This is a genomic window from Arthrobacter sp. ISL-65 (assembly GCF_018613795.1).
GTDB lineage: Bacteria > Actinomycetota > Actinomycetes > Actinomycetales > Micrococcaceae > Arthrobacter.
Genome location: NZ_JAGGPN010000027.1, coordinates 1 through 48,690, shown reverse-complemented (window position 1 = coordinate 48,690; position 48,690 = coordinate 1). Strand labels below are relative to the sequence as shown.

The following is a 48,690-nucleotide window of genomic DNA, read 5'->3' as shown; positions in this document are numbered from 1 at the left end:
CAGACACCACCTGAATCCGCCACACACAGGTTTCGAGACACTGAGCCGGACTAGGAAGGGGAGCCGTCCGTCTGCAGTCGGCTTGCCTACGTGACCGCGCCGGGGATGTGGGCTATGGCTGCTGTCCGGCAGGTTGCCGGCGTTCATTGCGGGTTCGCCCGTATTTGGTGAGTCCGCGGGGCTTGTAGAGCGAGAGCACAGTCGTGACGAGCAGGGCCAGGACGGCTGCTGCGGCGTCAGCAAGCAGCTGGGTTCGCATCGCCGTCATGTCGGTGGGGGAAAGGTCAGAGACTGATGCGATGCCAGCCATATGGGTGACGGGCTGGAGGTGGAGCAGCAGCAGGGCTGTCGCCAGGGCGGTGATGATGAGTTTGATCAGGACCCAGTAGTGGCGGAACAGTCCCCACACGGTGCCGAGCGCCTGAATGATGCCTGAGGCCAGGGATGCCAGGCTCAGCGGAAGAATGACGGCCCAGCCTATGAGATCCATCATCAGGTAGGCCGAACGCACCAGTTGCTGGCTGGTTCCTGTCAGCCCGGCGACTGCCAGGAGGAGAAAGCATACGACCGCGCCCAGCCAGCCGACCGAGGTGGCGACGTGGACGGTCAGGGCGGCCTTGCGCAGCCCCGGTGTCATGAGCCTCACGGCGTATGGCTTCCCATTCCCCCGCCGGCCAGATGCAGGACCACGAAGGCCACGACCAGGAGTACGCCAACGACGATGAAGCCTTTAACCCACCGCGGAGTTGCCGGCTCGGGCTTATGGGGGGCCTCTCCGGGTTGCGTGTTCTCCGCGGGCCGCTCGTTTCTCTCGCTCATTACTCTCCCTCACGCAGGTCTGCGGGTTTTGTAAGACAGTATGTCTCGTTGCGGACATGCTGTCCAACACGCGACGAACTGTATGATGACCACATGCCGAGGCTCTGGAACGACACGATCGAAGCGCACCGGAGCACGGTGCGGACGGCGATCCTTGATGCTACCGCTGGGCTGGTCAGTGAAAACGGGCTGGGCTCGGTAACCATGTCCCAGATCGCGCAGGGAGCCGGCGTTGGGCGGGCCACGCTGTACAAGTACTTCCCTGATGTGGAGGCGGTCCTTGCGGCCTGGCACGAGCGCCAGATCCATGAGCACCTGGAGCGCCTCGCGCAGGCCCGGCTCAGCGCAGACGGCCCTGCGCGGCAACTGGCAGCGGTCCTGGAGGCCTACGCAATAATGGCCCACTCCCGCCATGGGGGCGCTCTGGCAGCCCGGCTGCACCAGAGCCCTCACGTCAGCCACGCACACCGGCACCTCAACGATTTCCTGACGGACCTGCTGCGGGCCGGGGCAGAAGCGGGCGACGTGCGCGGCGATGTCGCCCCGGAGGAGCTCGCCGGATATTGCCTGCATGCGCTGGAAGCCGCCTCGGAGCTGCCGTCCCGGGAAGCGGTACGGCGGCTGGTGAACCTCACCATGTCCGGGCTGCAGCCACCGGCCACCGGCCCAGGGGAGGCCGGCGCCTAGGCAGCTGCAGCACGGCTTGCCTGCCGGAGGGCTTAGGCCAGGGCGGTGAGAAGTTCCGTGCAGGCCGTTTCGCAACGGCGGCAGGCTTCCGCGCAGATTCTGCAGTGCTCGTGCATGCCGGCGTGCTGCTCGCATTCTTCCGCGCACGCGGCGCAGGCTGTCCGGCAAGCCTCCAGCACTGCCTTGGTGATGTCGGTGTTGGTGGCGGTCTGGCGTGTGAGGATGCTGCCTGTCGCGGCGCAAATGTCCGCGCAGTCCAGGTCAGTACGGATACACGCGGCGAGATCGGCGACCATCTTTTCGCCCAGGCATGCATCGGCGCACGCGGTACAGGACTGGGCACATTCAAAGCACGCGGCGATGCACTCGGCCAGTGTGTCCTGCCCGGCGGTGCCGGCCCCGCGGGGGTGGGCGTTGAGCATGGCGCTGATGTGGTGGGTCATGATGCGGCTCCTGACACTGGTGGTGGGTGGGCCGGACGGTCCGGCCGTCACGGCCCACCCTAGCCGGGCGTTCCTGAGGCCGTCAGCCCTCAGGGGCAGACCAGCCGTCCCGGCCGTGCACCTCCCGGGAGCGCGCGGCCGCCTGCCGCGATGCCTCGGCCAGACGTGCCCGGCCTCCGTTGCGATACAGGTCGCTGGCCCACTCGAACTCCGCGGCGGCGTCCCGGTACCGGGCTTCATCGAAGAGGCGCCTGCCGATATGGTGGCGGACCAGAGCTTCCCTGGTCCGGGTGGAGGCCATGCGGAGGGCCTGTTCGTGAAGGGCTGCCGCTTCGGCCCACCGGTACTGGCGCTGGTAGGCGTGTGCGAGGACCAGCAGCGGTTTGAAACGGTCCCGGGAGCTAGCCAGCAGCTGGTGCCCTTCTTCCAGGGCTTCTTCGTGCCGGTCCAGCAGCGACAGGATCCAGACGCGCTCCAGCGGTGGGCAGTTGCCCAGCCGTGTTTCCACCGCTGCACGATCCAGGATCACGTCACGCAGCGTGGCCGGATCCGTGCGCCAGACTTCGGCACGACTCACGGCACAGAGCCTTCCACGCCTGTAACCGGGCGGGCGGGAACCGGCACCTTAACAATGGCCCGGGTGAGGTTGCGGGGCTCCACGCCGGAGGTCACCGTGAAGGCGGAGCATTTCCTGATGCCCATGCTGTTCAGTTCGCGTCGGCGGGGCGGAAGGTCTTCCCTCCGTCGGTGGAGACGACGAGGCCTTCGACCGTCGCGGCCCAGATCCACGGTTTCCCGTCGGCGCCTTTAACGGCCGCGATGGACCGGATCTGGCCTTCGATACGGCCTTTCTTGGTCCAGGTTGCGCCGGCGTCAGCCGAGTAGTGGACTGTTCCGTCCGGTTCGACCCCGACCGCTTCAGCGGGGCTGGCGAACGCGGCAAAAATGACGACCGGGCCGGACTTCACCAGTGCCCAGGTGGTTCCTCCGTCCGTGGAGCGCTGGACGCCCCTGGGAGTGGTCGCCAGGACCGTGTTGCTGTCGGGGTGTCCGGCGAGGAACGCCGGAGCGAAGGTTGTGGAAGCTGCCTTCCAGGCCTTGCCGTCCGGGCTGGTCCAGAGTGTTCCGTCGAAAGCGACAATGCCGGATTTCGTCGTGGTGAGGGCGTGGAAGTCGGATACCCCCTGTCTGGAGAGCTGTTCCCAGGTCTTGCCGCCGTCCACAGACTTGATGAGGCCCAGCGGGTTGGGAAGGTCCGAGCCTTCGCCGGGGTGCCCGGAGGCGTAGAAAACGCCTGGGTCCTTGGCGGCGGTGAAGCCCATCAGGTCATGGGTGTCGCCGATCTTGCTGGCGGGCTGCGTGGTGACGTCGAACAGCCCGTCATGGGTGGCCAGAAGCACCTGGCTGGTGTCACCGCTGACGGTCAGCCCGTGGATGTGGCTGCTGGGCAGGCCGGTGCCGACCTGCCCGCTGGAGGAGGGTGGGCCCGTCGTCGGCTGTGGGGCAGGGGTGCAGGCGGCCAGGGCGAGGATGAGGACTGCGGTGCCGGCCGCGAAGGCTGCGGGCCGGGACTTGGTAATGGTGTGGGCAGGCATGGAAGACGCTCCGGTATGGGGGTGAAGAGGAATGCAGGGCGGAGCGCCGGCACGGCCGCCAAGGGGGCGGCGGTGCCGGCGCCTGATGGTGCTGGTCAGAGGGTGGCCAGCAGCTTCTGCATTTCCTGGATTTCGGCTTCCTGCGCGGTCACGATGTCCTTGCTCAGCTGAACGGCGTCGGCGTTCTTACCCGCGGTGTTTTCGGTCTTGGCCATCATCACGGCGCCCTCGTGGTGGGCGATCATCTGCTTCAGGAAGAGCCGGGCGGCCTCGGTGCCCTGGGCGGCGCTGAGGGCCTTCATGTCGGCCTCGCTCATCGTCCCGTCCATGCTGTGCCCGGAGGGCATGGTGGTCGGTTCGTTCCATGCCTTAAGCCAGCCGGTCATGGTCTGGATCTCGGGTCCTTGGGCGGCCTTGATCTTGGTGGCCAGCGCGGTCACGGCGGTCGGGACGCCGGACTTCTTGAGCATCATGTCGCTCATTTCCACCGCCTGGGTGTGGTGCGGGATCATCATCTGCGAGAACGTGACGTCCGCGGCGTTGTGGTTCATGGCCGCCGCCGTCGAGCTGGTGCTGCCGGCCGTCGCGCTGGAGCTGCCGTGGTCCATGCCCGGCATGGACGTACCGGAGGACGCGGTACTGGAGGCTGTGGTGTTTGGGGAGCCGGTGCCGGATCCGGAGGCGCATCCGGCCAGGGCGATGACCGTTGCGACGGCGGTCGTGGAAAGGGTCAGAAACTTCTTGTTCATGGAAAATCAAGGTCCTTCACATCATCAGCGGGCGCGTGGGGCGCCGCAAGGATTAGGTGCATCGAGGGAGGCGCCCGACGGTCCCGGAAGGGGAAGCCAGGGTGATGGAGGGTGCGCCGCGGCGGGCCGGGCGCGGTGCCTCGTTTTACGTCCTGCTGATGGACAGCTCACACGGTGAGGGGCTGTCGGGAAGGTAGGTCCACCGCCCGGTTTCCGGGCCGGCTGTGGTGTTGTTGCTGACGGCCAGGACGAGGCTGCCTGGTGGCGGCGCGTCCAGGGACGGTGTCTTCGGCGACGGGGTACAGGCCGCCGTCATGGCCTGCATGCTGCAGGATCCCGGATCCTGACATGACTCTGCGGCCACCATGAGGCCAACCGGCCCTGCAACGACGGCGGGGTCTGACCCGGTACTGTCACGGGAGCGGTGGCCGGGCTGGTCAGTGGGTGCCGTGTCGTGGTCGTGGGCACTGGCCGTCGCGAAGGCCGGGGAGTGCGTGGCGTGGTGGCCGGTCATCACGTGCATGCCGAAAATCCCGGCGATGATGGCCAGCACCGCGGCGACCAAACCCGCACGGCGAAGGAATGCCGTCGCGCTGCGTTGGGCTGCTGCGCTCACGGGCGTTCCTCCTTCCATGCGGGTTCGGTAGTACTTCTAGGCTACCGGCCTGCCGTGGAGGCGTTCGCCCCTGTGACTGTTGATGGCCTCTTGCATCAACGAACCTCGGACGGGTTCAGTTTCACCCGTCGCAGCAGCTGGGCGTTCAGCGCCACGACGATAGTGGAGACGGACATCAGGACGGCGCCGGCGGCGGGAGAGAGAACAACCCCTGCGAAGGCGAGCACGCCTGCGGCCAGCGGCACGGAGATGATGTTGTAACCGGTGGCCCAGACCAGGTTCTGCCACATCTTCCGGTAGCTGGCCCGGGACAGGTCCACCATGGACAGCACGGCCCGGGGATCGTTGCCGGCCAGGACCACGCCTGCTGATTCCATCGCGACGTCGGTGCCGGCGCCGATGGCGATGCCCACCTCGGCCCGGGCCAGGGCGGGGGAATCGTTGACGCCGTCCCCGACCATGGCGATCTTCAGCCCGCGGGCCTGGAGTTCGGCGACTTTCTTGTCCTTGTCTGCGGGCAGGACCTCGGCGAAGACCTCGTCGATGTCCAACTCGGTTGCCACAGCCTGGGCGACCTGGCGGGCGTCCCCGGTGATCATACCGACCTTGACGCCCCGGTTCTGCAGGGCCGCCACGGCCTGCCGGGACTCGTCCCGGACGGCGTCCTCAAGGCTGACCGCGCCAAGGATCCGGGTCCCGTCCACCACGTGCAGAACGGCTGCGCCGCGATCCATCCATGTCCGGGTGACGGATGCCAGTTCTGCCGGTTCGGTGAGTCCGAGCTCGCGCAGCAGCGCCGGACCGCCGACCTGCAGGGTGCGCCCGTCGACAGTGGCCTGCACCCCGCGTCCGGTCATGGACGTGAAGTCGGTGGCGCGTGGAACGTCCAGGCCCTGTTGGCGTGCTGCCCGGACGATGGCGCGCGCCACGGGATGTTCGCTGTCGGATTCGACCGCGGCGGCCATCGCCAGCATCTCCTGCCCGTCCCCGCCCTCGACGGTGGCGGAGTCTTTGAGTTCGGGTTCGCCCTTGGTCAGGGTCCCGGTCTTGTCGAACAGCACCACGTCGATGGTGCGCATACGCTCCAGGGCCATCCGGTTCTTGATCAGGACCCCGGCGCGGGCTGCCTGCTCTGTCGAGATTGCGATCACCAGCGGGATCGCCAGGCCCAGGGCGTGCGGGCAGGCGATCACCAGGACGGTCACCGTGCGCGTGACCGCTTCGGGGACGTTGCCCAGCAGTGTCCAGAAGATGAAGGTGATGACGCCGGCGCCCGCGGCGAAGTAGAACAGGAACGCCGCGGCCCGGTCGGCCAGGGCCTGCGCCCGGGATGAGGACGCCTGTGCTTCGGCGACCAGCCGCTGGATCCCGGCCAGGGCAGTGTCATCGCCGACGGCGTCGACCCTGACCCGGACCGTGTTGTCCGTGGCGACCGTGCCGGCCACGACAGTGTCCCCCGGAGAGCGGAGCACCGTCTTGGATTCGCCGGTGATCATCGATTCGTCGAACTCGGCCTGCCCGTCGATCACCGTTCCATCGGCCGGCATCCGGGCGCCGGAGCGGACCAGGACCGTGTCCCCGGTGCGAAGCTCTGTCACGCTGACGGTCTCGGTGCCGGTGTCGGTGATGCGTTCGGCCTCGTCCGGCAACAGGGCGGCCAGGGCATCCAGGGCGCCCTGTGCCGAGCCGAGGGCCCGCATCTCAATCCAGTGGCCGAGCAGCATGATGGCCACCAGCAGGGCCAGTTCCCACCAGAAGTCCAGATCGAAACCGCCGAGTCCCAGGCTCGTGGCCCAGGACGCGACGAAGGCAACGGTGATGGCCATGCCGATCAGCAGCATCATCCCCGGTTGCCGGGTCTTCAGTTCGTTCAGGCCGCCCTTCAGGAACGGCATGCCGCCGTAGAAGAAGATGACGGTCCCCAGCACCGGCGGGATCCATGCCGAGCCTGGAAGCTCCGGCGGCAGGTATCCGAGCAGGTGCGCGAACATTGGGCTGAAATAGACCACCGGCACCGACAGGACCAGGGTCAGCCAGAACCTGTCTTTGAACATGGCCGTGCTGTGGCCGGCATGCTGGCCGTGGGTGTGGACGACATGGTCATCATCGGGGCCATGCCCTTCATGGCCGTTGTGGGCAGGCGCCGTGGCGATCGCTGCGGTGGTTTCCGCGGTGCCGTGGGTGGTGCCAGCCGCAGAATGATGGTGGCGGGCGTGGTCTTCCATGATTTCCTCCTTAGAGGATCGGCCGGCGTGCCATTTGTGCGGAGGCCGGCGGGAACGGATTAGTCAGCGGGTGGTTAGGCTGTACCCGGCGGCGGCAACAGCGTCGCGGACTGCCTCATCATCGGCAGTTCCGGAAATCACCAGGCGTGAAATGCCCGCCCGGCTTCAACTCAACGGACACGGCCTGCACCCCATCAAGCGCAACGACGGCCTTCTCCACGCTCGCCACGCAATGTCCACAGGTCAGCCCCTCCAGCGAGTATTCAGCATCAGCAGCTATGGCCGGAGATTCGCCGGCAGCGGCAGGTGAACAGCAGCCGCAGGCCGAAGCCGAGGCAACCAAAGGGAGTTCTTTACGGGATTCTGTTGCGCACATATCAGTTCCATTCCTAGTGGATGAGTGATGGGTGCTGGGGTTGAACGGCTGTGACGGCGATGCGATGCACCTGCCTGGACATACCACTTCACTGGCAACAGCACCAATATACCCCCAGGGGGTATATTGCACAAGCGAGGAGAAGACATGCCACTGCTTTTTGCGTCGTTCTGCTCTGGTGCGTCCTGCGCCGCGGACAGCGGTCTCATCCCTCCCCATTGCGAGGACGGCCTATTTGTCCTGGCGTCTCATGGTTAGGAGGAAACCAACGACGCCAACCAGGCCAAGAAGAATCCCCAAGGCGCTGCTGACCGGGTCTGCGGCGAAGATAGCGAGGGCGATCCCAAGCACGGCCAACAGTGCCCAAAGAATGAGTCCAGCTTTCATGCCGACCTCCTCCGGGGCGTCCGTTTTAGTTGGCGTTCTTTCCGGAGCGTGCAACCGTGGGCACGAGTTGTCGCCATGTACTGAAGCAGCGGTGCACCACTTCTCATGTCTTACGACCCTCGTGGGTTTCGAGGCACTCGGGTTAAGAGACGCCGAGATCAATCGCTTTTTGTGAACTGCTGCGGGTAACGCTGTTCGTGTCCTTTGCTGGAGCCACCACTGAACTGGCCGGTCGCCGGGCAGTTCTAGCCCAGGCTATACGGCCCGGCCTTGCGCGGATGCCGGTTTGAGCAGGGGGATGAATGCGATCAGCGCGGCGACCTGGGTGACGACTGTGAAGGTGACGAGGCCGCTGAGGGAGGCTGAGTAGAGGGCGCCGATGATGGCGGACCCTCCCAGCCAGGCCAGACCGTAGATCGCGGTGAAGATCCCGTATCCGGTCCCCCGCCGGGCGGCCGGAACAAGGTCAGCGACTGCGGCCCGGAGCGTGGATTCGTGGATGCCCAGGGCTGCACCCCAGACCACCGCGCCGGCCCAAACCAGGCCGGGGGAGGTGGTGAAGGACAGGAATGGGACGGCAGCGGTCAGCGGCAGGGCAATGAGCAGGCCGCGCAGCCCGATCCTGTCATAAAGCGCACCCGAGGCCAGGGCCGCCAAAGCGGCCGCGCCCATGGAGGCGGCATAAGTCACCGGGATCAGTCCCGAGGGCATTACCTTCTGAACTTCGAGGTGGTAGGAGATAACCCCAAAGGTGGAGAACCCGAACATCGACACGGCGGTGAATGCGCTGTACCACCAGAACCTGGCAGGCAAGGGGACCCGGCCGCTGATCTGGCCGGGCGTGGCCACGGGCTCGCTGACAGGCTGTGTGTCATAGCGTGCAGGATCTGGCGCGGCCCGGCGAAGCAGGAGCACGGCGATGAGGGCGAGGGCGCCGGGGATGGCCAGGACACCGAATCCGAGTTGGTAGCCGGACACGGCGATCATGAGCCCGACGAGCAGCGGGCCCAGGAGGGCCCCAGACTGGTCGAGTGCTTCGTGGATGGCGAAGGCCTTCCCGCGTCCCACGTTCGCTCCCGCGTGGGAGAGCATGGTATCCCGTGCGGGGGTGCGGACGGCCTTGCCGAACCGCTCCATGATGACCAGCGCCGACGCCTGCAACAGGGAGCTGGCGAGGGCCAGGAGAGGGACGGCGGTAACGGTCAGGGCGTATCCCGCTATAGTCAACGGCCAATATTTACGAGTCCTGTCGGCCAGTGGCCCGGTGCCCAGACGCATAACCAGGGCGACGGCTTCGCCGAATCCGGTGACGAAGCCGACCACGACCGCAGACGCGCCGAGCGTAGCCAGGTAGGGCCCGGTGATGGACCGGGCGCCTTCATAGACGACGTCAGCGAGCATGCTGACCACGCCGAAGGTCAGGACGAACCCCATCGGTCCGAGTTTGTTCGGCCGCGCCTTCCCGGTCCGGTCCGTCCTCACGTGCTTCTGATTCATTTCCGGCATGGACGCCCTCCGTTCCGCCTTCGTGATTGCTGTCCGGTGGCTGGCCCGTCTCATAGGAAGCTTGCCAGGGCAAGGCCTGCCGCTGTGGCCCCCACCGCAGCGACGGCGGTACCGACGCTGTTAAGGAGGGCTAGTCCGGTGCGGCCGGACTGGATGAGCCGGACGGACTCCAAGCTGGCGGTGCTGAAGGTGGTGTATCCGCCCAGAAACCCTGTCCCTGCGATGGTTTGGAGCTCGGCGGGCGCGGCGTGGCTGATCACGACTCCCGCCACCAGTCCCAGAAGAAAGGATCCGGTGACGTTGATGGCGATAGTGCCTACGGGCAGTGCGGTGCGGGTCCTGGAGCGGACCAGTCCGTCAACAACGAACCTGGTTCCGGCGCCGATTCCTCCGGCGAGTCCGAGCAACAGAATAGTCAGGGCGTTCACCGGTTGCTCTCCTGTCGGTCGGGGCGGAGGTCCGCATCCTGCCTCCGGACCGTCATCCTGGTGTGGTGTCCGGCGGCGACCAGGATCCCGGCCACCGTTGCCACTGCGCCGCCGATCACCGTGGCGGCGACATAGGCAATCGCGTCGGTACTCCGTCCAGTCCCCAGCAGGGTGTTCGTTTCCAGCGCCAAGGTGCTGTAGGTCGTGAAGGCGCCCATGAACCCCGTCCCGGCGAGCAGCCGGATCATCCTCAACCTCCCGGCGTCAGGACCACGCCGGACCAGGGCCTCCAGCAAAAGGCCGAGGAGCAGCGCCCCGGCGAGGTTGATGATCAGGGTCGACAGCGGCCACCCTCCCGGGGATGGCAGGACAGTGCTGAGCCCGTAACGGGCCAAAGCGCCGAACACGCCACCGGTGATGACGACCAACACAAACCCGGGGTGCAGATGAACCGGCCTGTGGGCGCGGGCCTCGCCCAGAGTCCCGGCATCCGCCTCGTCTTCGTTTGTCTCTGCCGGGTCGCTGCCGATGGGCAGCAGCCCGGCGGCGGTCGGGTCGGTTCGTTCCGGACGTCCGGTGGTCGCTGCGGTCTCCGGGGTGGGCGGTTCCATCAGTGGCCCTCCTGTCGGTGGTGTCTGGTGTGGGGGGCGAGTGGGACGACCAGGACGGGCCGGTGCTGGCGGTGCGTGAGATGGACCGCGACCGACCCGACGAGCAACTCCTCAAACCGGGCCCCGAGGCCCCGTTCCCGGGTTCCGACAACAATGACGGAGGCGTCCGCCGACTCGGCCAACCGCCCGAGGGCCCGGGCGGGGTCACCTGCGAGGGTCACGAACGACCACCGGACCCCGCTTTCGTCAAGGGCTTCCTGCAGGCGTTCTTTGATGCCGGCACTGATCCCTTCGATGTCATCGTCGATCCCGTCCGGATCAATCGGGAGGGTTTCTACCCTGCCGTCGGGTTCCTCGGCGAGGTAGCTGGTGACGTCCACGTACGCGCAGATCAGTTGGACGTTCAGGCTCGAGGCCAGATCCGCCGCCCGGTGCGCGACCGCAAGGGGTTGGCCAGGAACTGCACCCATCAGCACAGGGCCCGTAATGTGGCTCGGAATATACGGTGTGGGCCCCGCGCCGGGACGGGGCTCGTTCTCTGGCTCATTCATGGGCGCTCCTGTTTGGGATCGGCTGGCTGAGGCATGTTCCCTTAGGACCGTAGGGCAGCGAGGGTCTCGTCGGTGATTTCCAGGAGCCGGTTACATTTGGTGACGCGCTCCTCCCGGGCCGGGTGCCGGATTACAGCTGCCGACTTCCTGGGCGCAGAACGATGCGGGCGGTGTCTCGAGTGCGGGTGAGAGTGGAGGCATGGCCGATGTCCGGGGAACAGGAAGCTGAGGACAGCAGGCGTCCGGCACGGGCAGCTTCGTCTTCCCCTTTGGGAGTCAGACGCGGGTCGAGCAGGTCGGCGAACCGGTCCTGGGCGTTCAAGACGCTCTGGCCGTGGCGGAGCAGGAAGAGTGTGCCGGGTGCGGGCATGAGTCACCTACCTTCGTATCAGCAAAGGTAGGAACCATTAGCCAGGAGGCGGTTCGAACGCCCCGCACGTTACGGGCGGGCTGTTCCGGCGGGATCCATCACCGTGAAACAGAGACTACAGGGACAGTGATGACGGCCGCCACAGTATGACGCGGTCAGTCGCTCCGCCCGGCTCCTGTGCTGTCCGGTTCGGGTCCCGCTTCCCTGGCACCGGCGGCCAGGTAAAAGGGCAGCCCCCAGCCGGCGAAAAAGCCGATGGCCTCGATCCAGGATGCATTTTCCTCGGCCCCAGTCGGTGCCCCGTAGTCTGTCATGGATTCGGTCAGGTGCACCATCCGTCCCCGGATGTCCCGCAGCCGCGACGCAACCGCGTGCCGCAGCTGCTCCGGCAAAGGATGGCGTGCCGCCAAATGGAAAACGGCACAACAGCTTATCGGCCGTCTCAGCCGTGTCAGGCCCGCAGCCGGGACATACCCGGTCCCGCCAGAGCGGGAGTGTTTCCAGGCACCACGCCCTGGTGTGCGTGAGGCCGTTCGCTTCAACCGTCAGGGCTTCGGTGTTGGAGTTCCCGTAGCCCATTCGCAGACCAGGAAGATCAGCAGAGGCCATGTCCTCACAGATCCGACAGGGCCCTACCGGCACAAGCACATCGTCCGGATGCCGGTGCAACAGGGAGGTTTTCCGGTCCAGCCCGTGGGCGACGTGGCCAAGAAGGTCCTCATAAAGGACCGTCACGTCGAAGGGCTGGTGCCCGCCCCGGACCCCCGCACCGGCCTGCCACAGCTCAACCTCCACGACCGCGTAGGCCCAGGAATGCCGGGGACACAATCCTAGAGAGGCGCGCAGCAACCGGCGCATGCTTCCGTCCATGATGTCTCCGTGAATGAACGACCAGAGCTGGCGCACTTCCTCCGCGGACAGTTCCAACGGGCCGACGGGCACCAGGACGCCGGTGAGCCTATCCCTCTCCGGCGTTTGAGGGGTGCCGGGCCCGCTCCGGGTTCCAGTCATGGCGACCACCTGCCCTTCACAGTAGGGGCAGGAACCATCAGCCACATCGGCGGTCCAGACCGGCGATCAACCGGTCCCGGTGGGATCCATCACCGTTACAACAAGGCTAAACCCGCCGGGTTCATCCGCGCCTCATTAGTCTCCTATTTCGTCACTGCACGAACGACACCGTCCCGCTTTCGCCCACCCAGGACATATAGGAAGTCCGCGGGTCGGTGAGACGTCTCGTATCCCATGGGTTATGCGACGTCCCACTGAGCGAACAGTCGTCTGGCCCGCATGTCCACAGATTTAGGCGAGTCTCGGACGCGCGACGGGGAGGGAAATTCTCATAACTATGTCTCGAAACCATCTGGCAAAAATCGAGCACTCATCCTTAGTTATGAGACAGGTGAGCGCGCGTCTGCCGGAGCTCCTTAGTGCGGCAGCAGCCAACTGACTGGGCCGGCAGGCCGATGGGCCACTGATTGACACAGTGCAGTGAAGCATGTCACACCTTGTGGGTTCGTAGTGGTACCCGCTCAGCGCACAATCCGGGCAAGGAAACCGCGGCGACGGCACTGGGCTCCAGCTGTTCTACGACTTACATGAGCGCGGGAAGGTCACTAGCTTCCTGGTGAAGCTGGCAGGTATAGCAACGGGCAGCCACCAAATTGTTAAATTACAGGCGGAAAACAGGGCCCATTGAGTGTTAATGTCCGTCGGAAAAGCCTTCAGACGCTGGGGCTGATTGTTAGTCTTCGGCCGTACTGGACAACTGTCCAATACGTCTGCAGATTAACAATTCCGCTTGTAAATTTTCCGCACTTAAACAATTGTTAATTTGAAACCAAACTTGAATCAACAGAAGTTTGGTTCCGTCTGTCGGCCTCTCGGACTCGATCGATCCACTATGGGTCCGGTGCTTCCGTCGTTGACTATGTAAAGGAGTGATCGCGTTCTTTCTCGATGACAGTTCGGGCCGATATAAGGCTGCGCAGTCCGTCCGGATCGAGAAGTCTGCCCTTCTTCAGCTCACGATCGACGCTTCTCCCGTCGATGGTGTCGAAGACAGAGCCGCGGGCTACGGTGTGGTTCTTGTGCCGCATACGTGTCCTTGACCAGCACCCACTTGGCATTCGGGGCAACGTTCCGTCTCGTCGTCGCCGCGGGATCCATCTTGCCATCTGCGGTGCGGGTTACCTTAGCGCCCTTTCCTACGCGGCGAAGGGCGTTCTGAATTGGGATGATCACACCATCTGCGACGGCCGGACGCATGTTCACAGAATAGGCGCGCTGTGTCGCCTCACCCGGTGCAAGTCGTGGCAGTGGCTGGTGATCTTTCGTGGAGCTTGATGAACGGCGGTATGGGGGATTGCAGTAGCGTAACTGGGCTGTTCGTGCTGTAACCGTCGGAGCTGGGCGGCGTCTTCCGCTAATGTAGGCGGAAAAGGTCTCGAACTAGGGGGAACAATGGAGTTTGCGGAGCGATTGACAGCGCTGGCGGCAAAGGTGCGGCAGCAGCGCGGGCAGATTGAGACCGAGGAAGCGACGAAGAACGCGTTCGTTATGCCTTTCATTTCCACGATCCTCGGATACGACGTCTTCAACCCCCTGGAGGTCGTTCCCGAGTTCACCGCCGACGTCGGGGTCAAAAAGGGCGAAAAGATCGACTACGCCATCATGCGTGGCGGCACGGTGCAGATCCTCATCGAATGCAAAAAGTCCAAAGAGCCGGTGAAGATCGAGCACGCCTCCCAGCTCTACCGCTACTTCGCGGTGACCAACGCCAGGATCGCGATCCTGACCAACGGCGAGGTCTACCAGTTCTTCACGGACCTGGACGCTCCGAACCGGATGGACGCGAAACCCTTCCTGGTCCTTGACCTGAACGACGTTGACGAGACCCTCATCCCGGAACTGATGAAACTCTCCAAGGACGTCTTTGACCTGGACTCGATCATCAGCGCCGCTGGCGAGCTGAAATACATTGGCGCCATCAAGCGGATCATCGCAGGCGAGTTCAAGCAGCCCGAGGATGACTGGATCAAGTTCCTCACCTCCAAGGTGTATGAGGGCGCCTACACCCAGAAGGTCCGGGAGCAGTTCACCGGTCTGGTCACCAAGGCCACGAAGCAGTTCCTCAATGACCAGGTCAATGAACGCCTCAAGGCCGCCCTCGGCCAGCCCAACTTCCCGATGGCGAATGACCCGGAAATTGCGGCCACCGTCACGAGCGAAAAGCCGGCGGAGGACGACCTGATCGAAACCGGGATCGAGACCACCCTCGAAGAGCTAGAAGGCTTCCACATCGTCCGGGCCATTGTGTGCGGCGACATCAAGCCGTCCAGGGTCACCCAGCGCGATGCCAAGTCGTACTTCGCGGTCCTTCTCGATGACAACAACCGCAAACCGATCGCCAGGCTGCACTTCAACCGGGCCCAGAAGTATCTGGGCCTGTTTGACCAGGACAAGGCCGAGACCCGAATTCCCATCAGCTCCTTGGAAGACATTTACGAGCACGCGGACACCCTCCGCAGCAGCGTCCGAAGCTACCTTGAGGCGCCCTCTTCCTGACCAGCAGGGACGGTCTCGAAGGGATTTTTGCTCGGGGGACCGCAAAGAAGATTGTTCCGATCCTGATCACCCGGCAGGCTGCCCGGCACTAATCCGAACAATACGGAAATATGTTGCAGAGCCTCCCGGACTGGGAAAAGTAAGCCGACCGCAGTTCGATCAGCAGTATTTAGCAATATCTCCAATGCCACCTAAGATCGGCGCACTTGCGCCGCTGGCGGCATCGTCATGGATTCGTGACCCCCGGTGGCCTGATCCAAGGGCCGGCGACGGCTGGGGTACCAAAGCCCCGGTCTCAGAAGGCTTCAGTTCGTCGTCGGCCCGGTCAAAGCCCGAGCGCACCGCGCGCGGGAAGTGGTGAAGCAGCCGGTTAGCCCCCCGCGGCGGGGCATGAAGGGCTGCTTCGCTTCCATTCAACACTGGTCGTTCGGGCCAGGCATCAGTGGCCGATACCTGACTTTGTGCGTGCCTGGCTACTCACCTACGCAGGTGTCGCCTCCAACAGATCAGCTGGACGCCGGACCACCGGTCTGCGTCGTCTACGCATGTTTCCGGGTATGAGCACTCATACGGCCAGCAAGTTGTCGACGTCGACTGGTGTCTGCACGATAGGGCTGGTCGGCTGCGCCTCGCAGAAGCTGCAGCGCCCGGCGCCGGCCCGTGAACTCTACGTCTCCCAGCTGATCAAGACGGCGTCTGCCTACGCCGTGCTGGCCTGTGACCGTTGGTACGTCCTGTCGGCCAAGCACGCGTGATGGGGCCAGTTAGTTCCGCCTCCTCAAAGGGCCCGTCGCGGTTAGCGGCTTGACCATGCCCGCATACGATGCTGCAGTGACTGACGAGCCCCGCACACGCCGCCGCTTCCTGACCATTGAGCAGGCCGCGGAGGAGCTGAACGTGTCCGAAAGCCAGATCCGGGCGCTGCTTCGTTCGGGTGATCTTCGCCGTTTCCAGGTCGGCGGCAGGGGTATGTGGGCATTGGGGCTGCGGACATCGAAGACTACATCGCCGAGGCTTACCGCCGGACCGCAGAACGCATCGCCGCGGGCGAGCCCAGCGAAGATCCAATGGACTCCTGACGCGTCAGCGGGGCATCAGCTGTTCGTCTCTTGGACCTTCGTGGCGTCTGTCCAGGAGCGTCCTGCCCCATCTGGTCAGATTCCTCCACAGCACTGTTGCGCCCCGGTACAGACCGACACCGATGGCCTTCAGCAGGAGGAGTACCAGCTGCATTGCGCCTGCCAGGAGCAGGAGCAGCCCAAAGACGCCGAACACAGGAAGAAACATGAAGAAAACGGCGACCATTGTCGCCAAGTATCCGAAGGCGTAGCCAAAGATCGTCGCCTGATCCACTGCAGTCCCATCACAGGTAGCGGGCACCAAGTGCTGACGAAATCCCCGTCGCAGCGCGGGTGATGTGGTCCCCGGCCTCTTGCGAACCGGGGACCACGGTGCGGGAGGGGCGCCGGGCTCGGGTCGCTGCACATGCGCGACAATGCGCCTTGGCGTGCAATGAATGCTAACCGCCCAAAAAGCAGCCTAAGCGAGTCCCGGAGCCCAACCCGGTCCATGACGATCTGCAGTAGTTGGCCTTCGGTGACCTCCACTCAAAGCAGTGACGCTGGCCCAGCTCCGGCGATTCTGTTCCAATTATCTCCGCTGACGACTCCCTGGAACAGCGTATGGAAGAAGGTTCTTGACGGCGTCTTAGGGACGCATGAAGGGGTGCGGTCCGCTGGACCGCACCCCTTCTGATTTGTGTCTGGCAGCTATTTCTTGAATGCGTCCTTGACCTTTTCGCCGGCCTGTTTCACATCTGACTTGGCCTGGTCGCCTTTGCCTTCGGCCTTCAGGCTCTCATCGCCCGTGGCCGAACCGGCGGCTTCCTTGCCCTTGCCGCCAAGCTTCTCGGCGGCTTACTAATTCATCCAATCATGGATGCTTGTCAGTTGCTAAGCACGCTGAGCATACTCAGAGTATGGCCGGTGATGGCCGGCTTGTAGCTGACTGACTAGAAAGAAGTGTGTCATGGGAATCCTCGGATTTCTCGTTCTCGGCCTGATCGCTGGAGCGATCGCGAAGGCCATCCTTCCCGGACGGGAGGGCGGCGGGTGGCTGGTGACCCTGCTCCTGGGCGTGGTCGGGGCGATCCTCGGCGGGTGGATCGGCTCGCTCATCTTCGGCGGCGGCCTCGGAAGTTTCTTCAACCTCCGGACCTGGCTGCTGGCCATCCTGGGATCCGTCATTGTGCTGGGAGTCTTCGCTGCCGCAACGGGCGGAAGGCGGGGGATCTTTTCCCGGCGGAGGATTTGAGAGGGCCAGGCGGTCCGGTACAGGCTGGCGCCGCGGCAACGCCTCGCCAGGATTTCGAACATTCCACTGAGAAGACGGATTTGTTCGATATTTCCAACACTGAGCCTGGTCTGCGGCCAGGCCGGTACTTCCGCGGACTGAGACCAGGCCCCTGGCTTGGCGGATCTCACACCACTACCCGCTCTGGTGCGGTTTTTTGGTGGTGAACTCAAAAACGTCCCGAAAGAGGGCGGCCCGTATATCGTCCCGCTAGAGGGGATCCCCTACCGGGCCGCCTGATCTGATGCGTGCGAGGTCCAGAACAGCTGGCAGGCTTGTCACGCCGTCTTCTGCCAAAAAGTGTCCGGCGCCTTGTTGAACATACAGCTGCGCGTCGAGGCGCTTAGCGAGGTCATCAGATGATGCCGTCGGCACGAAAAGGTCCGTATCAGAGCGGATGACTGCTCGCTCACGGATATTCCTTGCTATGCGTTCAACGTCCACGTCAGTTGCGAGGTAACCGTCGAGTACCGGCAATGCTTCCAGTGGCCCAGTGAAACCGGCTACCAGCACAAGACCGCCGAGCTCCCATGGCTCCGGAAGCGCCGCGAGCACGCGGAGTGCAGTGATGGCTCCGAGAGAATGCGCCACTACTACCGTTCTCCCATCAGGCACTCCAAGTTCAGCATTGACAGCGCCCTCCCAGGCAGCAGCTTGCGGAGCAGCGGGGGTAGGGAGAGTGACCACTGTAGCGCTGATGCCTTCAGCCTGGAGTGCGCTTTGGAGCCAGGGGAACCAGTGTGCATCAGGTGCTGCGGCGTACCCGTGGATGATGATGACGCGCTGGATGGAATGAGCCGGGCGGGCGTGCGTTGTTATGTTCATAGGCAACGACCCTAAGGGGTCACGTCAGCGTGAAGGTCAATTGGTTCAGGAAGGAATCGCGGATGCTGATCGGGAAGCTATCCGAGCAAACAGGTGTAAGCCGGCGGGCGCTTCGCTACTACGAAGAGCAGGGCCTTCTCATCCCCGGACGTACGTGCAGCGGATACCGCGTGTACTCCGATGATGCTCCACTCATCGTGGCTCAGATTCAGGGTTTGTATGCCGCGGGCCTCGACTCTGACGCCATCCGCCAGTACCTCCCTTGCGCCCGTGGACGCACTCCTGACCTCGAAATGTGCGCAGAACTACGAACGCACCTGAACGGCCGAGCGGCAGAACTTGACACGCAACTCGAGACTATTAGCCGGCAGCGTCAAGCTATTCTCGCCCACCTCTCTTAAGGCCAGACTCTTTGTGACTTCCGCCCGCCAACCGAAAGGTTAATAACAACTGTTGTGCCTGTACCGTTCCGACCTGATCCGGACAAATCAGGCCAACTCTTCTGCAGCTGCGGGTCGGCGGCGCGGGCGATGCGCAGGTGGTAGGCGACGGTCTTCGGTTCGGCTCCGACCAGGTTCGCGATCTGTCCGCGGGTGAGACCGCCGCGGTACATGAGCACCCACTCCTGGCTGGGGGCTGAGTTCCGTCTCGTCGTCGCCACGGGACCCATCCTGCCACCTACAGGGGAATTGCTCCGCAACCTGTGAGAGGTCGCCAGGCAAAGGTCCGACCGGGACCGGCGCGCCGAAGGCGGCCCGAAAAGAGCCCTGCCTGCTACCGGATCGTTTGCCCGGGGTTCTCGTTGTCGTACATCTCGCGGGACCGTCCAATGTCTTCCTTGTGTTCCAAGGACCAGTCGGCGAGTTGCCTCAAGAGATGGGTCAGGCTGCTTCCACGTCCCGTCAGTTGGTACGTGACCTGGGGTGGCACCGTTGGATAGACGGTCCTGGTCACAAGGCCGTCCCGTTCCAAACGCCTAACGGTCAGCGTCAGCATGCGCTGAGAAATCCCCTCAATGGAGCGCTGCAGCTCACGGAACCTCCGGGCCCCGGATGAGAGCTCAACGATGACCAGCACGGACCATTTGTCCCCGATCCGGTCCAGCACATCGCGAATCCCGCAATCCACATGTCCTGGTTTACCGCATGGCTCGAGCAGGGGAGTTACTTCAATGTGCCTCTGTGACAGCAATGTGCCTCCTTGTGCAGTCTGTGCTGGTTACAGACGATGAGTCTAGTTACCAAGAAGAACCATCCGAAAGAAGAACTCTCCAATGATCCTCGTGACCGGAATCTCCGGCCAGCTCGGCCAAGCCATTCTCCGACACCTCAAAACCCGCGGAGCGGACGTCACCGGAGGAACCCGCAACCCAGATGGCAGCACGCACGCGCGGACCCTGAATTTCGATGATCCTCAGACTCTTGCCCTCGATGACGTAGCGACGCTGGTCTTTGTCTCCGCCGGCACTGCGGAAGATGACGTGGTGATCGCCCGCCACCAGAACCTCATCACAGCCGCCGAAAAAGCGGGCGTGGCCCATATCATCTACACCAGCCTGGCTGATCACGGAGATCACCTCGGCTTCGCCCTTGCCCACCGCTGGACGGAGCGACGCCTCCAGGAGGGATCGATCCCCTGGACGATCCTGCGCAACGGCCTCTACGCCGAACTCATCGGGCAACTACTCACTCCTGATGAAGGGGTAATCACCGCACCCCTCGGGAACCGCGGAGTGGCAGCAATCGCCCGGCAGGACCTGGCCGAAGCAGCCGCCAACATCGCCCTAGCCCCGCAGAAGCATGCGGGACGCATCTATAACTTGGCTGCAATGCGGGCCATTTCGGCCCAGCAAGTAGCGGACCAAGTAGGCGCCAACTACCAGCCCGGAACTCTGTCGGAGCTCAGGAAGTCACTAGCAGCAGCGGATCTCTTGCCGTTCCAGCCCGACATGCTGGTGTCCATCCATTCCGCTGCGTCCTTCGGATTCCTCGAAAGCACCACAGACACCATCGCCTCGCTCCTGAACCGCGCACCCCTGGATCCGCTCCAGATCGCAGCCAATTCAGCATCACAGTCCTCTTAAATAGGCATGGCTTTCCCGCGCCCATCCACGCTCGATGCTTCGGCCGTCTATGGCACGCGGACTCCGCAACGCGACACTTTCCGTACCGGCTTAGGTTTCCGGGGGAGAGCTACGTATTCCGGTTGTACGGCTCCACGCCATGTTCTAACTCCGCCCAGAGCCGATCACAGTCGGGACCGGTAACGGCTGTTGCGTCGAATCTGAAGTCGAGGTGGGTTCGAGGATGGGAGGTGACAAAGTACCCGTCCCGCAGTTCCTCCGCAGCAGGCCAGTCGGGACCATAGTCCTCTTGGAGGTATTCGTGCTGCCCGTCGAGCCAGTGCACTTGCGTCCACACCCGCGCCTGCCCCAACCAGAAGAAGGGGAACAACCGCGTAGGCATGACTGCTGTGGTAACCCATCCCATAGATCCGCCGTTCAGCGACAGTTCCCACACTGTGATGACGGCCTTGTGGCGCGGCCAGTCGTTGCCGGCCTCACGGTACGCGACCAGGGCTTTGAGCCGGTCGTGCCACCGTGCCTCGTCAGCCTCAGCCCGCGGGGGAGTCTGCCAGCCTGGGAGCACCGCCAGGCCGTCATGGTAGGCCGCGGCGAGGGTGCCCGCCCGCGCGTCCTCACGGCGCCGCTGCAGGATGCCGCCACTGCAGGACAAGAACCCGCAATCTCTATAGCCTTGGGATGTGGAGGGCGTATGACAGTTCGCAGCGCAGGCATTCTGCTGTATCGGCGGAGCCTAAAAGGGCACTTGGAGGTTTGGATCGCCCATAATGGTGGCCCTCACTGGACCGGCATGGACACCCGCGCCTGGACAATTCCAAAGGGAATATACCTCGACGGGGAGGACTCTCTGGTGGCCGCGCTGCGGGAGTTCGCCGAAGAAATCGGGACGCCAGCGCCTCAGGCGGACTACGTTGAGCTGGGCGCTTTCCGGCAGCCTTCGAGGAAGGTCATCACCGCGTTTGCCGCCGAATCGGATTTCCGTCCAGAGCACATCACCAGCAACACGTTCCCGCTGGAATGGCCAAAGGGTTCCGGTGTTGTCCGGGAATATCCCGAAATCGACGATGCCAGATGGTTCAGAGAGTCCGAGGCGCGCAGCAAACTCGCGAAGGGGCAGGTACCGATCCTCGATGCCCTTGCCGAGTACCTCGGGAAGCTGGGCGGGTCCTGAGCAAGGCAGCGTTCAGGCAGCAAGATCCCGGATGATGAAGTACGCGCGGGGGTCCTGGGAGTCATGGCTCGGGCTGGTCACGAAGGTCTCCTCATCGTCACTGCTTCCTACCCCAAGGCTAGACCGGGGCAATGATTGCGGCTTCCGCAGCACTTTGCACGAGGGCATCACAGCGCTACTCGGCGATGTCCTCCGCCCACAGGTCAGGGTTGCTGTACTGGAAGGTGCGCATCATGTCCACGCAGCGCTGGTCATCCAGGACCACCACGTCAACGCCGCGGGATCGGAGAAGGTCGAATTCACCGTCTAACGTGCGCGCTTCCCCGACCACCACGCGGGGGATTTTGAACTGGATGATGGTCCCGGTGCACATGGCACAGGGGGCGAGGGTGGTGTAGAGCGTGGTGTCCCGGTAGCTCTTCGGCCGGCCGGCTGCGCGGAGGGCCGACATTTCCACGTGCGCGATCGGGTCGCCATTTTGGATCCGTTCGTTGTGTCCGCTGGCGATGACCACACCGTCTCGGGCCAGCGCTGCTCCGACCGGGATGCCGCCTTCGCTGAGGCTCTTCTGGGCGGCCTGGTAGGCGGCTTCGAACGCGGGGTCGGCGGCTGGGGGATCTTCTTCGCGGCTCATGCGGTCATCTTATGAGGGCGGTAAGGGCTTTGTCCCGGCGCGGCAGCTTACGCTGAAGGAGACTCGGCCTCCGGTTGGCCGTCGCCGGAGGGGCTCGCATGAGGAGCGCCACCGGCCTGGTTGTGCCTGCTCAGCAGGTAGTCTCGCACTTCGTCCCGGTAAATGACCCACGTCGTGTCGACGAGAACACCGGGAATCTCGCCCTTCTTCAGCCACCGGTACACCGTTGCCCGGTCTTTACCCAGGATGCGCGTCAGGTCGGTGACCCCCAGAACGAGGGGCAAATTTTCAAACAGTTCGTCAATTCGGACCGACATGCGGCAAGTTCCTTTATCAAGTGCAGTTACTGGCTCGGGCGCAGAGCCTGGCCCGGCCATCGACAGTACCGCAGCAGGGTCGCCGGGACTTGCGTCGACGTCTCAATGGCCTGCGAGGGCGTGCGACTCCGGGAGCCGGGCCTGGCACGAATTCGTCTAAAGTGATGGCCAGAGACAGCATGGGGGACACATGAGCACGGCAACATCATCGGCATCAACGCAGCAGGCCTGTTCAACTGGCTCCTGCGGCAACGCGGCCGCCTACAGGACACGCAGCAAGCCGGCGTGGTGCTCAAGCTGCATCGACGAGATCCTGCGCGAGGGTGGCCTCGCTGCGGACGAACCCTTCATCGGACCCAAAGAGTGGCGTCTGACCACCTGCCTGGACTGCGGCGTACAGGCTCACTACAGGTTCGAGTACACGCTGGACAAGAACGCCGTGGGTGAGAAGACCTGCCGGGCCTGCTATTGGACGGAGTGGGCGAAGTTGGCCCGCCAGATGTCCGGAAACGAGCTTCCGAGCCGGATCTACTCACGCGAGGAGATCATCGCCCACCTCGACCGGAACGGATACGACTTCATCCGCACGATGGTCGATGTCAACGATGGCAACGACCCGATCATTGCGCGCTGCCGCGCCTGCAACCGCATTTCAGCCGAGCGCATGGGCGACATCGGATGGGGCTGCCCCTGCTCCCGAAACGTCCGCTCAGCCAGCCCCACCTCTTCCGAAGCTGCGAAAGCCCCGGCCAGGAATATCCGGTCGGAAAATCCAGCCAGCCCTAAAAAGCCGAAGGCGCTGCTGGCGGAGTCAGATGATGCGGCCCGCGACTGGTGGGACCACGACCGCAACGACGAGAAGACCTTCCGCACGGTGACGCTGCGCGCAACACGGCTGTGCCACTGGATCTGTCCGGAGTGTCAGCTGTCATTCACCGCGAAGGTCCTCGACATGACAGCAGGCCGGCACTCCTGCCCGGACTGCGAAGCGGCCCGAAAAGCAGCATGGGAGAAGGAATACGAACGCTGGAAGACCACTCCCGTCGCCCAGGTGCCAGAACTCGCGGCCGCCTGGGCGGACGAAGCTGACCCAACCACCGTCATGGTCGCCGGGGACTGGCGGCTGCGGCGCTTCAGGTGCCCCGCCGGCCACCATCCACGTATCAGCCCCCTGACCTTCCTGCAATCAGGCTGCCCGAGCTGCCGCGGCGCAGTAACCCGGGCATCCCAAAAGAACTGGCTCGCGGACATATTGCCGGAGATCGCCTGCCAGTGGCACCCGACGCGCAACGGCAAGCTCACTCCCCACGACGTTGTCTGGGACTCCAAGCGCGCCGCGTGGTGGCTGGCCGACTGTTGCGGGTACGAGTGGCAGGAATCACCGCGGTCACGGGACAAGTACGACAGGCTGCGCTGCCCTAAATGCAAGACAATTCTCGGGTCGCTGACGTGGCAGGATCCGGGGTTGGCGGCCGAGTGGAGCCCCACGAATCCCATCAGCGCCTGGGACGTTCGTCCGCACGCCTCAACCCCATTCGTGCCGGAATGGGTCTGTGCCACCAACCCCGTGCATGTCTGGAGGAGCTCTCTCAGCGGCCGGTCCAATGGGGCAGAATGTCCTGAATGCCGGGAGACCGGCAAGTCAAAGGTGGAGCTGGCCCACCATGCCGCTGCCGAAGAGCGGTCCACTGGTGCACGCTCCGGCGTCGTGCTGCGCGACAAGGCGTTTACGACGCGCAGGGCCTGGTCGGCTGACATCAGCGTCCAGATCGGCGACCGGCTCCTGATCGTGGAATACGACGGCGAGTACTGGCACTCGGCACCAGCCAAGGTCGTGACAGATCTGCGGAAGACAACGGACCTGTTGGAGGCCGGCCACCTCGTGGTCCGGCTGAGGGAAGACGACCTGCCACCGCTGGGAATCGACCATCCGCACTACAACGAGGTCCGCGTGTACTCCACTGCGCCCAATCCTGGGAGAGCCATGGACGAAATCGCGGAATGGCTAGACGGACTGGAGTCCGTTGAGCGGTAGGCTCCCCTGCCTCTCAGGAACGGTGGGGGCCCTCCGGGACACAGACATACAAATGATTGAGCAAAGGTAAAGCATGAATAACGGAAACTCGGGCGAACTGAGCCTCGGACATCTCTTCCAGGCTGCCGGGCTGGCACCGGAGGACGTGCAGGTCATCCGGCACACGCTTAAGCCGGACGGGTTGGTGACCCGGGCGGATGCAATGGGGCCCAACCTGCTGCCGTACGTGCGTGAACAAGGCATCCGTAACAGCAAGCTGCCAGCGACTCCTCCCCGGATCTGGCTGAACTTCCTCGCCACCACCGGCCGGCGGGCCCGGTTCATCACCGCGCACGAGAACCACGGCGAAGTGCTTGCGGAGCGCACCGACGACCGCCGCTACTTCGACCTGCGGCCCACCCCGGTGTTCGCTGCCCTGGCGGACCGCCTCGTTATTGAGTGGACAAAGGACGCGGTGAACTGGGCCAAGACGGGAGACCAGTCGGTGGGCATGGCGGTTGTCGAGATCGCCGACCCGTCCAGCGTGCCGTTCCCCGGATTCGATTCGCTCCTTGTCAGCTACGACGAGCTCCAGGCCGTCATCACGGACGATCGCTACGGGCAATGGCGGACGGCACTCAGCTCCGTCCAGGGCATCTACCTCATCGCCGACACGACGACCGGCAAACTGTACGTGGGGAAGGCCGATGGCGCCGAGCGCTTCCTGGGCCGCTGGAGCGAGTATGCCAGGAATGGCCACGGCGGCAATGTCGCCCTCCGGGAGCTGGCTGCCGCAGACGCCCGGCACCGACAGCACTTCCAGTTCAGCATCCTGCAGGTCTTTTCGCCGAGCGCGCCGGCCGCGCAGGTGGATGCCGCCGAAGCCCACTTCAAGCGGGCTCTCCTCACACGGCAGTTCGGCATGAACCTGAACTAAGGCTGCCGCCGTGGCATTGTGTTCCTGACCGGTCTGGCGTTATTTGAAGAATACGCCCCTGTTAGAACAAGCCATTTATCAGCCCGTTCTTGCGGTGGTTTTCTTGGCTTGAGCATAGATTTGAAATTCAAAACGGTCGACGGCTAACCCCGGATCAGATGTGGGTGTAGCAGATGCCGCTCCTTGGTGGGGCCCGTTGAGTCTACCTACCTGAGCGGGGACCGGACGTCCCGAAAGCGGAGTGGCCCATAAACGTCCCGCAAGCCGGTCCCTCTCCCGAGGGAGCGTAAGTAGTGGTGCGTGTTGCTGCGTCGATAGCAGCTTTGTCCCGTAGTAGCGGTCCGGCATCTGTCCGTGCAGGGGCCTTAAATGGCGCACTTCTCAAGAGTACAAGGCACCGGGCAGAGACGGGATCGCCTATCCGTTGACTAAGGCCGTAGTGCTGTTGGTTTCGCGGCATGCTGGGCAATTTGCAAAAGCAGGAGATAAAAGGTCAAGTACTTTGGAACGACTTGCGCGACGGTAGGTGGGAAAGCCGCGGAAAACACTGGGGCCAACCTTTCAGGATGGGCCAACTAGTTTGGAATCTCACATCTGGGCAAAAACACCCTCGTATCTGAGCATTGCTCAGTTGTGAGTTGCTGTACCTGTGTGAGTTGACCACTTACTTGGCACGACTGACGAGTTAGTAGTTGGCGCCGTGACAAACAGCATGGCGCGGTGCCAACTATCTTGGCCGGTATTGGTTGGTTGGCCTATTGACCCATACTGCAGTATTTCTACGTGGCGGCGCCCGAGAGCCTTCATGATTGGCGCTGACTGCTACCCGTGAGCGGGCCATAGTCGTTGCGACAACACGGGGGATCCGGGCGCTTCGACACCATCCGGGTTTGGGTTTTCTCAGCTGCGCGGAATCCGTGGTTCAAACCTGAGCATGTCGCTTGCCGCTGCTTTCGGTGGCCTGGGTTCCTGCCCGTTGGCCGTTCAGAGGCGACTTGAGGCGTTTCCAGCCCTGAGAGTCCCTCCAATTCGGACAGACCTGGTCGGGCTCGCCGGCGATGCTGAGTCAAGATAGGACCTGGACGATCCGCTGTTCGGCGACATCAGTTCCAGCAATCTATCCGCTACCGCTTGCGCACCCTCATCTCGGCAGGCCTCCTTTACCGTTGCCTCTACAACTGCCTGGTCGCTCACTACCTAAGCCTAATAACCGGGCCGAGGAATTAGCTGCGATCCGCCGCGGGCTGCAGTCCACCCGGGGCCGCCACCCGGTCCTTCGCGAAGGCATCGGCGGTCTGAAGATCATCACCGACTCCAAGGCCGCACTGGAAGTCCTGGATCGTGTCTCCACCGGGTGCCCTTCAGCCGTTCGATGACACCGACTCGGTAGCGGAATGCCGGCGCATCCTGGGCTCCGCCCGCGGCGTGGACATCTCCTATGAGTGGGTCCGCGGCCGCAACGGCCACCCCCTGAACGAACTGGCGGACCGGCTGGCAGTCCTGGCGCGCCGGAGCCGTGAGATGGGCGTCGACGGGGTGACCAAGGCACGGATGATCGCTTCGATCCGCGAGGACGCGAAGACCGCCGTCGGCGGTGCCCCGCTCCTGGCGGCGGCGTGATCAGCAGAGGCTAACGTCCACCTGTTTCGCCTGCTTCCTGCTCGGCAGTGTCAGGTGTTGTCCTGGGCGCCTGGGTCCCGCCGGTCGTCGCTGTTGATGAATACCTGCACTGCCACGACGTGGGCCTCGGTCAGACCCTCGTCGGGGTTTGGCTTTTCCAACAGGACGGGCTGGGTGTGGTGGTGGGCCCACTCGTGCACGTCGGGTCCGAGTGCGTCATCGATCCACACGACGGCGTCCCAGTCCGCCTCGCCGGTGGCTTCCATCCTGTCCAGCCACCTGGCTACTGACCCCAGCTTTGGCGTCTGCTGGTCTTCGTCGTCTGGCTGCGGCGTGATCGTCACCCGAAGCGGTTCGACCTCGAGGTCCAGTTGCGCTTCGAGACGGTCCACGAGGTCTTCAGGCGACGTCGACACCCAGGCAATCCTCCCTTTGGTGGCGAGCCGCCGCACCAGGGCAACCTTTGCATCCGAGAGGTGAAGGTCCGGGGCATCGTCGCTGTTGCCTTGGTGAAGCTTCGGGTTGAGCACGCCGTTGATGTCGAGGAGGATGATCGGCTTCATGACCGTGACCCTAGCCCGTCTTCGGGCCTGACGGTAGCCGCCAAGCTCTGCCCCGCGGGCTTTTCTCTTAAGCATCAGCCATCCACCGGGTCTCTACGCATGTTTGTGGGTAGAGAACCGTCCTTTCCTGTCTTTGGAGTCACCGTGAAGAAGCTCATCGCCCCCGCACTGCTTGCCGTCCTGGCACTGACCGGCTGCTCGGCTCCTGCCACGCCGGCTCCGACTGCAACGGGTGTGCCGATTGCCAGGCCCGAATGAAGCTCAGAAGACGGCGTTGATGGCGGACCTGGCGAAGGTGAACCCGCGCGAATTGAAGGGACACGCGCCGTGGTCAGTGACAGTATTGCCTGCCGGTCGATCCTCAAGGGGGAACCTGAGCAGGTCCGGGTCGTGACAACCCAGGAGCGCTTCTCCAGGTCCGCCGATAAGCCCATTTCTGAGGCAGAGGCCAAGCGGATCATCGAAATCATTAAAACCAACGGCTAATGCGTGAAGGCGTAGCGCCCGGAACCCGGAGGCGTGAGCCATGAGCGGCGAACCGTGCACGATGGGTCTGGTCGCCTGCGCGTCGCAGAAGCTGCAGCGCCCGGCACCGGCGCGGGAACTATATGTATGTATCCCAGCTGTTCAAGAAGGCTTCGGCGTGTGCGGAGCTGACGTGCGACCGTTGGTACATCCTTTCCGCCAAGCACGGCCTCATTTACCCGGACCAGGTCATTGAGCCCTACGACGTGAGACTGACAGGGTCCCTGGTTTCCCCAGCGATCAGGCAGTGGGTGGACATGGTCCGCGGCCAGCTGGACCAGGAACTGGCGGGAAGCCAGGACATCGCGCTCATTGCTCTGGCCGGCAGGCAGTACCGGACTGCCCTGGAGGGAAGTCCATGGCCCTACCAAGTCCCGATGCAAGGGCTCGGAATCGGCAAACAGCTCGGCTGGTTGACAGCCAAACTCGCCGCAGACCGGGGCTAGGATGGACGACGTTGTGACTCATCGAAAACCGCCCTATGTTCCCCGGCCGCTCTTCTACGGGTACTACGTCAACGGCAAAACCATCGGCCTACACCCCGGAGGAATGGGGCATCGGGGCCGGCAGCGGGGACGCCAGCTACAACCTGATCCGCTCGTTCTACTTCAGCATCTTCCTAACGATCCTGTTTGCCGGAGCGTCGCTGGCCGCCCTGGCGTTCGGCGTCTTCGGTCTCTTCAGGGGCTTTCCCATGGCTCTTTTCATGCTGTTCTTCGGTGCACTGTTCGGGTTTGGCGTGGTGCAGGGCTTCTTCAACGTCAGGCAGGAATGGCGGGGCAGGCAGGCCCGGAAGCTCAAGGGCCTCCGCAATCCATGGTTCACAGCCAGCGACGACGCGGCGTACCAGTGGTTCGTCCGGCATCCGTCCCCGGACGTCCCCATGGCGTTGGAATATTTCCCGGACGCGGTGAAGTTCCGTGACGAAGCCCGACAGAACAGCCTCTAACGGCAGGCGGCCGAGCCCTCATCCCGGCCAGGGTTTCCGGCCGGGATGCCGCCGTTGACCTTCCGCCGCAGTGCCGGTAGTTTATCGACTGTCGATATAACGATTTGCGATAACATTTGGGGGAACCGTGAAGCTGGCCAGAACTGACGGGCAACAGGGCGCGTGGAAAATGATCGTCTCCAGGGCGGATGCTCTGTTCGTGATGATCGCGGCTGCGTTGGCGGCCGGACTGACGACCGTCGTTACCGGCTCGGGGATACTGGGCTACTTCACGGGGCCGGTCACGCTCACGCTCCCTGTCGCCACGGATCATCAGAAGGCTTCAGGGCTGGCATTTGGGGCCACGGGCCACTACACGTCCCTCGAGGCGACGTTCCCGGTGCTTCCCTCCGGCCCGGCAGTGGCGCTGGCGTGGTCGGCCGGGCTGAACCAGGTCGGCGTCCTGGCAATCCTGGCCGTCCTGTTCCTGCTCGCCTACAGGCTGCGAAGTGAGGTCCTGTTCACGCCGCGGTCAGGCTGGATTGTCGCTGCCGGGGGCGCGGTGCTGGCCCTCGCGGGAACTATCGGCCAGTTCCTCGACGGCGTAGGCAGGAGCCGCCTGGCGGAGCTGGCCGGCGCCAATGACCGGGTTCCGGGGGAGTCCTACCTCTTCTCCGTCGAATTCAACGCTGCTCCCCTGATGGTGGGCATCGTCCTGCTGCTTGTGGGCGGGGTCTTCCAGTTCGGCGGCCGGCTTCAAAAGGACACCGAGGGACTCGTCTGATGCCGGCCGAAGACAGCTCCGGCATTCACTGCCGGCTCGATGAACTGCTGGCGGACCGCGGCATGACCCTGACCGAGCTGAGCAGGCGCGTCGGCGTCAGTATGGTGAATCTGTCCGTGCTGAAAAACGACCGGGCCAAGGCCATACGGTTCTCCACTTTGGCGGCGGTTTGCGAGGTGCTGGACTGCGAGGTCGGCGATCTGCTGATGATAGCCGGCAGGCCATAGGCCGACCGGCAGTGTTTTTCCGAAGCCCAGGACCTGGAGCTGTCGAGCCGCGCTGGGCGACGAATTAGGCAATATCTTGCGGACGACACCGTCCGAGCGAACCCGCTTGCGGAAAGGGGAGCCGGCGGCGGCTGGGATGGGTGCACACGGTCTCCGATGCGCACCCTCGCCGCCGACTCCGACCATCACACTAAAGCCGGATGAGGTGCCGGCGCCCGGGTAGTCGGTACCTGTTTTTAGGAGCACGGGCGGGCGACGCCGTGGTTCAGCAGGAAAGACAGAGCTATGGCCCCGCAAGGGCGGGGCGGGGACGGCACGCCAGGGCATCCTGCAGGCGAGGCAGGTGCAGCTCAATGTTCCGCGCGACCGAGATTGCTGCTGCCCAGTCGTCCAAAGCCAGGGCCAGCTCCAGTTCGCGGCACAGCTGGTTCAGCCGCAGTGCCCCGGCCAGCCATGACGTTGTTTTCAGGCTCAACGAGGCATCCACGGCCATGTCTCGGTCCCGGAGATTTACCGCGTGGACGACGCGCCCAACCCGCCGGGGGAGGAGCGCTGCGTAGTCCTTCGCGAAGGACTCTGCGATGACCGGGGATGCCTCTTCGGAGAGTTGTTGCAGGTGCTGCGCGTCCAGGGTCGGCTTCTGTCTCTCAACGGACAGTGTGTGCACTGGCTGCTCCTTCTCGGGTCCCGATGGCAGCTGCCAAAGCACCCTTGCTCTCCGGTTGGGCCCCCTCCGCCGCGTGCTTGGGGGCGACAGACGACGGAGGGGACGTGCAGGGGTCGCTTGTCGATGCCGGAGTGCTCCGAGCGTGTGAAGGGGGCGCCGACAGTGCTGCGTTCAACCGGCTTCCTTGCCGGTAAGAACAGTCTCCTAGGGGAGCATCAAGGACCCCACGGGGGACGATCAAGACTGCATCAAGAAAAACCGGCCCGCCGGCGCCGGCACCAGCCGCTACGATGAGGCCCATGCCCGAGAGGATCATGTACGTTCAGCTGAAGACCGGCTTCAACACAGACCGCGGGCCGGCCTGGATCACCAGGCTGCGGTTTTCCAAGTCATGGCAGACGGCGTACTTCCGTGGCCGGACCCTGGAACGCTACGGCGGGTTCGATTCCAATTTCTACGACCTGGACACAGGCGAGGAGTTCTGGATCTCCGGGCCGAAACGGGACCGGACGGATGCCCGGTACAGCAGCCAGCAGCCGGAAGTCGATGACGATGTCCGGACCCAGTACGAAGCATTCCTCAACGGCGCCCCGCTGCTGGGCCGCGAAAACGGCTGAGCACAGCAGACATGGCCCGCGGACAAAGCGTGTGGGAGTCGGCGCCCGAGGGTGGACCGGGAGAAGGCTGGGCTGAACTCGATGAGAACGGCTGGGGCGCCCTGATCGGCTGGGCTGCCGGTCCCGAGAACCTCCGCAGGGGCCCCGCGGTGGATGACAGCGCCAGGACGGTCACCGTCACGAGGACCGACAAGGACGGCACAGTCACCGAGTCCACCGAAGCGTTTACAGCCCGTGACCGGCAGATCGTGGAGGAGGGAGCCAACTCGTACCTGGCCGATGCCGGTGTGGAGAAGCGCCCGGGAGGTTTCCGTTGGTTCATAAGGCTCCCCGGACAGTTCTCCGCCTGGGAGGAACTACGCGCCGCCATCACCGGCCTGTATGCCAGTCAGGAGTAAAAACACAGCAGGCCGCGACTGCCTCATGAGGGGAACCGTGAGCGGGACAGATTCGCTGCAACCAGTTTGTCCCGCCTGAGGATCGCCTACTTCGCCGCGGAGGTGTCCACTGCCCGTAACGTGTCTGAGCGTCTGCCCGAGCGCCCGTAGCCGGTTCCTAAACGATCGATGCCTGTCCGCCGTGTAGTCTGAGGTCTTCGATTTAGGGGAACATATGTGGGCGAGGTCGCCAGCAGGCTTACCGCAATGACGAAGACCCCTACACGATGCTCACTCTGGCCGGTGGCGTTCTCATGCTCCAGGGGCTCGTCCTTACGACTGCGAGCATCCTCATGAAGCTACGCAAGCAGTTTCAGCGAACCCCGGGACTAGTGAAGACCACGGGGACCCCCAAATGACTCGTCAGCGCCTAGTACGTCTTTCAGTGCTCGCTCTCGGAATGCTCTTCATCGCATGGATCGGCTCAGTTGCCGGGAGCGCCATAAATGAAGGGGCGGTTCCATCCGACTCGGCTTTCAAGGCTATTCCGCCGCCCAGCGAAGCGGGGGAGATTTCCAAGGCGTGTGGATCAGGAGGCTGTTGGCGGGAAATGGTTGTAGAAATCACGCCGCCGCAGACTGCACTATCGAAGTTCAGCTGCGGTCGCACGAGTGACGCCAACGATGCCGTGCTTCGCCGCGGTGTAGGCGATCCCGCCCCCGCCTGCACGGAATCCCGCACCCGAGGACACGTTCACAATGGACCCCCCACGTGCGCGGAGGTCGGCGGCAAAGCGTTGGGTCATCAGGAACACTCCTTTGAGGTCGACGCTGATGACCCGGTCCCAGAGTTCCTCAGTCGTCTCAGCCAGTGTCGGGAATCCATCGTGGATACCGGCGTTGTTCACCAGCACATCTACACGCCCGTAGGCTGCGATGACGGCGGCTCGGGCAGCTTCGACGGTGTCCGCCGCAGCGATGTTCACGGCGATCGCGGTTGCTTCCCCGCCGTCGGCGTGGATTTTCTCGACCGTGGTGGCCGCGGCGCCGAGGTTCACGTCCATCACAGCCACCCGCGCACCCTCGCGGGCGAATCGGAGTGCGATGCTTCGCCCCATACCGCTGCCGGCGCCAGTGACGGCCGCTACCTTGTTCTCGAGCCTGCCAACCATGGTGACCTTCTTCCTGGCGCCGCATTCGCGCGCCGATCGATGAAACAGAAGTGGGGCGGGCCGCCGAACAGAGGCGGCCCGCCCGTGCTGTGAGTTGGTGAGTTGGTGCTGGGTGCTGCCTAGGCCTCGTCGATGACGATGCCGAAGGACTCGGGGTCGAGGGTCTCGAGGTCGAGGGTGTCGCCGGTGTCTAGGGCGTCGATCCGTGCCAACTCGCTGGTGGTCAGCTCGAAGTCGAAGACGTCAAAGTTTTCTGCGATGCGGGCGGCGTTGATGGACTTGGGGATTGCGGAGCGGCCCTGCTGGATGTGCCAGCGCAGGATGACCTGAGCGTTCGTCTTGCCGTAGCCCTCACCGATCGCGCGGATCGTGGTGTCGTTGAGGGGGTTGGAGGCCTCGCCGTTGTAGCTGCGGATGCCACCGATCGGGGACCACGCCTGGGTGATGACGCCGTGCTCGGCGTTCTTTGCTTGCAGTTCGGCGCGGACGTTGTACGGGTGCAGTTCGATCTGGTTGACCGCCGGCACGATGTCGGTCTCCGCGAGCAGTGCGTCCAGGCGGGCCGGCAAGAGGTTGCTGACGCCGATGGCGCGGACAGATCCGTCGGCGAGGAGCTTCTCCAGTGCCTTGTAGGCCTGGATGGTGCGCTCGAACTTCGCGGGCAGCGGCTGGTGAAGGAGCAGCAAATCGAGTTGTTCGACGCTGAGCTTCTTAGCACTCTTCTCGAACGCCTTTAGCGTCTCTTCGTACCCGTAGTCCGTGACCCACACCTTGGTTTCGATGAAGACCTCTTCCCGCGGCACGCCGGAGCGGCGCAGGCCCTCACCAACCTCCCGCTCGTTCAAGTAGGCGGCGGCGGTGTCGATGTGCCGGTACCCCAGTTCCAAAGCCGTCTGCACGGCGGTGACCGTTTCTTCCGGAGGCGACTGGTATACGCCCAGGCCGATCGCGGGCATGGTGATCCCATTGTTGAAGGTAACTGTGGAGGACATGTTCTTCTCTTTTCTTCTATCGGTTCAGTGGTGGGTGGGAGCGAACTCCCGCGGCAGGGTGTCCAGCCGCATCAGATCCTGCAGGACATGCAGGACAACTTTTTCGGCATCCGTGTATCGCCTTCTCCGGACGGCGCAGGACCGCAGAATGGCTGTATCTTCGCTTAGGAGGCTTCGGCCGGGACGCCCGTAACGTGCTTGTGGTGGGCGCTCATGTCGCCGGCACACAAGGTCATGCCGAGCGTCTGGCGAAGGAGCGGCTGAAGCTTTGTCCTGATTGGACGAGGTTCCGAGCGCTGCGAAGCCTCGCGTTCTCGTAGTTGTGCAGCGCTATGGGTGTTGTGCCGCCGTCTGTGATCGCGTCGGCGAGGGCTTCGGCGTCGTAGAGGGATTCGGCGAACCCGCTGCCGGTCATGGGGGTCGGTACGTGGGCGGCGTCGCCGATGATCGCGACGCGGTCTCGGGCGAGCCGTGTGGGAACGTATTCGGCGATGGGTGTGCCGATGACTGCCCGCCTTTCGATGCTGTCGAGGATTGCATGGCTCCACGGGGCGGGGAACAAGCCGCGGGCCTCTCTGGCGAGCTCGCGGTAGGTCGTGTTCGGGATCCCGGCGGGCATGAGTGAGTGCCGTACCACGGAGCCTTTGACGCTGCCGCTTGAACGCAGCAGATCGTTTCTGCTGGAGTCGTACCAGGCCCAGCCAAGGCGGCGTTTCCCAGGTGCGAGGGAACCATTGGCGCCCGGAAGCGGATATCCGAGCAAGGTGTCACTGCCGCCGCCCAGGAAAGCGACGTCTGCCGGCCAGCGGTGGTGACCGATGACTGACTCGTCGGCGATTCCGATCCATATGACGTAGCCCGCGAAGCTGGCATCCGGGTTATCGGGTGAGATGTGCCGGCGGACGGTGCTGCGGTGGCCATCTGCCCCGATCACGATGTCCGCTGAGATCCTCTGCCCGTTCGAGGTGATGACCGAGGCGGAGTGTGCGTCCTGAGAAACCTTGCTGACAGTGGTGTTTTGTCGCAATTCGATGAGAGGGTCTGTTTCGATTGCGGCGCGGAGCGCTCCATGGACGGCGAACCATGTCTGGATGCCCGGGGCCAGGGGCTGCGGTACTTCTGATGTGTCGAGCCCGGTGATGCGTTCGAGGAGACCGTCGGGGACGTGGAGGGCCGCTCCTGTGCGGCCGGTGTCATCGGAGCGTTCGACCATGGTGACCTGGACGCCTGTTCTCGAGAGCGCCAGGGCGCTCATGAGACCGCCAAGGGAAGCCCCGACGACGATTGCGGTGCCGGAGGGGTCGTGATGGTCAACGGTCCCGGTCATGGGGCGGTGCTTTGTGTGCACGGTGGCTCTCCTATCTTGTTCTGCTGGTGCCCCCGGTCCCTGTGACCCGCTTTCTTGGCGGCCGCAGGGAAACGGATGGGTCAGGCGTTGCCGGCGTACGTCTCGTGTTCGAGCTGCGCGGCGGGTTCGGGTGCCGGGGCCTGGGTGGCGCGCATGAGGGCGAGGATGGCCAGGGGAATCAGGCCGAGGATGGCCATGCCAGCCTCGACGGTTGCCGGGCCGGTAATGCCGAGGGTGGAGCCGAGAACACGAGCCCGTCCCACGGATCGGGTGCGGCTAACGCCTCCCGCACGACCGCCTCCAGCACATCGACCTGCTGCCTCTAGATCGCCTCGAGCAGCTCCTCCTTGTTTACGAAGCGCCAATGGGCCGTGCCTACACCGACTCCAGCATGGTGCGCCACGTCGTTCAGCGTGGCGTTTCGTCCTCGTCGTGCGAGAAGGTCCCATCCGGCGGTAAGCAGGCGTTCCCGGTTGAGGGCTGCACGCTTGCGCAAAGTTCGAGGAGGAGTGCTTGCGGTGGGTGTGCGGGACATTCGGGAATCACTTCCCTGTTATTTGGTACTGGTCAGTGTTGGTTGGACGTGTCAGTTCTGGTCGATGAGAGCACCGCGGCGGGTGAGGGTCCAGACCAGGAGCGCGACGATGACGATGCCCAAGGCGGTGCCGGTGATGATGGTCCACCCGCCGGTGGCCCAGAGCGGTCCGGCGATGGCGGAGCCGATCGCGCCGCCGAGGAAGTTGCTGACGACGATCGCGGTGTTCAGGCGGCTGCGGTTCTGACCGGGCAGGGACAGCAGCCTGGTCTGGCTGAGCACGAGGGTGGCCTGCGTGGCGAGATCCAACACGATGACGACCACGATCAGGCCGATGACGGAGGACTGTGCCAGCCAGGCGCCGACGAGGGAGACAGCCAGGAGGGTCAGCGCGATTCCGGAGGCCGGTACTGACCAGCCGCGGTCGTGAAGCATGCCGGCCCGTCGTGCGGCGACTGCCCCGACGAGGCCCGCGAGGCCGAAGAGTCCGATCTGGCCGACGGTGAAGGAGAACGGCTGAGCGGACAGCAGGAAGGTCAGGGAGGTCCAGAACAGGGAGAACACGCAGAACGCGGAGGCGCTGATGAGGATGGTGGGAGCTGCGGCGCGGTGCTGGGCGACAGTGGTGAATACGGACCCGAGCAGACGGAAGTAGTTCGTGGCCGGTCGCTTTTCCAGCCGGGGGATCAGGAACGACAGCACGACGGCGAGGGCGACGGTGAGGATGGCGGCGAGGACGTAGATGGCGCGCCAGCCGGCGTACTCTGCTACGGCACCGCTGATAGTGCGGGACAGGAGCACACCGATGAGGGCTCCGGAGGCGATGGTGCCGAGCACACGCCCGCGCTGTTCGGGTGCTGCCAGTTCACTGGCCAGTGGGACCAGTAACTGCGCGACACGGTGGTCAGGCCGACGCCGCCGAGCGCGGCGAGAAGGAGGGAGAACGTCGGTGCGACGGCAGCGCCAAGGAGGGCGATCGCTGACAGTCCAAGGATGAGGGGGATCATGCGTTTGCGGTTGAGGACGTCACCCAGGGGGACGATGAGGAAGATCCCGAGCGCGTAACCGATCTGGGTGACGGTTACCAGCGACGCAGCGGCAGCGGAGGACACGTCGAGTGATCGAGCGATCTCTTCGATAAGGGGCTGAGCCCAGTAAAGGTTCCCGACGGCGAGGCCAGCGGCGATCGCGAAGACGATGGTCCGCAGGCGGGTCATGCCATGGGTGGCAAGAGTTGTTGTCATGATGTTCTTTCTCAATGATGGTGTGCCACTCGTGGTTCGTGTGATGTTCGTGGCGGTAGGATCGGGCGGCGGTAAATCTTGGCTTTGTGAGGGGTGAGGTCGGCGCTTGATCGCCGTCTATATCTACGAGACCACGGACCAGACCTGCCTAAACAGACCCGCCTAAGCCATGTACTGACAGGGTATGGTTACGCCCCGTCCCTCCGGCATAGCGTTGAAGGCATGAGCACCCGAGATGACATCCAGGAGTTCCTGACCTCCCGGCGGGCCAGGCTGACGCCCGAGCAGGTCGGTCTGCAGTCCTATGGCCGCCGCAGGGTGCCCGGGCTGCGCCGGGAAGAAGTCGCGATGCTCGCCCAGGTCAGCGTCGAGTACTACAGCCGGCTCGAGCGCGGAAACCTCGCCGGCGTCTCCGAGAGCATCCTCGAATCCCTCGTCCATGCCCTGAGACTGAACGATGTCGAGGAGCGGCACCTAAGGGACCTGATCCGCGCCTCCGACAACGCCACCCGCCCCAGGCGCCAACGCACACCGCACCAGAGTGTCCGCCCCACCATCCAGCGGATGCTCGATGCGATGACCGATCTGCCCGCAGTGGTCCAGAACGGAAGGCTCGACATCATCGCGGCCAACCGGATGGGCCGGGCACTCTACGCCGCCCAGTTCGACACCGCGATCCTGCCGCCAAACCAGGCACGCTTCGTCTTCCTGGACCCCCGCGCAAGGGACTTCGCACCCGACTGGGACCGCGCAGCCAACGAATGCGTGGCCAGCCTGCGGGCCGCGGCCGGCCGCGATCCCCACGACCGCCAGCTCTCGGACCTCATCGGTGAGCTCTCGACCCGCAGCGACGAATTCCGCATGCGCTGGGCCGCGCACAACGTACACCAGCACAAAACCGGTTCAAAACGCGTCCACCTCCCAGCCGTGGGAGAGCTCGAACTGGACTTCGAAGTCATGGAACTCATGGCCGATCCCGGACTGACATTCATCACCTTCAGCGCCGAACCAGGATCACCGTCCCACGACGCCCTGCAACTGCTCTCCAGCTGGGCCGCTACTGAAGCCATCGCCCCCGCAGCCACAGAAATCCTCTAAGCCCACCGGTAATCGCAGGCGGCACCAAAGCACTCAAAGTATTCGTCCGCCCCTACGAAAGAATCTGAACCTCATGAAAATCACACTCAACAACGGCGTCACCATGCCTGCCCTCGGGCTCGGCGTCTTCCAAAGCCCACCCGAAGAAACAACAGCCGCGGTCGAGGCCGCCCTGGCAGCCGGTTACCGGCACATTGACACTGCCGCCGCGTACGGAAATGAGCGGGAGGTCGGCGAGGGCATCCGCCGCTCCGGGCTCGACCGGTCGGACGTGTTTATCGAGACCAAGGTATGGGTCAGTGACTACGGCTACGAGCAGACGCTGCACGCCTGGGAGAAGGCCGTTGGCAAGCTCGGGGTGGATTACTTGGATCTGCTGATCCTGCACCAGCCGATGCCGGGCCGGTTCGAGAAGACCATCGCCGCGTACAAGGCGCTGGAGACCCTGCTCGCCGACGGGCGCGTGCGGGCCATCGGTGTCAGCAACTTCATGCCGCATCACCTCAAGCAGCTGCTCGCCGAGACCGACGTCGTCCCTGCCGTGAACCAGGTGGAGCTGCACCCGTACTTCAGCCAACCGGGTGTCCGGGCGGCCGACGCCGAACACGGCGTCATCACCCAGGCATGGTCGCCGATCGGCGGCATCACCTTTTACCCCGGCTGGGGCGAGGAGGACCGGAAGAACGTCATGCAGGACCCGGCCATCGCCGAGATAGCTGAAGCGCACGGCAAGAGCCCGGCGCAGGTCATGCTCCGCTGGCACCTGCAGCAGGGCCGCTCAGCCATCCCGAAATCGACCAACCCGGCACGCATCGATGAGAACTTCGACGTTTTCAACTTCGAACTGTCCTCGGACGAGCTTGCGGCCATCGACGCGTTGGACACCGGCGTGCGCAACGGCCCGGATCCCGACGTCTCCCGCGACCAGTGGTTCGACCGGTCCATCCCCGAAGCCTAAGCACGACAGGAACCAGACCAGAGACAAGGAAGCAGCATGAAATACCGCTCGCTTGGCAGCACCGGAGTCAAAGTCCGTCATTGCCGACCAGGCCCGGATGCGAGCATTGGCACAGCCCAGCAACATCAAAGTGGTATCAGATCAGTCCCCCGACGACGATACTAAACGGGAAGGGCCAGCACAGGGTGCTGGCCCTTCCAGAACTGGTGAGGCTCCTATTTCTTTAGTTCGAAGCCCGCAGCGCCGAGTTCAGCCCGGAGCTCCTTGAGCCAAGTGGTCGTGCCGTACCTGATGTAGTTGACGCCGTTGATGTCAGAAGGCAGCTCCACGCCGTGGTGGATAACGGCGACTTTCGTGCGGCCCAGCTTCGCGTAGAAGTAACCGAGTTCCAGGATGACGTTCTGGCGAGCTCGTGCCTTCAGCTCATCCGAACTACTGCCCTTCGCGCGACCCTCGTCGTCCGGCGTGAGCACAACGATCGCGTAATCGGACTCTGCAGCGCGCCTCTCAAACTTCTCAATGATCGTGTCACCGCGACCAGCACTGTCAGCGAGGATCTCAGGCATTATCCCCGTCAGATCGTTCACTTCGATTCTTACGTCATTGACTGTCGGCATATCATGCCCGTGAACAATGAAGATCGTTTTGGGAGCAGCGGAATTCGACACAGTGATAGTTCCTCCGATAGGTATCGTTTTTGGGGTCAAGTCCGGCCGCGCAGGGCGGGGATCCGGCTCGGATGGCCGAGGAGTTGGCACGCCGGACGACTTCAAATCGCTGGTCGTAGCGCCCGCTTCAGAAGCTATGTAGTACCCGCTGTCTCCAAGCTGAATCTTCCTCGGACCGAGCACATTCTGTGCGAGAAGTTTGTATTCCTGGCTGGAAAAGGCCTGGTCCGCTCTGGGGTTCTCGACGTAGATGAAGTCGAGCATGTTTAAAAACATCCCGTCCGGGTCGTCGCCGTCGAAGATGTGTTGGGCGATTGCCGAAGCACGCTTGATCTTTGACCCTTCAGTGTGAATGGACAATCCAAGCTCAAAATGATCTATCTGATCCTGGGTGACTCCTTCAGCAAGAGCAGAAGCGAGATACCGCAGGTCGATTTTCTTAAAAATTCCAAGGGGCACACCGATGAGACTACCCGTTGAACGCGCGGGCTCATCTTCGAAGACGGTGAACTTCACCTCTGTGAAATCCATAGAGCCACCGCTATAGAAAGGGCTCTGCAGCACGTTGACCGCTGTAACCAAATAAGACTGCATCTTGCCGTTCGGCAGCTTCCGCCCGATTACATCGCCTACCTCAACGTCTGCGTCAACAGGCAACGAAATGGTCTCCTGCCATATAGCAGCCTTCATGTCTAGACGCTTTTCGTCAGCGCCGCCATCACGAACCACAGTGATCGGGACGTCAAACCGGAAGGATCTGTCTCTAGCCATACGCTGATGCTATCCGGCTACAAACAGCGGGTTGATCGACCACATCAAAAACGACGGTTACTGCTCATCCCTGAGATGCGAGGATGACGGCCTTCTGCTGCTGGAACTCGTCGTCTGTAAGGATCCCCTTGGCTTTGAGCTCGGCAAGACGCTCAAGCTGCCCGATAATATCGGTCGTTGGTGTTGCCGGGGCGGCCTGTTGAGGTGCAGGAGTAGCCTGTGCCGTCCGGATAGCGCGAATGAGTGAATCGCCTTGGCCATGGCCGAGCCCCATGATGACCGCCTTGGTTCCAGAGTGGCTGACCGTCAGGGTTTCGCCCCCCAAGGCTTTCTTCAGGTCAACTGCTTGGATGGCGCCAAGTGAGAACGATGTTAGGTCTTCCGATCCGATGCTTTTCTCCAGGAAGAGCAGCCGACGATCGGTTGCAGCAGCGATTCCGGCCTTGTTCTCGTACCTGCCTACACCGATCGCGTGAACGGTTTCACTGCGGTCGAGAACGTTGGCCAGATGGGCAATCTCTTTCCGACCAAAGATGCGCAGCGGCACCTGACTGGCAGCTGCTTCGATTCCATGGTCGTCCAGCAGCCCCTCAGGGAGTCCCTCGGAGATTTTGATGAGGTGTTTGTAGTGCTTGTTTCCGAGGCCTTCCACGTGCCAATCAACATGGGTATTGCCCGTGTCCGGTGTGATGATTCCGGTGATCTTGGCAGCCCATTGGTTGCTGAGAAGCGCTTGCGGAACATCGACCGCGATTTCGCTCGGAGTCAATGACTTGACTGCGAACTTCGCCTGCTCAATTGCAGGAGGCAGCACTTGGAGTGCTGTCGTGGGGTCAGTAAGAAGAGTCCACTGGACCTTCCTGGAAATTGTAGCCATGCCAGAACTGTACCGATCCGAACCCGCGACTTGACCAACGGCGCGCAGCTAACGTCTACGCAGACCCTCTGTGCCCGAGCGGCAGGACAGGGCAAGCGGCGATTGGAGAAATGGGTCGTCGTACATCGGCAGTGGGTCCTCTATCCGCCAATCCACCTGAACCCGCATCCATTCACGGTGAAGCCTGATGCCGTTGCAGGAATGTAAATGTTGAACTGTGGAGCGACACTGATGAAGTTGTTATCGAGGATGTTGCCTTGTGCGTCGGATATCTCCCAGTAGCAGTCTTCGACCTTTTCGCCCTGAGACTGCCAGGTTCCAGGCTTTACATCCTTGCCCACCAGATACTTGCCCGAGTAGACGAGCCTTCCGTTGGCGCGATCCTCTTCCAATGCCTCACCTGCTGCGACGTTGGCTTTGAGCTGCGCGCGTTTAGGATGATCAGGGCAGAGCGTCAGGGCGGCCTTCACTTCTTTTGTCTGGTCACCGCTGACATCTCCCGTGAGATAGTGGCCGGCGGTCTGGGCGCAAATCGAGTACAGGTACTTTGCATCGTCCGGGTCGGTGTAGCCGGCCATGGCGGCGGCTTTATTCTCTGCAGGCGACTGAGTGCCGCTCGTGGAGGAATCCATACAGCTGTCAAACGGCTTTGACCATGCCTTTCGGTAGTCGTAAATCTCTGTGGCTCCTGCTCCGCCGATGGAGCAACTATGTGCGTAGGAGAGCCCTGTAGGCGTAGGTGTGGGAGTAGGGCTGGCCTTTACTGCAGTGTTGGTTGGTTTCGGGGATGAGGCCTCCACGGGTTCGGGGCCCGGTACCAGCAGCAGCTTTAGCTGGCTGCCCACTGCCAGGCGTGCCCCTGCTTTTGGATCAGTTTCATCTACTTTCCAGCTCCTGGGATTATTGATGTACTTGGATTTTCCATCAACGACGTGTTCATAACTGACCCCCGCGGATTGAAGCCGCTGGGCTGCTTCAGTAAGCGCGAGTCCGGAAACGTCAGGTATTTCTGGGCCGCTTGCATCCGGTTGTGACTGACCACCAGAACCACAGGCAGTTACAGTCAGCACGAGAGCCAGCCCGAGTGCGGATATCCGAAATTTCAAAGTATTCCCCCACAGCAGTGTCTAAGAGTGATATCGGAGGTGTCGGTGACACTGCCGCTTTTTAGTTGAGCTCGTTGGAGCATCGAAGCAATCCGTCGCCCTGAACGGCAAGATTCTAGCCCCTGAGCGGCAAGATTTTAACTGCTGGGACGGGCACAATAGGCAAGGTCGAAAACGACGGTTTTTGACTTCGGTGTTGGCGCGTGGGGAGTACCGATCCTGTTTCGGTGCAGGTACGCCGGAGAGGCCCCTTTGTAGGGGAGGGTCTATAACGGCCGTTTTTGAGGACGCCCCCTAGTTTTTGTTCCGCGCCGTGGTTCCTGCGTACAGCATCGCCGCGGTCATCCTGTACGTGCGCCTTCCATCCAGTTCCTGGGGTTTCACCCATGCCTGGTACTGGAGTGCTGCTTCGTACATGGCCCGGGAGTGAGTGCTGTCGGATGCGAGCCAGAGGGCGGACGAGTCGGGCATGGCGTCCTCCACTGTCCCCGTTCTGATGATTTCGCCGTGGCGGCGGATTTCGACGGTTGCGCCGATGAGGCTGCTGCAGTCGGGGTAGTTGTTCAGGGGCCGGGTTGGGCCGCGCCGGAACTCATCCCGGTGCCGCGGGGGTGCATGTCGTCACTGACTTTCAACCCTCCCCATGGGGGAAGGTCAAGCCCCGTTCTCACGGCGAGGTCCGAAGAGGCCAACATTCCTCTATGCATTGCCGCTGGTTCTCCCGGTCATCCCTCAGGCGTAGGCCGCCTGACACCGCCGTCGGCTGAGGGAGCAACAGCTGCAGGCCGGGACGCCACTAAAGCGGACCAAGTCGAGCACGTCATCAAGAACGACTACGCCGTCACCGGAATTTCGGGGTAAGTGTGCTGGGCGGTGAAGTGCTCGAAATCGAGTTCCTCGGCTGTCACCGTGCAAGCCTGCGATCAATCGCGAGGAAACTCGTGGCGCGGAGCGTACCTCTTTCTTACTTCTTGGGAGACAAGATGTCCTTGATCTGTGAATCCTGAATGTTCTTCAACGCCCCGGAGCGTCGCGCTTCGAGTTCCTTCCTGGTCGTCGCGTCCAATGAGTCGTCCGCCAAATCGTCATCGAAGTTAGCAATCGTCCGTGCCATGACGATGTCGTTGTATGCCTCCAGAATCCCCACAAAATCTTTACTCCCGTCTTCATCCAAGTTCAGGAAGCGTTCCGCTAACAGGGCTGTTACAGCGGTGGGAGCCCACTGCTTCAGTTCAGGCTCTTTAGCCCCGTTTAAAAGGGCTAGAACATAAGGCTCGCCTTCCAATACTCTGCGGTCAGGCTGGTCCTTGTAGCGCAAGGTCCGATCATGTTCATCAACCTTGTACTGCTGATTCCTGATGCGGAACTCCTTACCAATGATGCGGCCAGCCGGGCCTGGGACGGTGGGCTGTTCGTCTTGGTCGTCACCGTAAAAAAGAAGGTATCCAGCCCGTGACGTGAACGCGCCGGGCTCAGCGACGTATAAATTGGCAGTGGCCACCCAGTCCTTTTCCCCGTCAATCCACCGGTCCACGGAACGCAAAATCACCTTTACGGCACTTTCAGCTGCGAATATAACGGCCTTGATTGCCGCTTGCTTCGGCCCAGGTACGGCAAAGATTGGAAGATTTGCCACCTTGCCAGCAGCGTCAGTCCAAGCAACCCACCTTGCTTCATCAAAGCGGTCAAAGGATTGCCGGACTTCGACTTGGACGGACTTACTGACCATTCCGGGTGAATAGTAGATGACATCCGAGCCGCCCCAGGTCGGCCTCGGCTTCAATCGCTCCCCAGGGTCTGCATCCCTGAAGTAGTAATGCATAGCGAATGCCGAGCTGTCACCGAACAACGGATTTTTGACGGCCGAGGTTATGAGGGCCGCCCCGAGGTCCGCCCGCCCCGCCCGCTCCAAGGACAGGTGATCCCCAGGAAATATGCTCATGATCCTGAGACTAAGAGGGCGTCCGAGACCTATGTCCGTCAAGGGCTCAGATGCCGGTTCCGCGGGTTGATCTTCCCTATCCTTAGTCTCGTCAGAGCTGGTATCCGGATTACGTTGCCACCCGTTCCTCTGCTGCGGGCCTTCGTTGCCGGTCGATTCGACTTCTACAACGTCGGAGGGCTCATTTGTGGGCATAGCATCGCCTTTCCAATTCGGTTTCAACGCCCCCAGCAGGCCCGTAAAAAGAGTGTAGAGCTAGTGCTAGACCGGAGAAAGAAGAATTGCCACTTACGGCGTTTTTGATGCTCGCCGTGTTCCAGCGCTGATCGCCTTTGTCGCGTTGAGGGACACGACTTAGTTGCCTCCAACGAGAGCTGCCGGCCATTGGTCGTACCTCTATGACCTCTTTGACGCCCTCCCGGTCTAGCGATCAGGGATGATGAGCTGGATCAAGTTCGTACCGCGTTGATGCATGTTCTGGCCGCCATCGGTGGGCGGTACCTACCCGATTTCGCCAAGGCCCTACTGGCTTTGGCAACGACGACTGGCGAGCGAGCGTTGGTTGTCAGAGCGGTTTTGAAGGCCCTGACCGCTACCGCGCCGGGGCGCCTCCGGCCACTGGTCGAGGTCTTGCCGGCTCTGGCGCTCACGGACGGTGAGCGGGCGGAAGCGCGCATACCGATTTTGCAGGCCCTGACTGCCGCCGAGGAGACGTGGCAAGTCCGCGTCCTGGCGAAGGACGTGGTGCTCCTGGCGCCCACGGGTGCTGAGCGGGCACAAACCCGCAGGACAGTGTTGCAGGCCCGGGCCACCGTGGACGACCCATAGCAAATCATAGACTTCGCCGAGGTCCTGCTGCGCTTGACGCCCACAGATTATGGAGGGCGCAGGCCCGCAGGGCAGTGTTGCAGGCCCTTACCGCCACTGGTGAACCGCATCAAATCTACAACCTCGTCAAAAACTCCTCCCGACCCTGGGGCCCACCGACAGTGAGCGGGCACAGGCCCGCAGGGGAGTGCTGCTGCTCTAACTCCCGCCCCAGGGACGGGGGAACTTGTAGCTCCTCGTCAAGCTCTTGCCGGCCTTGGCGCCTAGTAGCTCCAGGTCTAGACTTCGCGGGTCAGAATCGACCGTTTTTGACCGGTGGCCGGCAAGCCTCTCAGTTTTACTGTGGACTTCGGAGCTCTTTGGCGGTGTTCTGGTGGCGCTCTTTGTCGTCAGTTGCCTATCACAAGGGTGCTGGCGGCTGCTTCGATGACGTCGTCGGTGATGGTTTCGAGTTGGTTGATCTTCAGTACACGGGTGATCTGGGGGAAGAGGCGCTCGAGGAGCCGGAAGTTGCCGCGGGTGATCCGTTCGATTGCGGCGATTGCCTGGGCGTCGGTGAAGTCGTCCGGATCGAGGGACCTGCCGAGCCGTTTCCAGTGCCGATCGAGGACGAACAAGAGCTCGTCGCGACCGAGTGCCCTGTAGCGGTGGGAAAAGCCGAGACGGCTGTAGAGCTGGGGGTAGTGGCGGAATCGTTGGTCGATGCCGGGCATGACGATGAGGATGATCCCGAGATGGGTGCGGTCGTGGTTGTCGCGGAGGAGTTCCAGCGCGGTTGGGGTGAGGCGTTCGGCTTCGTCGATGATGAGCAGTTCGACCAGTCTGGTGATGCCGTTCATGATGCGAGGGGTTGTTGGGTCGTTTCGGTGGAGGTGGCCATCGATGCAGGAGGCGATCCGGACCTGGGAGCGGTGGATTTCTGCCATGAGTTCTCTGGGGCGGCAGAGTACTTCCGGGGTGTAGAAGACGGCGCGGGATCTGTTGGCGATTGAGAAGTGCCTGGCGTCTTCCTCTGCGTCGCGGGACCGCCACTCTGTTATGTAGGGTTCCAGGGCATCCCAGTTTGCGTAGCGCCGGGCAGAGTAGGTTTTGCCGACGCCGGCGTCGCCATGGCAGATGCCGATGGTGTGCTCTTTTCGCACCGCGTTGGCTAACTCGGTGAAACGCCGGTGTTCTTTGGTCACGATGAATGGCTGGTCCATCATTCGTCCTCTTCGTAGGTGCGAAGCCGCGGCCGGCGGCGCGGTGGTTCAGCGGTTCGGGGTTGTTCGCGGACAGCAATGATCGGGATGCGGTCGTTGATGGTGCGGCGCAGTTCGCGCCGACGTGCGCGGCGTGCGGCTTCGACGTCCCGCAAACTCAGCCGGAGATTCGGGTGGTCCTCGTCGATGGCGGTGCAGACGAAGGTCTCATGGTCATAGACGCGGATCTCGGAGATGTCGCGGGGGTCGTAGCGGATGGTGATCGTGCGCCCGACGAATGGTGCCAGGGTGGGAGAGAGGTAGCGCTGGCCTTGGAAGTGGATGCCGTCGCGCTGCACAACGCGGATCTTCGGGACGGTGAGGAGGAGCCCATCGAGTTCTTCGAGGGTGTCGGGCATGCGTGGAAGCCAGCCGTCAGCGACCCAGGCGTCCCGGGGTGATGTGCCGAGTTCGCTGTGTGTCCGGTCGTTGTACGTGGTGATGAATGCCCCGATCTCGCGGTCGAGTGCGGGCAGGTCGAGCACGGGCTGCGGTGTGCGGGTTCCGGGTTCCGGGTCCCAGGCGTCCCGGCAGCGCGGCGAGAACTTCGGTATTGATCGTGCCGAAGAAGCGCTCGATCTTCCCGCGGCCTTGAGGTCGGCCGACGGTGGAGTGGATGGTTCGGATGTGCAGCGCGACGGCGGTGCGTTCAAGGTGGTGGCTGGTGAAGTCAGAGCCGTGATCGACGTGCAGGATGTCAGGCAGTCCGCACATCACCCAGGACGGATTCTGTTTGCGCCAGATCGCCTGCCGCAGTGCGAGTGCTGTGTTCAGGGCTGAGGGTGCGCCCGTAAAGACGGTGTATCCGCAGATTGCCCGGGAGTAGTCGTCCATCACGGCGGTCAGCCAGGGCCGGTCCGGTTTGCCGTTGGCGCCGATGATGAGGATGTCGAGCTCGGTGTGGTCTGCCTGCCATATCTGGTTCGGCCGTTCCGCCCGCCGGCGGTACACGAGTTCGTGCCGATCACGGTATGAGGCCGGCCCCTCCAGGGCGAGGGTGACGAGCCCGGGGTCCAGGGCCGTGACGATGTCCCGGACGGTTGAATAGCCTGGCGCCGGGGCGTTCCTTTGTCGGGCGTCGTCGACGGCGAGCCGGTGCAGTGTCGCAAGGCTCGGGCGCGGCTTTGTCAGAGCGAGCCGTTCGATGAACGCCACGGTCTCCGCTTCCGTGCGGCGCGTGCCGGCATCGACTCGGGGACGCGGGTCCAGCGCTGCGATGCCACCTTCTTGGAACAACCGGTGCCAGCGCTCAAGAGTGCGCAGGCTGGCCTTCGTATCCCGGGCCAGCTCCGCGAGTGGGATCTCATCTTCGACGTGCAGTCGAAGGATCCGCCACCGCTCCGCGCCATCCATGAGGCAGCTACATCTTGGTGCTCTCGCGGGTGGCGAGGGCCTGTTGGTGACGGTAAAGCGTTGCCCGGCTCCACCCGACGAGCCGGGCTGCTTCTTCGGCGGTGCGGCCCTTGGCCCGCGCGTCGGTCACGATCCGAAGCTTGTCGGCTATCACGACCGGATCGGAGATTGGGCGCCCAAACCGGGTTCCGCCCTGCCGCGCCGCGGCAATGCCCGCGTTCACGCGTTCGACGATCAGCTCCCGCTCGTACTCGGCCAAAGTCGCAAGCATGTTCAGCATCAGGCGGCCCGACATTGTGGTGGGATCAATACCGTCCGAAATGGATCTCAGGTACACACCGCGTTCCCGCAGCAGGTTCACGGTATTCAGGACGTCAATCAGGGACCGGCCGAGCCGGTCTATCCGCCACACGACGACCGTGTCGCCCGGCTCCACATAGGCCAGCAGCTTCTTCATCCCCGGCCGCTCGACCGCCGTCTTGCTTCCGGACGTGACATCCGCGAAAACATCACGCTTCTGCACCCCGGCATCGACAAGCGCGTCGAGCTGCAGCTTCGCGTCCTGGCCCGACGTACTCACACGCGTATACCCAAGTTGTCTCACCCGGCCATTGTGCCTCAGAAACCCCCGGCAAGCACCCATCTGAGACGATCCACGGTGAGACATCTTTCCAAGACACGGGCCGGCCCGGCACGACGCCGATTCCTTAGACACTCCACGACACAACGTCAGTGTCTCGGAAAGCTTTTGTTTTGCAAGCCACGGGGTTGTTGCACTAAGAGATACGTCGGCGTCCGTTTGTCGCACCTTCACCGGGCCTTTTCTCGGGCGGGTCAATCATCCAGAGCTGTGAATCGCAGCGGTAAGTGGCGTGGTTTTCGCAGCGCTCTATGGCCGGCGGACGCATGCAGGAAGATCCCTCATGGTGCATTGGTGGTGGACAGCCACCAGATGCCCTTACGACGAACGGCGGATTCAGGCGGTCA

General features: G+C 63.2%; 61 protein-coding genes, 1 pseudogene and 2 riboswitches. Of the genes and pseudogenes, 22 read left to right on the top strand and 40 right to left on the bottom strand.

Annotated features, from left to right (window positions below):
• Window positions 1–112: 112 nt before the first annotated feature.
• Entirely contained in the window at window positions 113–646 is a 534-nt protein-coding gene (locus J7I85_RS11825) for a DUF979 domain-containing protein (RefSeq protein WP_214851943.1), read from the bottom strand.
• The gene (locus J7I85_RS11820) at window positions 643–819 is read right to left on the bottom strand and encodes a hypothetical protein (protein WP_214851942.1); all 177 of its coding nucleotides are present in this window, start codon (window positions 817–819) and stop codon (window positions 643–645) included. The genes J7I85_RS11825 and J7I85_RS11820 overlap by 4 nt, the downstream gene beginning before the upstream one ends.
• Window positions 820–912: 93 nt before the next feature.
• On the opposite strand from J7I85_RS11820, the gene J7I85_RS11815 reads away from it, so the two are divergent.
• Window positions 913–1,506: a TetR/AcrR family transcriptional regulator gene (locus tag J7I85_RS11815; RefSeq protein ID WP_214851941.1), complete on the top strand. Its 594-nt coding sequence runs from the start codon at window positions 913–915 to the stop codon at window positions 1,504–1,506.
• 32 nt (window positions 1,507–1,538) lie between these two features.
• Here the strand turns inward: J7I85_RS11815 and J7I85_RS11810 are convergent, their stop codons facing one another.
• The 14 genes from J7I85_RS11810 to J7I85_RS11745 all read right to left on the bottom strand — a co-directional run bounded on the left by J7I85_RS11810 (window position 1,539) and on the right by J7I85_RS11745 (window position 11,755).
• On the bottom strand, window positions 1,539–1,949 hold the full coding sequence (locus J7I85_RS11810) for a four-helix bundle copper-binding protein (RefSeq protein ID WP_214851940.1): 411 nt from the start codon (window positions 1,947–1,949) through the stop codon (window positions 1,539–1,541).
• A gap of 82 nt (window positions 1,950–2,031) precedes the next feature.
• Window positions 2,032–2,526, bottom strand: coding sequence for a hypothetical protein (locus tag J7I85_RS11805; RefSeq protein ID WP_308159467.1), 495 nt, complete (start codon window positions 2,524–2,526; stop codon window positions 2,032–2,034).
• A 130-nt stretch (window positions 2,527–2,656) separates the two neighbouring features.
• Entirely contained in the window at window positions 2,657–3,544 is an 888-nt protein-coding gene (locus J7I85_RS11800) for a F510_1955 family glycosylhydrolase (protein ID WP_214851939.1), read from the bottom strand.
• A 95-nt stretch (window positions 3,545–3,639) separates the two neighbouring features.
• Window positions 3,640–4,293: a DUF305 domain-containing protein gene (locus tag J7I85_RS11795; protein WP_214851938.1), complete on the bottom strand. Its 654-nt coding sequence runs from the start codon at window positions 4,291–4,293 to the stop codon at window positions 3,640–3,642.
• 145 nt (window positions 4,294–4,438) lie between these two features.
• Window positions 4,439–4,909 (bottom strand): hypothetical protein, encoded by a 471-nt coding sequence (locus J7I85_RS11790; RefSeq protein ID WP_214851937.1) that lies wholly within the window; start codon window positions 4,907–4,909, stop codon window positions 4,439–4,441.
• 95 nt (window positions 4,910–5,004) lie between these two features.
• The gene (locus J7I85_RS11785) at window positions 5,005–7,134 is read right to left on the bottom strand and encodes a copper-translocating P-type ATPase (RefSeq protein WP_214851936.1); all 2,130 of its coding nucleotides are present in this window, start codon (window positions 7,132–7,134) and stop codon (window positions 5,005–5,007) included.
• A 118-nt stretch (window positions 7,135–7,252) separates the two neighbouring features.
• Window positions 7,253–7,510 (bottom strand): cation transporter, encoded by a 258-nt coding sequence (locus J7I85_RS11780; protein ID WP_251024262.1) that lies wholly within the window; start codon window positions 7,508–7,510, stop codon window positions 7,253–7,255.
• Between the two features lie 231 nt (window positions 7,511–7,741).
• Window positions 7,742–7,897, bottom strand: coding sequence for a hypothetical protein (locus tag J7I85_RS11775; RefSeq protein WP_214851935.1), 156 nt, complete (start codon window positions 7,895–7,897; stop codon window positions 7,742–7,744).
• 255 nt (window positions 7,898–8,152) lie between these two features.
• Window positions 8,153–9,403 carry an MFS transporter gene (locus J7I85_RS11770; protein ID WP_214851934.1) on the bottom strand — a complete coding sequence of 417 codons (1,251 nt, stop codon included), beginning with the start codon at window positions 9,401–9,403 and terminating at the stop codon, window positions 8,153–8,155.
• 50 nt (window positions 9,404–9,453) lie between these two features.
• Window positions 9,454–9,822: a fluoride efflux transporter CrcB gene (crcB, locus tag J7I85_RS11765; protein ID WP_214851949.1), complete on the bottom strand. Its 369-nt coding sequence runs from the start codon at window positions 9,820–9,822 to the stop codon at window positions 9,454–9,456.
• 5 nt (window positions 9,823–9,827) lie between these two features.
• On the bottom strand, window positions 9,828–10,442 hold the full coding sequence (locus J7I85_RS11760; RefSeq protein ID WP_214851933.1) for a CrcB family protein: 615 nt from the start codon (window positions 10,440–10,442) through the stop codon (window positions 9,828–9,830).
• The gene (locus J7I85_RS11755) at window positions 10,442–10,993 is read right to left on the bottom strand and encodes a universal stress protein (RefSeq protein ID WP_214851932.1); all 552 of its coding nucleotides are present in this window, start codon (window positions 10,991–10,993) and stop codon (window positions 10,442–10,444) included. Before J7I85_RS11755 ends, J7I85_RS11760 begins: the two co-directional genes overlap by 1 nt.
• Window positions 10,994–11,123: 130 nt before the next feature.
• Window positions 11,124–11,363 carry a histidine phosphatase family protein gene (locus J7I85_RS11750; RefSeq protein WP_214851931.1) on the bottom strand — a complete coding sequence of 80 codons (240 nt, stop codon included), beginning with the start codon at window positions 11,361–11,363 and terminating at the stop codon, window positions 11,124–11,126.
• A 21-nt stretch (window positions 11,364–11,384) separates the two neighbouring features.
• A riboswitch (Fluoride riboswitch) is annotated at window positions 11,385–11,475 on the bottom strand.
• A 43-nt stretch (window positions 11,476–11,518) separates the two neighbouring features.
• Window positions 11,519–11,755 (bottom strand): hypothetical protein, encoded by a 237-nt coding sequence (locus tag J7I85_RS11745; RefSeq protein ID WP_214851930.1) that lies wholly within the window; start codon window positions 11,753–11,755, stop codon window positions 11,519–11,521.
• 127 nt (window positions 11,756–11,882) lie between these two features.
• Here J7I85_RS11745 and J7I85_RS11740 point away from each other — a divergent pair, with 127 nt between their 5' ends.
• From J7I85_RS11740 to J7I85_RS25735, 4 genes are all read left to right on the top strand, one after another.
• Window positions 11,883–12,197: a hypothetical protein gene (locus tag J7I85_RS11740; RefSeq protein ID WP_214851929.1), complete on the top strand. Its 315-nt coding sequence runs from the start codon at window positions 11,883–11,885 to the stop codon at window positions 12,195–12,197.
• Window positions 12,198–12,395: 198 nt separating this feature from the next.
• Window positions 12,396–12,477: riboswitch (Fluoride riboswitch) on the bottom strand.
• A gap of 1,349 nt (window positions 12,478–13,826) precedes the next feature.
• Complete coding sequence (locus J7I85_RS11735) at window positions 13,827–14,930, top strand: type I restriction endonuclease (protein WP_214851928.1); 1,104 nt, start codon at window positions 13,827–13,829, stop codon at window positions 14,928–14,930.
• A gap of 557 nt (window positions 14,931–15,487) precedes the next feature.
• Window positions 15,488–15,685 (top strand): DUF6884 domain-containing protein, encoded by a 198-nt coding sequence (locus J7I85_RS11730; protein WP_214851927.1) that lies wholly within the window; start codon window positions 15,488–15,490, stop codon window positions 15,683–15,685.
• A 76-nt stretch (window positions 15,686–15,761) separates the two neighbouring features.
• Window positions 15,762–16,346, top strand: coding sequence for a helix-turn-helix domain-containing protein (locus J7I85_RS25735; RefSeq protein ID WP_308159465.1), 585 nt, complete (start codon window positions 15,762–15,764; stop codon window positions 16,344–16,346).
• A 353-nt stretch (window positions 16,347–16,699) separates the two neighbouring features.
• Here J7I85_RS25735 and J7I85_RS11715 read toward each other — a convergent pair.
• Window positions 16,700–16,846, bottom strand: a pseudogene (locus J7I85_RS11715) (CsbD family protein); the annotation flags it as partial.
• A 112-nt stretch (window positions 16,847–16,958) separates the two neighbouring features.
• On the opposite strand from J7I85_RS11715, the gene J7I85_RS11710 reads away from it, so the two are divergent.
• Entirely contained in the window at window positions 16,959–17,243 is a 285-nt protein-coding gene (locus J7I85_RS11710; RefSeq protein ID WP_214851925.1) for a GlsB/YeaQ/YmgE family stress response membrane protein, read from the top strand.
• Window positions 17,244–17,492: 249 nt separating this feature from the next.
• Here the strand turns inward: J7I85_RS11710 and J7I85_RS11705 are convergent, their stop codons facing one another.
• The gene (locus J7I85_RS11705; RefSeq protein ID WP_214851924.1) at window positions 17,493–18,107 is read right to left on the bottom strand and encodes an alpha/beta hydrolase; all 615 of its coding nucleotides are present in this window, start codon (window positions 18,105–18,107) and stop codon (window positions 17,493–17,495) included.
• Between the two features lie 62 nt (window positions 18,108–18,169).
• On the opposite strand from J7I85_RS11705, the gene J7I85_RS11700 reads away from it, so the two are divergent.
• Complete coding sequence (locus J7I85_RS11700) at window positions 18,170–18,508, top strand: MerR family transcriptional regulator (RefSeq protein ID WP_214851923.1); 339 nt, start codon at window positions 18,170–18,172, stop codon at window positions 18,506–18,508.
• Between the two features lie 373 nt (window positions 18,509–18,881).
• Here J7I85_RS11700 and J7I85_RS11695 read toward each other — a convergent pair whose 3' ends face one another.
• Window positions 18,882–19,235, bottom strand: a complete 354-nt coding sequence (locus J7I85_RS11695; protein ID WP_308159463.1) for a helix-turn-helix domain-containing protein — start codon at window positions 19,233–19,235, stop codon at window positions 18,882–18,884.
• Between the two features lie 145 nt (window positions 19,236–19,380).
• Between J7I85_RS11695 and J7I85_RS11690 the strand changes: the two genes are divergently transcribed.
• Entirely contained in the window at window positions 19,381–20,190 is an 810-nt protein-coding gene (locus tag J7I85_RS11690; RefSeq protein ID WP_214851922.1) for an NmrA family NAD(P)-binding protein, read from the top strand.
• Between the two features lie 109 nt (window positions 20,191–20,299).
• Here J7I85_RS11690 and J7I85_RS11685 read toward each other — a convergent pair whose 3' ends face one another.
• Window positions 20,300–20,842, bottom strand: coding sequence for a hypothetical protein (locus J7I85_RS11685; RefSeq protein ID WP_214851921.1), 543 nt, complete (start codon window positions 20,840–20,842; stop codon window positions 20,300–20,302).
• A gap of 39 nt (window positions 20,843–20,881) precedes the next feature.
• Here J7I85_RS11685 and J7I85_RS11680 point away from each other — a divergent pair, with 39 nt between their 5' ends.
• Window positions 20,882–21,361, top strand: coding sequence for an NUDIX domain-containing protein (locus tag J7I85_RS11680; protein WP_214851920.1), 480 nt, complete (start codon window positions 20,882–20,884; stop codon window positions 21,359–21,361).
• 175 nt (window positions 21,362–21,536) lie between these two features.
• Here J7I85_RS11680 and J7I85_RS11675 read toward each other — a convergent pair whose 3' ends face one another.
• Both J7I85_RS11675 and J7I85_RS11670 read right to left on the bottom strand, forming a co-directional pair.
• Window positions 21,537–21,995, bottom strand: coding sequence for a nucleoside deaminase (locus tag J7I85_RS11675; RefSeq protein WP_214851919.1), 459 nt, complete (start codon window positions 21,993–21,995; stop codon window positions 21,537–21,539).
• A 47-nt stretch (window positions 21,996–22,042) separates the two neighbouring features.
• Window positions 22,043–22,312, bottom strand: a complete 270-nt coding sequence (locus J7I85_RS11670) for a helix-turn-helix domain-containing protein (protein ID WP_214851918.1) — start codon at window positions 22,310–22,312, stop codon at window positions 22,043–22,045.
• A gap of 190 nt (window positions 22,313–22,502) precedes the next feature.
• On the opposite strand from J7I85_RS11670, the gene J7I85_RS11665 reads away from it, so the two are divergent.
• The 3 genes from J7I85_RS11665 (at window position 22,503) to J7I85_RS11655 (ending at window position 26,883) form a co-directional block, all read left to right on the top strand.
• On the top strand, window positions 22,503–24,347 hold the full coding sequence (locus J7I85_RS11665) for a zinc-ribbon domain-containing protein (protein WP_214851917.1): 1,845 nt from the start codon (window positions 22,503–22,505) through the stop codon (window positions 24,345–24,347).
• A 73-nt stretch (window positions 24,348–24,420) separates the two neighbouring features.
• Window positions 24,421–25,263: a GIY-YIG nuclease family protein gene (locus J7I85_RS11660; protein ID WP_214851916.1), complete on the top strand. Its 843-nt coding sequence runs from the start codon at window positions 24,421–24,423 to the stop codon at window positions 25,261–25,263.
• A 1,341-nt stretch (window positions 25,264–26,604) separates the two neighbouring features.
• Window positions 26,605–26,883: a hypothetical protein gene (locus tag J7I85_RS11655; RefSeq protein ID WP_214851915.1), complete on the top strand. Its 279-nt coding sequence runs from the start codon at window positions 26,605–26,607 to the stop codon at window positions 26,881–26,883.
• A gap of 50 nt (window positions 26,884–26,933) precedes the next feature.
• On the opposite strand, the gene J7I85_RS11650 is transcribed toward J7I85_RS11655, so the two are convergent.
• Window positions 26,934–27,446, bottom strand: a complete 513-nt coding sequence (locus tag J7I85_RS11650; RefSeq protein ID WP_214851914.1) for an HAD domain-containing protein — start codon at window positions 27,444–27,446, stop codon at window positions 26,934–26,936.
• Between the two features lie 327 nt (window positions 27,447–27,773).
• Here J7I85_RS11650 and J7I85_RS11645 point away from each other — a divergent pair, with 327 nt between their 5' ends.
• The 5 genes from J7I85_RS11645 (at window position 27,774) to J7I85_RS11625 (ending at window position 29,910) form a co-directional block, all read left to right on the top strand.
• Complete coding sequence (locus tag J7I85_RS11645; RefSeq protein ID WP_214851913.1) at window positions 27,774–27,932, top strand: hypothetical protein; 159 nt, start codon at window positions 27,774–27,776, stop codon at window positions 27,930–27,932.
• A 122-nt stretch (window positions 27,933–28,054) separates the two neighbouring features.
• On the top strand, window positions 28,055–28,417 hold the full coding sequence (locus J7I85_RS11640) for a DUF6884 domain-containing protein (RefSeq protein WP_214851912.1): 363 nt from the start codon (window positions 28,055–28,057) through the stop codon (window positions 28,415–28,417).
• 35 nt (window positions 28,418–28,452) lie between these two features.
• Complete coding sequence (locus tag J7I85_RS11635; protein ID WP_214851911.1) at window positions 28,453–28,920, top strand: hypothetical protein; 468 nt, start codon at window positions 28,453–28,455, stop codon at window positions 28,918–28,920.
• A gap of 169 nt (window positions 28,921–29,089) precedes the next feature.
• Window positions 29,090–29,683 carry a hypothetical protein gene (locus tag J7I85_RS11630; protein WP_214851910.1) on the top strand — a complete coding sequence of 198 codons (594 nt, stop codon included), beginning with the start codon at window positions 29,090–29,092 and terminating at the stop codon, window positions 29,681–29,683.
• The gene (locus tag J7I85_RS11625) at window positions 29,683–29,910 is read left to right on the top strand and encodes a helix-turn-helix transcriptional regulator (protein WP_214851909.1); all 228 of its coding nucleotides are present in this window, start codon (window positions 29,683–29,685) and stop codon (window positions 29,908–29,910) included. Before J7I85_RS11630 ends, J7I85_RS11625 begins: the two co-directional genes overlap by 1 nt.
• Window positions 29,911–30,193: 283 nt before the next feature.
• On the opposite strand, the gene J7I85_RS11620 is transcribed toward J7I85_RS11625, so the two are convergent.
• Window positions 30,194–30,577, bottom strand: coding sequence for a hypothetical protein (locus J7I85_RS11620; RefSeq protein WP_214851908.1), 384 nt, complete (start codon window positions 30,575–30,577; stop codon window positions 30,194–30,196).
• Window positions 30,578–30,876: 299 nt separating this feature from the next.
• Here J7I85_RS11620 and J7I85_RS11615 point away from each other — a divergent pair, with 299 nt between their 5' ends.
• Together J7I85_RS11615 and J7I85_RS11610 are read left to right on the top strand one after the other, a co-directional pair.
• Window positions 30,877–31,194: a hypothetical protein gene (locus tag J7I85_RS11615; protein WP_251024261.1), complete on the top strand. Its 318-nt coding sequence runs from the start codon at window positions 30,877–30,879 to the stop codon at window positions 31,192–31,194.
• Window positions 31,195–31,205: 11 nt separating this feature from the next.
• Window positions 31,206–31,592 carry a DUF5956 family protein gene (locus J7I85_RS11610; protein ID WP_214851907.1) on the top strand — a complete coding sequence of 129 codons (387 nt, stop codon included), beginning with the start codon at window positions 31,206–31,208 and terminating at the stop codon, window positions 31,590–31,592.
• Between the two features lie 622 nt (window positions 31,593–32,214).
• Here J7I85_RS11610 and J7I85_RS11605 read toward each other — a convergent pair.
• From J7I85_RS11605 to J7I85_RS11575, 7 genes are all read right to left on the bottom strand, one after another.
• Complete coding sequence (locus J7I85_RS11605; RefSeq protein ID WP_214851906.1) at window positions 32,215–32,742, bottom strand: SDR family NAD(P)-dependent oxidoreductase; 528 nt, start codon at window positions 32,740–32,742, stop codon at window positions 32,215–32,217.
• Between the two features lie 119 nt (window positions 32,743–32,861).
• Entirely contained in the window at window positions 32,862–33,734 is an 873-nt protein-coding gene (locus J7I85_RS11600; protein ID WP_214851905.1) for an aldo/keto reductase, read from the bottom strand.
• A gap of 232 nt (window positions 33,735–33,966) precedes the next feature.
• Window positions 33,967–35,082, bottom strand: coding sequence for an FAD-dependent monooxygenase (locus tag J7I85_RS11595; RefSeq protein WP_214851904.1), 1,116 nt, complete (start codon window positions 35,080–35,082; stop codon window positions 33,967–33,969).
• An 80-nt stretch (window positions 35,083–35,162) separates the two neighbouring features.
• The gene (locus J7I85_RS11590; protein ID WP_214851903.1) at window positions 35,163–35,345 is read right to left on the bottom strand and encodes a hypothetical protein; all 183 of its coding nucleotides are present in this window, start codon (window positions 35,343–35,345) and stop codon (window positions 35,163–35,165) included.
• A 59-nt stretch (window positions 35,346–35,404) separates the two neighbouring features.
• Window positions 35,405–35,617: a helix-turn-helix domain-containing protein gene (locus tag J7I85_RS25915; RefSeq protein WP_374102462.1), complete on the bottom strand. Its 213-nt coding sequence runs from the start codon at window positions 35,615–35,617 to the stop codon at window positions 35,405–35,407.
• A gap of 51 nt (window positions 35,618–35,668) precedes the next feature.
• Window positions 35,669–36,454: an MFS transporter gene (locus J7I85_RS11580; protein WP_308159461.1), complete on the bottom strand. Its 786-nt coding sequence runs from the start codon at window positions 36,452–36,454 to the stop codon at window positions 35,669–35,671.
• Window positions 36,385–36,861 carry an MFS transporter gene (locus J7I85_RS11575; RefSeq protein ID WP_214851901.1) on the bottom strand — a complete coding sequence of 159 codons (477 nt, stop codon included), beginning with the start codon at window positions 36,859–36,861 and terminating at the stop codon, window positions 36,385–36,387. Before J7I85_RS11575 ends, J7I85_RS11580 begins: the two co-directional genes overlap by 70 nt.
• A 222-nt stretch (window positions 36,862–37,083) precedes the next feature.
• Between J7I85_RS11575 and J7I85_RS11570 the strand changes: the two genes are divergently transcribed.
• Both J7I85_RS11570 and J7I85_RS11565 read left to right on the top strand, forming a co-directional pair.
• Window positions 37,084–37,959 carry a helix-turn-helix transcriptional regulator gene (locus J7I85_RS11570; protein ID WP_214851900.1) on the top strand — a complete coding sequence of 292 codons (876 nt, stop codon included), beginning with the start codon at window positions 37,084–37,086 and terminating at the stop codon, window positions 37,957–37,959.
• 73 nt (window positions 37,960–38,032) lie between these two features.
• The gene (locus tag J7I85_RS11565; RefSeq protein ID WP_214851899.1) at window positions 38,033–38,917 is read left to right on the top strand and encodes an aldo/keto reductase; all 885 of its coding nucleotides are present in this window, start codon (window positions 38,033–38,035) and stop codon (window positions 38,915–38,917) included.
• 215 nt (window positions 38,918–39,132) lie between these two features.
• Here the strand turns inward: J7I85_RS11565 and J7I85_RS11560 are convergent, their stop codons facing one another.
• The 5 genes from J7I85_RS11560 to J7I85_RS11540 form a co-directional block, all read right to left on the bottom strand.
• On the bottom strand, window positions 39,133–40,356 hold the full coding sequence (locus J7I85_RS11560) for a TIR domain-containing protein (RefSeq protein WP_214851898.1): 1,224 nt from the start codon (window positions 40,354–40,356) through the stop codon (window positions 39,133–39,135).
• 64 nt (window positions 40,357–40,420) lie between these two features.
• Entirely contained in the window at window positions 40,421–41,233 is an 813-nt protein-coding gene (locus J7I85_RS11555; protein ID WP_214851945.1) for a PH domain-containing protein, read from the bottom strand.
• A 140-nt stretch (window positions 41,234–41,373) separates the two neighbouring features.
• Window positions 41,374–42,303, bottom strand: a complete 930-nt coding sequence (locus J7I85_RS11550) for a PASTA domain-containing protein (protein WP_214851897.1) — start codon at window positions 42,301–42,303, stop codon at window positions 41,374–41,376.
• A gap of 330 nt (window positions 42,304–42,633) precedes the next feature.
• The gene (locus tag J7I85_RS11545; protein ID WP_214851896.1) at window positions 42,634–42,810 is read right to left on the bottom strand and encodes a hypothetical protein; all 177 of its coding nucleotides are present in this window, start codon (window positions 42,808–42,810) and stop codon (window positions 42,634–42,636) included.
• A gap of 493 nt (window positions 42,811–43,303) precedes the next feature.
• On the bottom strand, window positions 43,304–44,281 hold the full coding sequence (locus J7I85_RS11540) for a hypothetical protein (protein ID WP_214851895.1): 978 nt from the start codon (window positions 44,279–44,281) through the stop codon (window positions 43,304–43,306).
• A 576-nt stretch (window positions 44,282–44,857) separates the two neighbouring features.
• Here J7I85_RS11540 and J7I85_RS11535 point away from each other — a divergent pair.
• Window positions 44,858–45,109: a hypothetical protein gene (locus J7I85_RS11535; RefSeq protein WP_214851894.1), complete on the top strand. Its 252-nt coding sequence runs from the start codon at window positions 44,858–44,860 to the stop codon at window positions 45,107–45,109.
• A 389-nt stretch (window positions 45,110–45,498) separates the two neighbouring features.
• Here J7I85_RS11535 and J7I85_RS11530 read toward each other — a convergent pair whose 3' ends face one another.
• The 4 genes from J7I85_RS11530 to J7I85_RS11520 are packed head-to-tail and all read right to left on the bottom strand — an operon-like array spanning window position 45,499 to window position 48,307.
• Window positions 45,499–46,311, bottom strand: a complete 813-nt coding sequence (locus tag J7I85_RS11530) for an AAA family ATPase (RefSeq protein WP_214851944.1) — start codon at window positions 46,309–46,311, stop codon at window positions 45,499–45,501.
• A complete protein-coding gene (locus J7I85_RS25020) occupies window positions 46,311–46,709 on the bottom strand; it encodes a Mu transposase C-terminal domain-containing protein (RefSeq protein ID WP_251024260.1) in 399 nt (132 codons plus the stop codon). Before J7I85_RS25020 ends, J7I85_RS11530 begins: the two co-directional genes overlap by 1 nt.
• Before the next feature lie 16 nt (window positions 46,710–46,725).
• The gene (locus J7I85_RS11525) at window positions 46,726–47,703 is read right to left on the bottom strand and encodes a DDE-type integrase/transposase/recombinase (protein ID WP_251024259.1); all 978 of its coding nucleotides are present in this window, start codon (window positions 47,701–47,703) and stop codon (window positions 46,726–46,728) included.
• Between the two features lie 7 nt (window positions 47,704–47,710).
• The gene (locus J7I85_RS11520; RefSeq protein WP_308159460.1) at window positions 47,711–48,307 is read right to left on the bottom strand and encodes a recombinase family protein; all 597 of its coding nucleotides are present in this window, start codon (window positions 48,305–48,307) and stop codon (window positions 47,711–47,713) included.
• Window positions 48,308–48,690 lie beyond the last annotated feature (383 nt).

Excerpts from the sequence above, each read along its gene's own strand:
- J7I85_RS11785 (WP_214851936.1), bottom strand. The coding sequence starts at position 7,134 with ATGGAAGACCACGCCCGCCACCATCATTCTGCGGCTGGCACCACCCAC.
- J7I85_RS11565 (WP_214851899.1), top strand. The coding sequence starts at position 38,033 with ATGAAAATCACACTCAACAACGGCGTCACCATGCCTGCCCTCGGGCTC.
- J7I85_RS11625 (WP_214851909.1), top strand. The coding sequence starts at position 29,683 with ATGCCGGCCGAAGACAGCTCCGGCATTCACTGCCGGCTCGATGAACTG.
- J7I85_RS11770 (WP_214851934.1), bottom strand. The coding sequence starts at position 9,403 with ATGCCGGAAATGAATCAGAAGCACGTGAGGACGGACCGGACCGGGAAG.
- J7I85_RS11705 (WP_214851924.1), bottom strand. The coding sequence starts at position 18,107 with ATGAACATAACAACGCACGCCCGCCCGGCTCATTCCATCCAGCGCGTC.
- J7I85_RS11800 (WP_214851939.1), bottom strand. The coding sequence starts at position 3,544 with ATGCCTGCCCACACCATTACCAAGTCCCGGCCCGCAGCCTTCGCGGCC.
- J7I85_RS25020 (WP_251024260.1), bottom strand. The coding sequence starts at position 46,709 with ATGCCCGACACCCTCGAAGAACTCGATGGGCTCCTCCTCACCGTCCCG.
- J7I85_RS11555 (WP_214851945.1), bottom strand. The coding sequence starts at position 41,233 with ATGGCTACAATTTCCAGGAAGGTCCAGTGGACTCTTCTTACTGACCCC.
- J7I85_RS11545 (WP_214851896.1), bottom strand. The coding sequence starts at position 42,810 with ATGCCCGACTCGTCCGCCCTCTGGCTCGCATCCGACAGCACTCACTCC.
- J7I85_RS11530 (WP_214851944.1), bottom strand. The coding sequence starts at position 46,311 with ATGGACCAGCCATTCATCGTGACCAAAGAACACCGGCGTTTCACCGAG.
- J7I85_RS11810 (WP_214851940.1), bottom strand. The coding sequence starts at position 1,949 with ATGACCCACCACATCAGCGCCATGCTCAACGCCCACCCCCGCGGGGCC.
- J7I85_RS11650 (WP_214851914.1), bottom strand. The coding sequence starts at position 27,446 with ATGAAGCCGATCATCCTCCTCGACATCAACGGCGTGCTCAACCCGAAG.
- J7I85_RS11560 (WP_214851898.1), bottom strand. The coding sequence starts at position 40,356 with ATGGCTAGAGACAGATCCTTCCGGTTTGACGTCCCGATCACTGTGGTT.
- J7I85_RS11775 (WP_214851935.1), bottom strand. The coding sequence starts at position 7,897 with ATGAAAGCTGGACTCATTCTTTGGGCACTGTTGGCCGTGCTTGGGATC.
- J7I85_RS11710 (WP_214851925.1), top strand. The coding sequence starts at position 16,959 with ATGGGAATCCTCGGATTTCTCGTTCTCGGCCTGATCGCTGGAGCGATC.
- J7I85_RS11575 (WP_214851901.1), bottom strand. The coding sequence starts at position 36,861 with ATGACAACAACTCTTGCCACCCATGGCATGACCCGCCTGCGGACCATC.
- J7I85_RS11635 (WP_214851911.1), top strand. The coding sequence starts at position 28,453 with ATGTTCCCCGGCCGCTCTTCTACGGGTACTACGTCAACGGCAAAACCA.
- J7I85_RS11630 (WP_214851910.1), top strand. The coding sequence starts at position 29,090 with ATGATCGTCTCCAGGGCGGATGCTCTGTTCGTGATGATCGCGGCTGCG.
- J7I85_RS11760 (WP_214851933.1), bottom strand. The coding sequence starts at position 10,442 with ATGGAACCGCCCACCCCGGAGACCGCAGCGACCACCGGACGTCCGGAA.
- J7I85_RS11680 (WP_214851920.1), top strand. The coding sequence starts at position 20,882 with ATGACAGTTCGCAGCGCAGGCATTCTGCTGTATCGGCGGAGCCTAAAA.
- J7I85_RS11640 (WP_214851912.1), top strand. The coding sequence starts at position 28,055 with ATGTATGTATCCCAGCTGTTCAAGAAGGCTTCGGCGTGTGCGGAGCTG.
- J7I85_RS11660 (WP_214851916.1), top strand. The coding sequence starts at position 24,421 with ATGAATAACGGAAACTCGGGCGAACTGAGCCTCGGACATCTCTTCCAG.
- J7I85_RS11610 (WP_214851907.1), top strand. The coding sequence starts at position 31,206 with ATGGCCCGCGGACAAAGCGTGTGGGAGTCGGCGCCCGAGGGTGGACCG.
- J7I85_RS11675 (WP_214851919.1), bottom strand. The coding sequence starts at position 21,995 with ATGAGCCGCGAAGAAGATCCCCCAGCCGCCGACCCCGCGTTCGAAGCC.
- J7I85_RS11690 (WP_214851922.1), top strand. The coding sequence starts at position 19,381 with ATGATCCTCGTGACCGGAATCTCCGGCCAGCTCGGCCAAGCCATTCTC.
- J7I85_RS11570 (WP_214851900.1), top strand. The coding sequence starts at position 37,084 with ATGAGCACCCGAGATGACATCCAGGAGTTCCTGACCTCCCGGCGGGCC.
- J7I85_RS11815 (WP_214851941.1), top strand. The coding sequence starts at position 913 with ATGCCGAGGCTCTGGAACGACACGATCGAAGCGCACCGGAGCACGGTG.
- J7I85_RS11750 (WP_214851931.1), bottom strand. The coding sequence starts at position 11,363 with ATGCCCGCACCCGGCACACTCTTCCTGCTCCGCCACGGCCAGAGCGTC.
- J7I85_RS11730 (WP_214851927.1), top strand. The coding sequence starts at position 15,488 with ATGAGCACTCATACGGCCAGCAAGTTGTCGACGTCGACTGGTGTCTGC.
- J7I85_RS11540 (WP_214851895.1), bottom strand. The coding sequence starts at position 44,281 with ATGAGCATATTTCCTGGGGATCACCTGTCCTTGGAGCGGGCGGGGCGG.
- J7I85_RS11820 (WP_214851942.1), bottom strand. The coding sequence starts at position 819 with ATGAGCGAGAGAAACGAGCGGCCCGCGGAGAACACGCAACCCGGAGAG.
- J7I85_RS11605 (WP_214851906.1), bottom strand. The coding sequence starts at position 32,742 with ATGGTTGGCAGGCTCGAGAACAAGGTAGCGGCCGTCACTGGCGCCGGC.
- J7I85_RS11665 (WP_214851917.1), top strand. The coding sequence starts at position 22,503 with ATGAGCACGGCAACATCATCGGCATCAACGCAGCAGGCCTGTTCAACT.
- J7I85_RS11755 (WP_214851932.1), bottom strand. The coding sequence starts at position 10,993 with ATGAATGAGCCAGAGAACGAGCCCCGTCCCGGCGCGGGGCCCACACCG.
- J7I85_RS11700 (WP_214851923.1), top strand. The coding sequence starts at position 18,170 with ATGCTGATCGGGAAGCTATCCGAGCAAACAGGTGTAAGCCGGCGGGCG.
- J7I85_RS11780 (WP_251024262.1), bottom strand. The coding sequence starts at position 7,510 with ATGTGCGCAACAGAATCCCGTAAAGAACTCCCTTTGGTTGCCTCGGCT.
- J7I85_RS11670 (WP_214851918.1), bottom strand. The coding sequence starts at position 22,312 with ATGTCGGTCCGAATTGACGAACTGTTTGAAAATTTGCCCCTCGTTCTG.
- J7I85_RS11600 (WP_214851905.1), bottom strand. The coding sequence starts at position 33,734 with ATGTCCTCCACAGTTACCTTCAACAATGGGATCACCATGCCCGCGATC.
- J7I85_RS11795 (WP_214851938.1), bottom strand. The coding sequence starts at position 4,293 with ATGAACAAGAAGTTTCTGACCCTTTCCACGACCGCCGTCGCAACGGTC.
- J7I85_RS11615 (WP_251024261.1), top strand. The coding sequence starts at position 30,877 with ATGCCCGAGAGGATCATGTACGTTCAGCTGAAGACCGGCTTCAACACA.
- J7I85_RS11525 (WP_251024259.1), bottom strand. The coding sequence starts at position 47,703 with ATGGATGGCGCGGAGCGGTGGCGGATCCTTCGACTGCACGTCGAAGAT.
- J7I85_RS25915 (WP_374102462.1), bottom strand. The coding sequence starts at position 35,617 with ATGTCCCGCACACCCACCGCAAGCACTCCTCCTCGAACTTTGCGCAAG.
- J7I85_RS11735 (WP_214851928.1), top strand. The coding sequence starts at position 13,827 with ATGGAGTTTGCGGAGCGATTGACAGCGCTGGCGGCAAAGGTGCGGCAG.